Annotated in this window: 48 protein-coding genes, 7 tRNA genes, 3 rRNA genes and 1 riboswitch (2 of these 59 cut by a window edge); of the genes, 18 read left to right on the forward strand and 40 right to left on the reverse strand. The window is 56.4% G+C overall.

Going from position 1 to position 57671, the window contains the following annotated elements; all coding sequences use genetic code 11:
- From P3G59_RS21545 to P3G59_RS21580, 8 genes are all read right to left on the reverse strand, one after another.
- A protein-coding gene (locus P3G59_RS21545) for a hypothetical protein (RefSeq protein ID WP_277758880.1) crosses the window boundary here: on the reverse strand, nucleotides 1-3284 show its 5' portion. 2473 nt of this gene lie to the left of the window's left edge; 3284 of the gene's 5757 nt are visible here — the first part of the coding sequence; it begins with the start codon at nucleotides 3282-3284; its stop codon lies off the left edge, out of view.
- 333 nt (nucleotides 3285-3617) lie between these two features.
- The gene (gene flgE / locus P3G59_RS21550) at nucleotides 3618-4955 is read right to left on the reverse strand and encodes a flagellar hook protein FlgE (RefSeq protein WP_277758881.1); all 1338 of its coding nucleotides are present in this window, start codon (nucleotides 4953-4955) and stop codon (nucleotides 3618-3620) included.
- Between the two features lie 31 nt (nucleotides 4956-4986).
- Nucleotides 4987-5712 carry a flagellar hook assembly protein FlgD gene (gene flgD, locus P3G59_RS21555; RefSeq protein WP_277758882.1) on the reverse strand — a complete coding sequence of 242 codons (726 nt, stop codon included), beginning with the start codon at nucleotides 5710-5712 and terminating at the stop codon, nucleotides 4987-4989.
- Between the two features lie 15 nt (nucleotides 5713-5727).
- The gene (gene flgC / locus P3G59_RS21560) at nucleotides 5728-6171 is read right to left on the reverse strand and encodes a flagellar basal body rod protein FlgC (RefSeq protein ID WP_003227217.1); all 444 of its coding nucleotides are present in this window, start codon (nucleotides 6169-6171) and stop codon (nucleotides 5728-5730) included.
- Between the two features lie 3 nt (nucleotides 6172-6174).
- Nucleotides 6175-6582 (reverse strand): flagellar basal body rod protein FlgB, encoded by a 408-nt coding sequence (flgB, locus tag P3G59_RS21565; RefSeq protein ID WP_007917581.1) that lies wholly within the window; start codon nucleotides 6580-6582, stop codon nucleotides 6175-6177.
- An 11-nt stretch (nucleotides 6583-6593) separates the two neighbouring features.
- Nucleotides 6594-6866: a hypothetical protein gene (locus P3G59_RS21570; RefSeq protein WP_277758884.1), complete on the reverse strand. Its 273-nt coding sequence runs from the start codon at nucleotides 6864-6866 to the stop codon at nucleotides 6594-6596.
- Between the two features lie 49 nt (nucleotides 6867-6915).
- Nucleotides 6916-7743 carry a protein-glutamate O-methyltransferase CheR gene (gene cheR, locus P3G59_RS21575; protein ID WP_007917583.1) on the reverse strand — a complete coding sequence of 276 codons (828 nt, stop codon included), beginning with the start codon at nucleotides 7741-7743 and terminating at the stop codon, nucleotides 6916-6918.
- A gap of 46 nt (nucleotides 7744-7789) precedes the next feature.
- Nucleotides 7790-8722: a chemotaxis protein CheV gene (locus P3G59_RS21580; protein ID WP_277758885.1), complete on the reverse strand. Its 933-nt coding sequence runs from the start codon at nucleotides 8720-8722 to the stop codon at nucleotides 7790-7792.
- An 82-nt stretch (nucleotides 8723-8804) separates the two neighbouring features.
- Between P3G59_RS21580 and flgA the strand changes: the two genes are divergently transcribed.
- The 4 genes from flgA (at nucleotide 8805) to P3G59_RS21600 (ending at nucleotide 11393) form a co-directional block, all read left to right on the forward strand.
- Nucleotides 8805-9566 carry a flagellar basal body P-ring formation chaperone FlgA gene (gene flgA / locus P3G59_RS21585; RefSeq protein WP_277762189.1) on the forward strand — a complete coding sequence of 254 codons (762 nt, stop codon included), beginning with the start codon at nucleotides 8805-8807 and terminating at the stop codon, nucleotides 9564-9566.
- A 149-nt stretch (nucleotides 9567-9715) separates the two neighbouring features.
- The gene (flgM, locus tag P3G59_RS21590) at nucleotides 9716-10042 is read left to right on the forward strand and encodes a flagellar biosynthesis anti-sigma factor FlgM (protein WP_077574151.1); all 327 of its coding nucleotides are present in this window, start codon (nucleotides 9716-9718) and stop codon (nucleotides 10040-10042) included.
- Nucleotides 10043-10090: 48 nt separating this feature from the next.
- Entirely contained in the window at nucleotides 10091-10558 is a 468-nt protein-coding gene (locus tag P3G59_RS21595) for a flagellar protein FlgN (RefSeq protein WP_277758886.1), read from the forward strand.
- 88 nt (nucleotides 10559-10646) lie between these two features.
- Nucleotides 10647-11393, forward strand: a complete 747-nt coding sequence (locus tag P3G59_RS21600) for a flagellar brake protein (protein ID WP_277758887.1) — start codon at nucleotides 10647-10649, stop codon at nucleotides 11391-11393.
- A gap of 134 nt (nucleotides 11394-11527) precedes the next feature.
- Here P3G59_RS21600 and P3G59_RS21605 read toward each other — a convergent pair whose 3' ends face one another.
- From P3G59_RS21605 to P3G59_RS21650, 10 genes are all read right to left on the reverse strand, one after another.
- Nucleotides 11528-12916 carry an MFS transporter gene (locus P3G59_RS21605; protein ID WP_277758888.1) on the reverse strand — a complete coding sequence of 463 codons (1389 nt, stop codon included), beginning with the start codon at nucleotides 12914-12916 and terminating at the stop codon, nucleotides 11528-11530.
- A gap of 69 nt (nucleotides 12917-12985) precedes the next feature.
- Nucleotides 12986-14227, reverse strand: coding sequence for a glutamine synthetase family protein (locus P3G59_RS21610; RefSeq protein ID WP_277762190.1), 1242 nt, complete (start codon nucleotides 14225-14227; stop codon nucleotides 12986-12988).
- A gap of 200 nt (nucleotides 14228-14427) precedes the next feature.
- The gene (locus tag P3G59_RS21615; RefSeq protein WP_277758889.1) at nucleotides 14428-15120 is read right to left on the reverse strand and encodes a HAMP domain-containing sensor histidine kinase; all 693 of its coding nucleotides are present in this window, start codon (nucleotides 15118-15120) and stop codon (nucleotides 14428-14430) included.
- Nucleotides 15117-16721 (reverse strand): tetratricopeptide repeat-containing response regulator, encoded by a 1605-nt coding sequence (locus P3G59_RS21620; RefSeq protein WP_277758890.1) that lies wholly within the window; start codon nucleotides 16719-16721, stop codon nucleotides 15117-15119. The genes P3G59_RS21615 and P3G59_RS21620 overlap by 4 nt, the downstream gene beginning before the upstream one ends.
- Nucleotides 16722-16977: 256 nt before the next feature.
- The gene (locus P3G59_RS21625) at nucleotides 16978-17205 is read right to left on the reverse strand and encodes a hypothetical protein (protein WP_277758891.1); all 228 of its coding nucleotides are present in this window, start codon (nucleotides 17203-17205) and stop codon (nucleotides 16978-16980) included.
- A gap of 124 nt (nucleotides 17206-17329) precedes the next feature.
- Nucleotides 17330-17445 (reverse strand): 5S ribosomal RNA (rrf, locus tag P3G59_RS21630).
- A 171-nt stretch (nucleotides 17446-17616) separates the two neighbouring features.
- A 23S ribosomal RNA gene (locus P3G59_RS21635) occupies nucleotides 17617-20510 on the reverse strand.
- A 234-nt stretch (nucleotides 20511-20744) separates the two neighbouring features.
- Nucleotides 20745-20820, reverse strand: a tRNA-Ala gene (locus P3G59_RS21640).
- Between the two features lie 10 nt (nucleotides 20821-20830).
- A tRNA-Ile gene (locus P3G59_RS21645) sits at nucleotides 20831-20907 on the reverse strand.
- Between the two features lie 123 nt (nucleotides 20908-21030).
- Nucleotides 21031-22567, reverse strand: a 16S ribosomal RNA gene (locus P3G59_RS21650).
- Together the 16S, 23S and 5S rRNA genes with 2 tRNA genes alongside form the textbook arrangement of a ribosomal RNA operon.
- Before the next feature lie 832 nt (nucleotides 22568-23399).
- Between P3G59_RS21650 and P3G59_RS21655 the strand changes: the two genes are divergently transcribed.
- A complete protein-coding gene (locus P3G59_RS21655; RefSeq protein WP_277758892.1) occupies nucleotides 23400-24611 on the forward strand; it encodes a site-specific integrase in 1212 nt (403 codons plus the stop codon).
- Here the strand turns inward: P3G59_RS21655 and P3G59_RS21660 are convergent.
- Nucleotides 24604-25140, reverse strand: a complete 537-nt coding sequence (locus P3G59_RS21660) for a hypothetical protein (protein ID WP_277758893.1) — start codon at nucleotides 25138-25140, stop codon at nucleotides 24604-24606. The genes P3G59_RS21655 and P3G59_RS21660 overlap by 8 nt on opposite strands.
- 115 nt (nucleotides 25141-25255) lie before the next feature.
- Here P3G59_RS21660 and P3G59_RS21665 point away from each other — a divergent pair, with 115 nt between their 5' ends.
- From P3G59_RS21665 to P3G59_RS21685, 5 genes are all read left to right on the forward strand, one after another.
- Nucleotides 25256-25456 (forward strand): helix-turn-helix domain-containing protein, encoded by a 201-nt coding sequence (locus P3G59_RS21665; protein WP_277758894.1) that lies wholly within the window; start codon nucleotides 25256-25258, stop codon nucleotides 25454-25456.
- Nucleotides 25457-25765: 309 nt separating this feature from the next.
- Nucleotides 25766-25972 carry a hypothetical protein gene (locus tag P3G59_RS21670; RefSeq protein ID WP_277758895.1) on the forward strand — a complete coding sequence of 69 codons (207 nt, stop codon included), beginning with the start codon at nucleotides 25766-25768 and terminating at the stop codon, nucleotides 25970-25972.
- A gap of 45 nt (nucleotides 25973-26017) precedes the next feature.
- On the forward strand, nucleotides 26018-26989 hold the full coding sequence (locus P3G59_RS21675; protein WP_277758896.1) for a hypothetical protein: 972 nt from the start codon (nucleotides 26018-26020) through the stop codon (nucleotides 26987-26989).
- A complete protein-coding gene (locus P3G59_RS21680; protein ID WP_277758897.1) occupies nucleotides 26986-27999 on the forward strand; it encodes a toprim domain-containing protein in 1014 nt (337 codons plus the stop codon). Before P3G59_RS21675 ends, P3G59_RS21680 begins: the two co-directional genes overlap by 4 nt.
- Entirely contained in the window at nucleotides 27996-29783 is a 1788-nt protein-coding gene (locus P3G59_RS21685; protein ID WP_277758898.1) for a DUF927 domain-containing protein, read from the forward strand. The genes P3G59_RS21680 and P3G59_RS21685 overlap by 4 nt, the downstream gene beginning before the upstream one ends.
- A 640-nt stretch (nucleotides 29784-30423) precedes the next feature.
- Here the strand turns inward: P3G59_RS21685 and P3G59_RS21690 are convergent.
- A complete protein-coding gene (locus P3G59_RS21690) occupies nucleotides 30424-30684 on the reverse strand; it encodes an ogr/Delta-like zinc finger family protein (RefSeq protein ID WP_277758899.1) in 261 nt (86 codons plus the stop codon).
- A gap of 157 nt (nucleotides 30685-30841) precedes the next feature.
- On the opposite strand from P3G59_RS21690, the gene P3G59_RS21695 reads away from it, so the two are divergent.
- Together P3G59_RS21695 and P3G59_RS21700 are read left to right on the forward strand one after the other, a co-directional pair.
- Nucleotides 30842-31861, forward strand: a complete 1020-nt coding sequence (locus P3G59_RS21695; RefSeq protein ID WP_277758900.1) for a phage major capsid protein, P2 family — start codon at nucleotides 30842-30844, stop codon at nucleotides 31859-31861.
- A 49-nt stretch (nucleotides 31862-31910) separates the two neighbouring features.
- Entirely contained in the window at nucleotides 31911-32633 is a 723-nt protein-coding gene (locus tag P3G59_RS21700; protein WP_277758901.1) for a hypothetical protein, read from the forward strand.
- An 819-nt stretch (nucleotides 32634-33452) separates the two neighbouring features.
- Here the strand turns inward: P3G59_RS21700 and P3G59_RS21705 are convergent.
- From P3G59_RS21705 to P3G59_RS21715, 3 genes are all read right to left on the reverse strand, one after another.
- Nucleotides 33453-34541 (reverse strand): hypothetical protein, encoded by a 1089-nt coding sequence (locus tag P3G59_RS21705; RefSeq protein WP_277758902.1) that lies wholly within the window; start codon nucleotides 34539-34541, stop codon nucleotides 33453-33455.
- 97 nt (nucleotides 34542-34638) lie between these two features.
- Nucleotides 34639-35151: a hypothetical protein gene (locus P3G59_RS21710; RefSeq protein WP_277758903.1), complete on the reverse strand. Its 513-nt coding sequence runs from the start codon at nucleotides 35149-35151 to the stop codon at nucleotides 34639-34641.
- A gap of 168 nt (nucleotides 35152-35319) precedes the next feature.
- A tRNA-Arg gene (locus tag P3G59_RS21715) sits at nucleotides 35320-35396 on the reverse strand.
- Between the two features lie 295 nt (nucleotides 35397-35691).
- Between P3G59_RS21715 and P3G59_RS21720 the strand changes: the two genes are divergently transcribed.
- A complete protein-coding gene (locus P3G59_RS21720; protein WP_277758904.1) occupies nucleotides 35692-35928 on the forward strand; it encodes a hypothetical protein in 237 nt (78 codons plus the stop codon).
- A gap of 20 nt (nucleotides 35929-35948) precedes the next feature.
- Nucleotides 35949-36128 carry a PA3371 family protein gene (locus tag P3G59_RS21725; protein WP_277758905.1) on the forward strand — a complete coding sequence of 60 codons (180 nt, stop codon included), beginning with the start codon at nucleotides 35949-35951 and terminating at the stop codon, nucleotides 36126-36128.
- Here P3G59_RS21725 and phnN read toward each other — a convergent pair.
- Entirely contained in the window at nucleotides 36103-36672 is a 570-nt protein-coding gene (gene phnN / locus P3G59_RS21730; protein WP_277758906.1) for a phosphonate metabolism protein/1,5-bisphosphokinase (PRPP-forming) PhnN, read from the reverse strand. The genes P3G59_RS21725 and phnN overlap by 26 nt on opposite strands.
- A 390-nt stretch (nucleotides 36673-37062) precedes the next feature.
- Here phnN and P3G59_RS21735 point away from each other — a divergent pair, with 390 nt between their 5' ends.
- Nucleotides 37063-37389, forward strand: coding sequence for an Arc family DNA-binding protein (locus P3G59_RS21735; protein ID WP_003178899.1), 327 nt, complete (start codon nucleotides 37063-37065; stop codon nucleotides 37387-37389).
- A 114-nt stretch (nucleotides 37390-37503) separates the two neighbouring features.
- On the opposite strand, the gene mgtE is transcribed toward P3G59_RS21735, so the two are convergent.
- Entirely contained in the window at nucleotides 37504-38946 is a 1443-nt protein-coding gene (gene mgtE / locus P3G59_RS21740) for a magnesium transporter (RefSeq protein ID WP_277758908.1), read from the reverse strand.
- A gap of 321 nt (nucleotides 38947-39267) precedes the next feature.
- Between mgtE and P3G59_RS21745 the strand changes: the two genes are divergently transcribed.
- Nucleotides 39268-39786 carry a cell envelope protein SmpA gene (locus tag P3G59_RS21745; protein WP_277758909.1) on the forward strand — a complete coding sequence of 173 codons (519 nt, stop codon included), beginning with the start codon at nucleotides 39268-39270 and terminating at the stop codon, nucleotides 39784-39786.
- Between the two features lie 19 nt (nucleotides 39787-39805).
- On the opposite strand, the gene P3G59_RS21750 is transcribed toward P3G59_RS21745, so the two are convergent.
- The 8 genes from P3G59_RS21750 to ltaE form a co-directional block, all read right to left on the reverse strand.
- Nucleotides 39806-39882: transfer RNA gene (locus P3G59_RS21750), tRNA-Arg, on the reverse strand.
- Nucleotides 39883-39954: 72 nt separating this feature from the next.
- Nucleotides 39955-40031 (reverse strand) — tRNA-Arg (locus tag P3G59_RS21755).
- A 71-nt stretch (nucleotides 40032-40102) separates the two neighbouring features.
- Nucleotides 40103-40179 (reverse strand) — tRNA-Arg (locus P3G59_RS21760).
- Nucleotides 40180-40286: 107 nt separating this feature from the next.
- Nucleotides 40287-40377: transfer RNA gene (locus P3G59_RS21765), tRNA-Ser, on the reverse strand.
- Nucleotides 40378-40439: 62 nt separating this feature from the next.
- The gene (gene csrA, locus P3G59_RS21770) at nucleotides 40440-40628 is read right to left on the reverse strand and encodes a carbon storage regulator CsrA (RefSeq protein WP_002554426.1); all 189 of its coding nucleotides are present in this window, start codon (nucleotides 40626-40628) and stop codon (nucleotides 40440-40442) included.
- Between the two features lie 187 nt (nucleotides 40629-40815).
- On the reverse strand, nucleotides 40816-42057 hold the full coding sequence (locus P3G59_RS21775; RefSeq protein WP_007919332.1) for an aspartate kinase: 1242 nt from the start codon (nucleotides 42055-42057) through the stop codon (nucleotides 40816-40818).
- Nucleotides 42058-42147: 90 nt separating this feature from the next.
- Entirely contained in the window at nucleotides 42148-44766 is a 2619-nt protein-coding gene (gene alaS, locus P3G59_RS21780) for an alanine--tRNA ligase (protein WP_277758910.1), read from the reverse strand.
- 146 nt (nucleotides 44767-44912) lie between these two features.
- The gene (ltaE, locus tag P3G59_RS21785; protein WP_277758911.1) at nucleotides 44913-45917 is read right to left on the reverse strand and encodes a low-specificity L-threonine aldolase; all 1005 of its coding nucleotides are present in this window, start codon (nucleotides 45915-45917) and stop codon (nucleotides 44913-44915) included.
- A 198-nt stretch (nucleotides 45918-46115) separates the two neighbouring features.
- A riboswitch (FMN riboswitch) is annotated at nucleotides 46116-46287 on the forward strand.
- 101 nt (nucleotides 46288-46388) lie between these two features.
- Between ltaE and P3G59_RS21790 the strand changes: the two genes are divergently transcribed.
- Nucleotides 46389-46898, forward strand: a complete 510-nt coding sequence (locus tag P3G59_RS21790; protein ID WP_007919335.1) for a 6,7-dimethyl-8-ribityllumazine synthase — start codon at nucleotides 46389-46391, stop codon at nucleotides 46896-46898.
- 152 nt (nucleotides 46899-47050) lie between these two features.
- Here the strand turns inward: P3G59_RS21790 and astE are convergent, their stop codons facing one another.
- From astE to P3G59_RS21825, 7 genes are all read right to left on the reverse strand, one after another.
- Nucleotides 47051-48061, reverse strand: coding sequence for a succinylglutamate desuccinylase (gene astE, locus P3G59_RS21795; protein ID WP_277758912.1), 1011 nt, complete (start codon nucleotides 48059-48061; stop codon nucleotides 47051-47053).
- Nucleotides 48062-48073: 12 nt separating this feature from the next.
- A complete protein-coding gene (locus P3G59_RS21800; RefSeq protein WP_007919345.1) occupies nucleotides 48074-48364 on the reverse strand; it encodes a hypothetical protein in 291 nt (96 codons plus the stop codon).
- 57 nt (nucleotides 48365-48421) lie between these two features.
- Nucleotides 48422-49768: an N-succinylarginine dihydrolase gene (gene astB / locus P3G59_RS21805; protein WP_277758914.1), complete on the reverse strand. Its 1347-nt coding sequence runs from the start codon at nucleotides 49766-49768 to the stop codon at nucleotides 48422-48424.
- Between the two features lie 142 nt (nucleotides 49769-49910).
- Nucleotides 49911-51380, reverse strand: coding sequence for a succinylglutamate-semialdehyde dehydrogenase (gene astD / locus P3G59_RS21810; RefSeq protein ID WP_277762191.1), 1470 nt, complete (start codon nucleotides 51378-51380; stop codon nucleotides 49911-49913).
- Nucleotides 51377-52402, reverse strand: a complete 1026-nt coding sequence (gene astA, locus P3G59_RS21815) for an arginine N-succinyltransferase (protein ID WP_277758915.1) — start codon at nucleotides 52400-52402, stop codon at nucleotides 51377-51379. Before astA ends, astD begins: the two co-directional genes overlap by 4 nt.
- Before the next feature lie 51 nt (nucleotides 52403-52453).
- Nucleotides 52454-53473, reverse strand: a complete 1020-nt coding sequence (gene aruF, locus P3G59_RS21820; protein ID WP_186529820.1) for an arginine/ornithine succinyltransferase subunit alpha — start codon at nucleotides 53471-53473, stop codon at nucleotides 52454-52456.
- A 205-nt stretch (nucleotides 53474-53678) separates the two neighbouring features.
- Nucleotides 53679-54899, reverse strand: a complete 1221-nt coding sequence (locus P3G59_RS21825) for an aspartate aminotransferase family protein (RefSeq protein ID WP_277758916.1) — start codon at nucleotides 54897-54899, stop codon at nucleotides 53679-53681.
- Nucleotides 54900-55204: 305 nt separating this feature from the next.
- On the opposite strand from P3G59_RS21825, the gene P3G59_RS21830 reads away from it, so the two are divergent.
- Nucleotides 55205-57671, forward strand: the 5' end (the start) of a protein-coding gene (locus P3G59_RS21830) for a DUF6543 domain-containing protein (RefSeq protein WP_277758917.1). 5321 nt of this gene lie beyond the right edge of the window; only the first 2467 of its 7788 coding nucleotides appear in the window; its start codon is at nucleotides 55205-55207; its stop codon lies beyond the right edge, outside the window.

The raw sequence follows: 57671 nt of genomic DNA on the forward strand, positions 1-57671 counted from the left end.
GCGCCACCGATGAGCTGATCAGCCCCTGCGCCGCCCATGAGCACATCGTTGCCCGCACCACCGGTGATGATGTTGTCGCCGGCATTTCCGCGCCCGATGAAGTTGCCGCTGCCGGTGTAGGTCAGCCGCTCGATTTCCGCACTCAGCACCCCGCTGGCCTGACTGGTACGCACCTCGTCATCGCCGCCACCCGTCACTTCGATGGCATTGATAACACCCGTGCCCTCGATGATGTAGACATCGTTGCCCGAGCCACCACTGATTGCAGTGGTGCCGGCGTTTACGGTGAAGCGGTCATCGAGGGCCGACCCGATGATCCATTCCATATTGCTGAACTGATCGCCTTGCGCGTCCCCACCCTGACCTGTACCGGCGCCACTGGTGACCGACAGGTTGATGGCTTGAGTCGAGCCGGAGTAGTCCAGTTTGTCACTGCCACCGGCGCCATCCAGCGTGTCGATGCCAGCACCGGCGAAAAAGGTATCGCCATAGCCCGAGCCCCGAATCGTCTCGATGCCGTCGAAGGTATCCCCCTGGGCCAGTCCCGTGTGCACGCCGGTCTTGAAGTTGAGGGTCACACCGACCCCGGTGTTTTCATCTTCATAACTGACGGTGTCCATGCCGGCGCCGCCGATGAACTGATCCGCGCCCGCGCCACCGTAGAGGACATCATTGCCAGCGCCACCCGTGATCACGTTGTCGCCAGCGTTACCGCGACCGGTGAAATTGCCCGTGCCGGTATAGGTCAGACGCTCGACGTTAGCCGCCAGCGTCACGTTGAGCTGATTAGTGAAGACCTCGTCGATACCGCCACCGGCGGCTTCGATAATGCCGGCGTTGGTATTGCCATTGATGATGTAGACGTCATTGCCCGCGCCGCCATTGAGGACCAATCCGCCACCGGTGAGGGTGAAGGTGTCGTTGAAGGCCGAACCGATGACAGTTTCCACGTTGATGAACGTGTCGCCCAGAGCGTCACCAGCAGTACCGGTGCCCGCTGCGCCAACGGACGAAGTAATACTAATGGCCTGCGCCGAGGTTGAGTAATCAAGAACATCGCTGCCCTGCAAACCATCGAAGCTATCGACGGCAGCGCCGCTGACGAAGGTATCGCCGTAGTTGCTGCCCTTGTACAGCTCGATACCGGAGTAGCTGTCACCCAAGGCGATGCCCGCGTTGACACCGGTCTTGAGGTTCAGCGTCACGCCAACACCATTGACCACGTCTTCATAGCTGGCGATATCGAAACCGGCACCGCCGATCAACTGGTCGGCTCCTGCACCACCGATCAATACATCGTCACCCGCGCCGCCGGTGATGATGTTGTCTCCAGCGTTGCCGAAGCCCTTGAAGTTACCCGTACCGGTGAAGGTCAGGCGCTCGACGTTGGCCGCCAGATACAGGGTGTTTTGGGTCGTGCGAACTTCGTCGTCACCACCACCGGCAGCTTCGATGATGCCTGCGTTGGTATTGCCATTGATGATGTAGACGTCATTGCCCGCGCCGCCATTGAGGACCAATCCACCACCGGTGAGGGTGAACGTATCGTTGAAGGCCGAACCGATTACAGTTTCCACGTTGATGAACGTGTCGCCCAGAGCGTCACCAGCAGTACCGGTACCCGCTGCGCCAACGGACGAAGTGATGCTGATGGCCTGCGCCGAGGTTGAGTAATCAAGAACATCGCTGCCCTGCAAGCCATCGAAGCTATCGATTGCTGCACCGCTGACGAAGGTATCGCCGTAGTTGGTGCCCTTGTACAGCTCGATACCGGAGTAGCTATCGCCCAAAGCGATACCCGCGTTGACACCGGTCTTGAGGTTCAGGGTCACGCCAATGCCATTGACCACGTCTTCATAGCTGGCGATATCGAAACCGGCACCGCCGATCAACTGGTCGGCTCCTGCACCACCGATCAATACATCGTCACCCGCGCCGCCGGTGATGATGTTGTCTCCAGCGTTGCCGAAGCCCTTGAAGTTACCCGTACCGGTGAAGGTCAGGCGCTCGACGTTGGCCGCCAGATACGCGGTGGTCTGTGTCGTGCGGACCTCGTCGTCACCACCACCGGCAGCTTCGACGATGCTGGCATTGGCATTGCCGTTGATGACGTAGACGTCATTGCCCGCCCCGCCATTGATGACCAATCCACCGTTGAGGGTAAACGTATCGTTGAAGGCCGAACCGATGACAGTTTCCACGTTGATGAACGTGTCACCCTGAGCATCGCCACCGGTGCCGGTGCCTGCGCCACCCGCGGAGACAATGATACCGATGGCCTGAGCCGAGGTTGAGTAATCGAGGACATCGCTGCCCTGCAAGCCATCGAAGCTATCGACTGCTGCACCGCTGACGAAGGTATCGCCGTAGTTGCTGCCCTTATACAACTCGATACCGGAGTAGCTATCGCCCAAGGCAATACCCTTGTTTACACCGGTCTTGAGGTTCAGGGTCACGCCAACGCCATTCACTATTTCCTCATAGCTGGCTATATCGAAACCGGCACCGCCGATCAACTGGTCAGCCCCTGCACCACCGGTCAACACGTCATCCCCCGCACCGCCGGTGATGATGTTGTCGCCAGCATTACCCACGCCCTTGAAGTTACCCGTACCGGTGAAGGTCAGGCGCTCGACGTTGGCCGCCAGATACGCGGTGGTCTGTGTCGTGCGGACCTCGTCGTCACCACCACCGGCAGCTTCGACGATGCTGGCATTGGCATTGCCATTGATGAAGTAAACGTCATTGCCAGCGCCGCCATTGATGACCAATCCACCGTTGAGGGTGAACGTATCGTTGAAGGCCGAACCGATGACAGTTTCCACGTTGATGAACGTGTCACCCTGAGCATCGCCACCGGTGCCGGTGCCTGCGCCACCCGCAGAGACAGTGATACCGATGGCCTGAGCCGAGGTTGAGTAATCAAGGACATCGCTGCCCTGCAAGCCATCGAAGCTATCGGCGGCGGCGCCACTGATGAAGGTATCGCCCCAATTCGTGCCCCTGAATACTTCGATGTCAGTGAACGTATCGCCCTTCGCAGCGCCAGTGTGTATACCCGTCTTGAGGTTCAGCGTCACCGGGATGACGTTGGTCACATCCTCATAACTGGCAATGTCGATCCCTGCTCCACCATTAATCTGGTCGGCCCCGTCACCGCCCATCAACACATCATTGCCGGCGCCCCCATTCAAAATGTCATCACCGGCATAGCCACGTATCTGATCATCACCTGCGGTACCCACCAGGGTATCTGCCGCATTGGTGCCATTTATAACTGCCATTACATCTTCCTTGTGTTGTGTGTCGAAACTACGCAGAAACGCCAGGCACTCCGGGGTTGACCCTCTCTGAGGGTGCACTGGGCTTGATTATTTGTAGGGTTGAGCAGGCGAGGCAGTGTTTTTTATGACATCCACTTCAGTGCAGCCTGTCGCTGCACTGCGAAGCAGACCGTACGAAAATTTGACGGACACCGCTTGTTACTCGTGACGTCAGCAAGTTCCACACCAGACGAGCCGACGAACGGTAGAGAATTGAAAAATTAAATGCTGCTTGCGCACAAAAAAAAACCGACACCCTGGGGCGTCGGTTTTTGCTAGAGCCGAGTACAACCATCAGGTCATCTGAATGATGGTCTGCATGATGGTGCTCTGAGTGGAGATGGTCTTGGCGTTCGCCTGATAGTTGCTCTGGCCCTTGATCAGGTCTACCAGCTCGTTGGTCAGGTTAACGTTCGACTCTTCCAGCGAATTGGAAGCGATCGACCCCAAGGTACCGGTTTCCGGTGCATCGTAGCCCGGAATACCCGAAGCAAACGTCTCTTTCCAGCTAGTGCCACCGATAGCCTGCAGGCCTTGTTCGTTGGTGAAGCTGGCCAGCGCAACCTGGCCGATGGCCTTGCTCTGGTTGTTGCTGAAGTTGGCAAACAAGGTACCAGTGCCGTCGATGGTCAGGTTGGTAATCTGGCCAGTGGCGTAACCATCCTGAGTCGGAATCGAGCGCGCGGTATCAGCGTTGTACTGAGTGGTCTTGGCCATCGAAATGGTAATACCGGCCGGGTTGGCAGACGCACCGTTAGGCGTGAAGGTACCGTTGACCACTGTGCCCGGCTTCCAGCCGGTCAGTTTCAAGTCGCTGCTGATGATCGGGTTTGGGTTCGGTGGCGGCAGAGTGCTAGGCGTGCTGACCTGAGTCAAATTGCCAGAGCTGTCGAACGTCAGCGTCGAAGCAACCGGATCGACCTTGGTTGGATCGCTGCCGGCCGCATCCGGGTTACGGCCATCGACCAAGGTGTACACCTTCCAGGTGTTCTCGCCAGTTTTCACCACGTACTGATCCATAACATGCGAGTTGCCCTGCGTGTCATAGATCGGAGTGCTGAAGCTCTTCGTGTACGTCTCAAGCTTGCTCGGATCAAACTTGCCGGCCGGCACTGTGTCGTCGATCTTCGATGCAGTCGAGTTCAAGTTGATGCTCGAAGTCACTAGCGAAGTCGATTTCGGCGCCAGGTTCGAGGTGTCGATCTTCAGATCGGTCAATACGCCGTTGATGATCTTGCCGTTGGCGTCCACACCGTAACCCTGCAGGCGCGAGGTGTAGTCAGTGTTGGTGATGTAACCGGCGTTGTCGACCTTGAACGTACCGGCACGGGTGTAGGACACCGAGCCGTTGTTGCTCATGGTGAAGAAGCCCGAACCGTTGATGCCCATGTCCAGCACGTTACCGGTGTTGTTGATGTCACCCTGGGTGAACTGCTGGGACACGTTGGCCAGGCGCACGCCGTTGCCGATCACTTTGCTGCCGCTGCCCAGGCGAGTCGCCGAGTAGACGTCTTCGAATTCTGCACGGGACGATTTGAAACCGGCGGTCGCGACGTTGGCGATGTTGTTGCCGGTCACGTCCAGTTGTTTGTTGGCTGCATAGAGACCGCTAAGGCCGATATTGAAAGACATATTCCACTCCTTTGTGCCGGTTTAGTCGGCTCTATATACCAATGGTTTGTACTTTGGACAGGGCAACGGTGCCCTTGCCGGACAGGTTGAGCATCAGCTCGCCGCCGGTCTGGCTGATCGTCACGCTGGTGACGGTGGCCGGCAGGTAGGTCGCCATATCGGTCGAGGTACCATTGATCGATGCGTTGGCCTTGACGGTATAAGTACCGGTCTTGACCACATTGCCGTCCTTGTCCTTGCCGTCCCAGGTGAAGCTCGCGCTGCCTGCGGCACGACTGCCCAGATCGATGGTGCGAACCACCGTGCCGCTGCTGTCGGTAATGCTCACGGTGCCGCCGGCGATCGACGACGGAACGGTGACGGAACCGGTCATGCCCTTGCTTGGATCGTCGAGCTGAACCGAGTTGGTCTGCACGATCACGTTGCGGCCCACCAGCGACGACGCCTGCAAGGCTTGCGAGGAGTTGTAGTTGCCGGCCAGCGAACTGACTGTGCTGTTCAGCGTGGTGATGCCTTCCAGGCTGCTGAACTGCGCCAACTGGGCAACGAATGCGCTGTTGTCCTGCGGATCGAGCGGGTTCTGGTTTTTCAGCTGGGTGACCAGCAATTGCAGGAACGCATCCTTGCCCAGGGCCTGGCCGCCGGTGGCGCTGTTGGTGGCCGAAGCAATGCCACCGGTGGTCGAACTGGTCTTTTTCGACGAGTTCGCCAGGATGTCATTCATGCTCAAGCTGCTGGTGGTATCGGAAACACTCATGGCCGTCGCCCCTTATTACTGACCGAGGGTCAGTACCTTCTGCATCATGGTTTTGGCGGTGTTCATCATTTCGGCGTTGGTCTGGAAGGACCGGCTCGCGGAAATCATGTCAGCCATTTCTTCCACCACGTTGACGTTCGGGTAGTAGACGTAACCTTTGGCGTCGGCCGCCGGATGGTTCGGCTCGTAGCGCGCTTCGAGGTTGCTCTGGTCTTCGACCACACCGAGCACCTGTACGCCTTGACCGGCCGCGTCCTGGCTCTGGAACAGCGAATTGCTGCCGCTGTTCTGGCCGCCCTGGAACATGGTGGCGAACACCGGGTGACGGGCGCGATAGGTCTGATCGATGCTCGAGGAGACGGTTTCGGCGTTGGCGATGTTCGAGGCCACGGTGTTCAGACGCGTGGTCTGTGCGCTCATGCCGCTGCCGGCAATGTTGAAAACGCTGGACAGGGACATGGATTACTCTCCACGCAGGGCTGACACCAGCCCTTTGAATTTGCTGTTGAGCAGGGTGAAGCTGGCCTGGAAGCCGACCGCGTTTTCCGCGTAGTTCGACTGTTCCAGTTGGGCGTCCACGGTGTTCTGGTCGATCGAAGGTTGCATCGGCGTGCGATACATCAGCGATTCGTCGCCGTTGCCCAGGCCTTCAGCTTCGATGTGACGGCTGTTGGTCATGTTCAGGGCGATGGTGCCGTTGGCGTTTTTCTGGGTCTGTGCTTCAAGCACTTTGGAGAAATCCAGATCCCGCGCCTTGTAGTTCGGGGTATCGGCGTTGGCGATGTTGTTGGCCAGCACTTCGGCACGCTGGGCGCGGAAGCCCAATGCCTTTTCGTGAATGCCGAGCGCTTTATCGAAGCTGATGCTCATGTCGGGAACCTTCAGGTGACCGGTTTTTCGTAACTGAGCTTTAGCAAGCGCCGTGCCAAACCCAAAAACGCCGATAAACCGGGGCTTTGCGGGACGTCGGCAAAGCGGCAATGCCAGAAAAGCGGCAACCGGTTTCCGCCGGATGCCGCTTTTCTGCCGCTCTCAGCCCTGCCCTTGCCATGTAGGAGCTGCCGAAGGCTGCGATCTTTGATTTTGCCTTTAAAGATCAAGATCAAAAGATCGCAGCCTTCGGCAGCTCCTACATGAAACAAAGCATCAGGCATAAAAAAGGGAGCCCTTGGGGCTCCCGTTTTTTATGCCTGATGCTTTGTTTCACTTCGCCTGGTAAATGATCCCCGGGCTGCACTGAACCATCTGGTAATGGTCCGGCAAACCGTTCAGCGCTTCGGAAGCGCCAAGGAACAGATACCCCCCCGGCTTCAACGTGCTGTGAATGCGCAACAGGATGTCTTTCTTCACTTCGGCAGAGAAGTAGATCAACACGTTGCGGCAGAACACGATGTCGAACTTGCCCAGCGCGGCATAGCTGTCGAGCAGGTTGAAGGAGCGAAACTCCACGCGGTTCTTGATCGGCGCCTTGATCACCCAGCGCCCCGGCCCTTTCGGGTCGAAGTAACGCTGCAGGCGTTCCGGCGACAAACCGCGACCGATCGCCAGGCTGTCGTACTCGCCAGTCTTGCAGTTGGTCAGCATCAGGCCGGACAGGTCAGTCGCAACAATCTGCACACCCATCTTCAACTGGCCAAGGTTGCTGCGCTCGAACTCGTCGATGGACATCGACAGCGAGTACGGTTCCTGGCCCGACGAGCAGGCGGCCGACCAGATCCGCAGACGCTGGTTGGGGCTGGCCTTGATCGCTTCAGGCAGCACCTTGTTCTTCAAGACTTCAAACGGATAGGTGTCACGAAACCACAGGGTTTCGTTGGTCGTCATGGCATCGACCACCTGCTCGCGCAAACCGCTGCGTGGCTGGGTCTGGATGCGCTGAACCAGCTCACCCAGGGATTTGATGCCTTGCTGCTCCATCAGTTTGTTGAGACGGCTCGAGACCAGATACTGCTTGTTTTCACCGAGCAAAATGCCACAGGCTTTTTCCAGGAAGACCCGGAACTGTTCGAAATCCAAATTACCCGTAGACAATGATGCCGCCTCTTAAATCGTGTTGACCGCCAGGGACAAAAGGCCCCTAGCTGATATCTGCTGCTTTGATCCGGTCGACTACCCGGGATGCCAGGTCATCAGGACGGAATTTGGCCAAAAAGTCATCGGCACCGACTTTCTTGACCATCGCCTGATTGAATACCCCGGACAACGAAGTATGCAGGATGATATGAAGCTTTTGCATGCGTGAGTCGCCGCGGATTTCTGCCGTCAGGGTGTACCCGTCCATCTCCGGCATCTCGATGTCGGAAATCATCATCAGGAACTCTTCTTCCGGCTTTTTGCCTTCTTCGACCAGCTTGCGCAGGTAATCCAGCGCCTGCTTGCCGTCATTCAACGCCACGACTTCGACGCCGATCGTTTGCAGGCAACGCGTGACCTGCTTGCGCGCCACCGATGAGTCATCGACCGTCAAGACACGCAACGACAGTGCCTTGGTCTGGGTCTCGACATCGACCACGCCCACCGAAATCGCTTCCGGTGTCGGCGCAACTTCGGCCAGCACTTTCTCGACGTCGATGATTTCGACTAACTGATTGTCCACCCGAGTCACAGCGGTCAGGTAATGATCGCGACCCGTGCCCTTGGGTGGTGGATGTATTTCTTCCCAGTTCATGTTGACGATGCGCTCCACCGAGCGGACCAGGAAACCCTGGGTCTTGGTGTTGTACTCCGTGATGATCACGAACGGGTTGTTCTTGTCTTTCAACGCTCCGGAACCGGTGGCCATTGCCAGATCAAGGATCGGAATGGTCGCCCCCCGGATATTTGCCACCCCGCACACGACAGGACTGGACTTGGGCATCAACGTCAGCGACGGGCACTGCAACACTTCCCGCACCTTGAACACGTTGATTCCATAGAGCTGCTGGCCGTCGAGACGGAACAACAACAGCTCCAGGCGATTCTGCCCTACCAGTTGCGTGCGCTGGTTCACCGAATCCATTACACCAGCCATGCCCAGACTCCTACACCAACGCCAAGTGTTGTTGCGACGCACATTCATTGCTAAACGGCACGGCGCTTGCTTTTTAACCCGTATGAACGCTCAAACGACATTTTTCCGACGCCTGACATCGCCTCTTCGCAGAGGGCTTTGTACTGCGTGCGCCATTTGCTGCTTTTTCGCTGGCAGCCCTGCCATTGCTGATGCGGTTACCTTGCCTGACATGCTTATCGGCGTCACTCAGGGCTTTCTTGAGTTCACCGTAGAAGACTATCTGGCTACCAGTCAAACGGAAGGCCGCTACGAAATCGAAGTTAACCAGCTCGACCCCCGTATGCGCATGCCTATGTGCGACAAGGAATTGACAGCGACTTTGGAGAGCCCGGCACGTCCGTTGGGCCGGGTTACCGTGAAGGTTCGCTGTGAGGGCGCCTCGCCCTGGACCGTGTTCGTGCCCGCTCAAGTCCGCCTGTTTCGCGAGATCGTGACCACCACGCGACCGCTCAAACGTGCCGGCATTATCGAGCCGCAGGACGTGACCTTGCGCGAACGCGACATCAGCCAGATCAATCAAGGCTTTCTGACCTCGGTAGACGAAGCGATCGGGCAGAAATTAACCCGACCAACGGTAGCCGATCAGGTCATTACCCTGGTTCATCTGGAACAGGCCGAAGTCATTCGCAAGGGCGATCAAGTGGTCATCACTGCGCGCAGCGGCACACTCGCCGTGCGCATGCCCGGTGAAGCGCTGGCCAATGGCGGTTTGAAAGAACAGATCCGGGTGAAAAACCTCAACTCGCAACGGGTCATCAAGGCGCAAGTCACCGCGCCCGGCCAAGTGGAAGTCGCGATGTAGAAAACTGGCGCTGACCCCGGCTGTTCCCTAAACTGTGCCGCAGCAGGACACGCGTCGGCGCATGCAAGGCTCATGAGTAAATGTGCCTAAAGTTTTCCAGGGGATGGCCGAAAACATGGCAAGCGTCCAAATTCCCAGAGGTTTTTATCATGGTCATCGATTTCAGCCGTTTGAACAGCTCCTCGTCACTTACGGGCAGTACACGTACCAGCAACGCCAAGGAAACCGCCGAAACCGGCACCTCCGCGCCGCTGAATACCCAGGCCGAACCGGCCAGTACCGCAAAAAGCGGGGAATCGGTACACCTCAGCAATGAGGCTCAACAGTTGCAGAAGGTCACTGACAAGCTGCGCGATCAGCCTGCTGTCGACAAAGCCCGCGTGGCCGAGTTGAAAGCCGCGATTGCCGATGGCAGCTATAAAGTCGACAGCAACCGTGTAGCCAGCAAACTGCTCAACTTCGAAGCCCAGCGCTAGGCCTTTGCCGGCGCGAGGCTTTTGGACGCTTAACACCCAAGGCCAGCCATGCACGACACTAATTTATTGCAATTGATCAACGACGACTTTGCTCCAGCTCAACAATTGCTGGAGTTGCTGCAAACCGAATCCCTCGCGTTGCATGGTCGCGACATGCCTCTGCTGGAAGAAATTCTGGCGCACAAACAGGCATTGATCATTCTGCTTGAACAGCATGGCCGCAAACGCAGCGAGATCCTCGCCAGCCTCAACCTGCCGACCGATCGCACAGGTCTTGAGCAACTGGCCAGCCAGTCGAGCATTGGCGAGCAGCTGCTGACGCAAGGCGATGCATTGACCGATCTGATCGCTCAGTGCCAGGCCGCCAACGTCAAGAATGGCCAGTCCATTCAGATCCAGCAGGCCGCCACGGCCAATCAGTTGAAGATCCTCACCGGTGGCGAAGCGCCGGCGCTTTATAACGCCAGCGGTACTTTTGCCAAACCTGCCATACCGCGTCCGCTCAGCCAGGCATGAGCCGTTGATGCGCCAGCACTATCAACCCGCGGAACATGCTGGCAAAATGCTGGCAAGTCGTCATATTTTGTCTGGAGATTGATAAACCGTGTCCAACGCCCTCAGCGCGGATGATGCTCCGCAGCCCCCTAAGGTGCTCACCACGCCACTGGAAATCTCCAGCAACCTGCGCCAGCTGCAAGAAAGCCACGATCCGCTGATCATCACCTTTCATGAGCGCAGCCAGCGCTTCCAAAGCTACCTGATCAAAGTCGACCGCGACAGCGCTTCGATTGCTCTGGACGAGATGATCCCGCGTGATGGCGAACGCTTCCTGCTGGCCGGCGAGCCTTTCAGGGTCGAAGGTTTTCACGATGGCGTGCGCATCGCCTGGGAATGCACCGGCACGCTGAATATCGAGGAATCGCAAGGTGACCGCTTCTACACCGGCGAGCTACCGACCGAAGTGGTTTACCACCAGCGCCGCAATGCATTCCGTGCAGCGCTGAAACTGACTGATCTGGTCAGCGTTGAACTGGGCGGCGAAAAGCTCAAGGCGCCGATCAACGGCAAACTGCTGGATATCTCCGCGACCGGCTGCAAGCTGCGTTTCGAAGGCGATATCACCGATCGCCTGCAACTGGGTCAGGTCTATGACCGCTTGATCGCCCCGCCACTGTTCGGCAACCAGCCAACCTCCGTCGAACTGCGTTATCTGCACTTCGAAGAAAAACTCAACATCACCTTTGCCGGCCTGCGCTTCCACAACATCAGTGGTCAGGCCGCACGCAACGTTGAGCGCTTTGTTTATCAGTTGCAGCGTGAAGCACGGCGTTTCGATAAAGACGATCTCTGATTCGCACGCAAACACAAAAAAGGGCAGCCCCGAATGGGACTGCCCTTTTTTATGCCTGCTCAAATGATCCGGCAGCGCTGAGTCCCCTCACCACAGTTCATCCATTCACTATGGATAACTGCGACCTGCAGATATCAGGGCCGCGCACCGCTGATGTCCGGCGACGGTTTATCGCTGTCGTCATCCGGGTCAGGCACCACCGCCGGATCAGGCTGAACTTCAGGCTCTGGATCAGGTTGCGGTTCTGGCTCAGGCGCCACGGTATTCTGCATCTGCTCCTGCACCACTTGCTCGTCTACCCGAGGGTCGAGGGCTGCCACCAGCGGCGAGCTGGACATACTGTCGGGCATGGCCACGTGATGCAGCGGTGCATCGTCGACCTGGTGCAGATTGGTCACGGCTTTCGGGCGGATCCGCCACACCAGCACCAACGCGAAAAAGCTGAAGAACGCATACAGGCTCTGGCTACCGAACAGCTTCATCAGCACGCCTGCGAGCAACGGCCCGATGCTCGCGCCGACACCGTAAGTGACCAGCAGCATCGCCGTCAGCGACACCCGGCGATCACCTTCAACGTGGTCGTTGGAGAACGCCACCGCCAATGGATACAGACAGAACTGCACCAGCGAACACAGGAAGCCAACCCCGAACAACACTTCCAGCGGCACGTGCGGAAGGATCGCCAGCGGCAACGCCGCCACCGCCAGGAACCCGGCAAAGCAACGAATCAGCAGCGCCCGGTCATAGCGATCAGACAGCCAGCCCAATGGCCACTGCACCAACAGGCCGGCAAAAATGCAGCTACCCATAAACAAACCGACCTGCTCGGTCGACAGCCCCTGCTGCGAGGCATACAGCGGCGCCAGACCGTAGAAGGAGCCGATGATCAGGCCGGCACCGAGCACCGTACTCAACGACTGCGGCACTCGTTTGATAAAGAACCGTGGCTCCATCGGCGCCGGATGCAACGGTGCCGGGTGAATGCGCCGGGTCAGCGTCACCGGCACCAGACACAAAGCAAAGCACAAGGCGACCAGCATCAGCAGTTCCAGGCCCAGCCCCGGATGCATGACCAGAATCAGCTGACCCAGCACCAGTCCGAGATACGAAGCGATCATATAGCCGCTGAACACCAGGCCACGCTGATTGGCATCGGCCTGCTCGTTGAGCCAGCTCTCGATCACCATGTATTGGCACATCATGCCCAGACCGACGATGGTCCGCAGCACCAGCCACGCCGGCAGCCAGTCCACCAGACCATGGCCGAGCACCGCCGCGCCGACAATCCCGGCGCACGCCGAATACGCGCGGATATGCCCGACCCGGGCGATCAAGCGGTGACCGATCTTGCCGCCCAGCACCAGGCCGAAATAGTTGGCTGCCATCAGCGCACCGACCCACAGTCCATCGACATGGTCAGCGGCCAGACGCAAGGCCAGATAAGTGGATAAAAGGCCCGAGCCGATCAACATCATCAGCGAGGCGAAATACAGCGCTCGAAAGGATTTCCAGATTTGGCGCATCGGCGTTCCGAGCGGCTCCTTGCAGTAAAGACCGGGCTATCAAAACGATAGCCCGGTGGCGACAGTTCGTCAGGCCTGGGCTGCTAGAACACGCCGTTCCCAGGGAGTGATTTCATCAAAGAAGCTGGTCAACTCCATGGTCTTCGAAGCGATGTAGCCTTCGATGAACTCCTGTCCGAACAGTTCCCTCGCCAGTTGGCTACGTTTCAGACGTTCAAGCGCGGCGTGCAAGGTACACGGCAGCGAGAGGTTGTCCGGGACCTCGAACTCGCCCTGAATCGCCTCGGTCGGCTCAAGTTCATGCTCGATACCATGCAGACCCGCAGCCAGACTGGCGGCGATCGCCAGGTACGGATTCGCATCGGCGCCCGGCAGACGATTTTCCACCCGACGAGCAATCGGCGCACTGGCCGGAATTCGCAGCCCGGCGGCACGGTTGTCGTGGGACCAGCACGCGTTGTTCGGCGATGCATACGGATGGCACAGGCGCTGATAGGAATTCACGTTGGGTGCAAACAACGCGGTGAAATCGGCCATGCCCGCCTGCTGCCCACCGATGAAGTGGCGGAACATCGCGGTCGGCTCACCGTGCGCGTCACTGAACACATTCTTGCCGCTGTCGATGTCGACGATGCTCTGGTGAATGTGCATCGAACTGCCCGGCGTGTGGGCCAGCGGTTTGGCCATGCACACCACGGTCAGGCCGTGCTTGAGCGCGACTTCCTTGAGCAGGTGCTTGAACAGGAACGTCTGGTCGGCCAGCAGCAGCGGATCACCGTGCAGCAGATTGATCTCGAACTGGCTGACGCCCATTTCGTGCATGAAGGTATCGCGCGGCAGGCCAAGGGCGGCCATGCATTTATAGACTTCGCTGAAGAACGGCCGCAGACCGTTGTTGGAACTGACACTGAACGCCGACAAACCGTCTTCGCGACGACCGTCGAGGCCAACCGGCGGACGGAACGGCTGAGTCGGATCGGTATTCGGCGCGAAGACAAAGAATTCCAGCTCGGGCGCCACCACCGGCGCCAGACCACGAGCCGCATAACGCGCGATAACTTTCTTGAGTTGGCCACGGGTCGACAGGTTGGAGCTTTCGCCGCTCAGTTCATCGGCATCGCAAATCGCCAGGGCGCGCGGGTCGTCACTCCATGGCAAACGATGGATCTGGCTCGGTTCGGCAATCAAGGCGAGATCGCCGTCATCGCTGCCGTAAAACCGTGCCGCCGGGTAACCACCCATGATGCATTGCAGCAGCACGCCTCGCGCCAGCTGCAAACGCCGCCCTTCGAGGAATCCCTCGGCGGTCATCACCTTGCCCCGTGGTACGCCGTTCAAATCCGGCGTGACACATTCAATCTCATCAATGCCGGTCAATCGCTGCGCGAGTGAACGCTGGCCATCGGTTGTCATGACGCAATCCTTGTTATTGTGCGAGCCGCGAACGGCGACCCGTACAAAATAGGCTTCGGCTGTTCGGAATATCAAGCAGCGTCAAACAAAAACCTTTGTCACGGCAGATAAAGGCTGAACACCCCGCCACCAAGCGGTCCGCCATTGCGGATTTCGGTGCGACCTTCAACACCGTTGCGCTGATGCAGCGCCGCGATACGATTGGCGAAATACAAACCGAGCCCGGTGCTGCCACTGCTGTGGTTGATGCCTTGCACATAGTCGGCCTGACGCTCGAGCATCTCGGCCGGGTAACCGTCGCCGTCGTCGTTGATGCTCAGCACCAGTTGCCCGGCCTCGTCGCTGACGGTAATCAACAGCGATTCGCGGGCATAACGAATCGCGTTATTGATGCAGTTACCCAGCACCGAGGCAACCAGCTCTCGGTCGAAGAAACCCAGTGGGCTTAGCGGGTCGACCTCATAAGTGGCGATGATGCCGCGACTGGCAAACACCTCTTGATGCGCCGCCAGTTGAGCCTCGATAAAGTCGTCCAGTTCGTGATACGCCGGTTGCAGCGGCATCTGGTTGACGCCGAGTTTGTACAGCCCGAGCAACTGCACCAGCATGCCGTTGAGGTGGGCGAACTCGAAGTCGATGACGCCCTGCTCCGAACCTTCGCGCTGCGCCTGCGGCAATCGCGCGAGCCATTGGCTGTGGGCCTGCATCAGCAAGGCCAGCGAGTTCTTCATGTCGTGGACGGTGGAGGCAATCACCGTGGAAAAATCCAGCGCCTGCTTGTCGTTACTCATTCGCCAAACGCCTTGCTTTTCAGCTTCTGATAACGCGCATAACGCGCGTCGGTGTCGGGCATCAGGCCAACCATTTTCAGGCAGGCCCGACATTCTTCCAGCTCGGCCGACGGCACACTGGTGTCGGTGCCATGGAGCAGCGACTGGGCCATGTTCAGGGCGATACTGATGTTCTTCGGTTGCATCTTCAGCGCCTTGCGGAAGACCTCGCGGGCCTCCACCAGATTACCGGTCTTGTACACTCGCACGCCCTGACGATTGAGGTCGGCAGCGGCGTTGCTGGAGCTGAGAATAGTCGGGTCATCGGTCAGCTTGGCGATGTCTTTCATCACAGCCGGGTCGTCACCGTAGATCTCCGCACAGCTTTTGAGCATCGAGGTGCCCGCCTCGGCCTGACCGAGCATCTGCAACTGCTTGGCGACCAGCAGCGCCGCTTCCGGGCTCATGAACTGCTCCATGCCGTCGAGACGCATCAGCGCTTGCTCGGTGAGTTTGTCGGCGGTTTCGGCATCGTTGAGCAGCAGGCTGGTGGCCTTCATCAGGCGCGCTCGAATCTGCAAGCCGGGGTCGGTCGGATTCTCCTTGGCCACGGCACTGAGGGTCGTGTTGATTTCCAGCCGCGTGCGCGTATCGAGACCGCGCTCGCTGCCCTTGCTGATCAGCGCATGGGCCAGACCCAAGTTGCTTTCCGGGTCCTTGAACCGCGACTGCGCACCTTGCGACACCGCCTGGCGATAGGCGCGCGAAGCGGTGTCGAAATCCTCGTTGGCCATCGCCAGTTTGCCCAGCAATGCCTGCCGACGCACCGCCAATGGTGATAGGCGAATCGCTTCTTCGAGCACTTGCTGCGCACCTTTGGTATCGCCCTCCGATACCAGCACATCGGCCATGCCGTCATACAGCGACGGCATCATCGGGAACACCTTCAGCGCTTTTTCATAAACCCCTTTAGCCTGTGCAACCTGACCGCGCTTGAACAGCAACTTGCCCAATCCGGCAAATGCCCACGGCAACGGTCGGTCGGCAATGATGCTGTCGTAAAGGCGTTCCAGCGCTTCGTTCTGGTTCATGTCGCGCAGCGCATCAGCGCGGTAGCGCAGGCACAGCGGCGAATAACGGATGTCCTGCTTGCACAGGGCGATGCAGGCGTTTAGCACCTCGACCGGTTTGCCACGGTCGAGGGCCTGCAGAATCGGTTTGAGCAATGTCTTGCGCTGTTCCAGACGCTCCAGGCGCTGGGCCAGACCGGAACGGTTGAACGGTTTGGTCAGGTACGCATCCGGCTCGTGCTCCAGGGCACTGAGCACCATCGCCTGACTGGTCTCGGCGGTGACCATGACGAACACTGCTTCATGGCTGATGAGCTTTTCCAGCATCAGGTCTTCGAGTACCTGCTGTCCGTTCTTCTTGCCGTCGCCAAGGTGGAAATCCTGCAGAATGAAATCGTAGGACTTCTGCGCGCACATCTTCAGCGCCTGTTCACCAGTGTCGGCGGTGTCGACATCCTTGACCCCAAGCTCACGTAGCATCGAACGCACGGAACTGCGGAAATCCGAGAAATCATCGACGATCAGAAAACTCTTTTGGTGATACGACAGCATCGAAGATTTCCAGGCAATTGAAGTGAGGGCAATTTCAGGCGCGCAGATGATAGCTGGCGGCCAAATGCTATCAAGCGATTTCGCGCGACTTTTAAGTCACCGAATGGGTTATCGGCCAGAGGTGCCGTTCCCTGAAGCCGGCGCTTCAAGATTCCTCGCCCAACGATTACCCCGCGCGCGGGTGCAACTTTCCACTACAGGGTTTACATCGTGTACATCAAAGGACGCTGCATCACGTCTGTCTGTGCGCTGCTGTTTATACAGCAGGCAATGGCGGCTGGCGCTCGCCGTCAAAACGACTGCCGGCGATTTTCACGGCGATGCCAATGAAGATGACGCTTCGATAACGCACTTTCCGACAGCGCGGCCCAAAGGCGTTACGGCCAATGAATGGCGAGCGTTGACCGCTTCGCGGGTGACTGACGCTGCCGAGACTGGCCTGACCTCTTACACTTTGCAGGATCTGGATGAACTGTGCGGTCACTTCAGAAGGAATTTCCCCAATGGCAGTTCTTGCGACGGTTGGGGCGGATCCAGGCGTTGTAAAAACTTTTCTACAGGCAAAACAAAACCCCAACTGCTTTCGCAATTGGGGTTTCGGAATTTAATCTTGACGATGACCTACTCTCACATGGGGAAACCCCACACTACCATCGGCGATGCATCGTTTCACTGCTGAGTTCGGGATGGGATCAGGTGGTTCCAACGCTCTATGGTCGTCAAGAAATTCGGGTACCGAATCGTGGCCAGAGGGCCGCGCTTCAGCAAATTGGGTATGTGGTAGCTTTCGGTGTTTTGTGCTGCCTTTTTAGGTGCAGTCGAACTTTCGGTTCGTTTCGTCTTCACACACCGCAATCTGGTGCTCTCTCGAGTCAGCAAATTGCTTGGGTGTTATATGGTCAAGCCTCACGGGCAATTAGTATTGGTTAGCTCAACGCCTCACAGCGCTTACACACCCAACCTATCAACGTCGTAGTCTTCGACGGCCCTTCAGGGAACTCAAGGTTCCAGTGAGATCTCATCTTGAGGCAAGTTTCCCGCTTAGATGCTTTCAGCGGTTATCTTTCCCGAACATAGCTACCCGGCAATGCCACTGGCGTGACAACCGGAACACCAGAGGTTCGTCCACTCCGGTCCTCTCGTACTAGGAGCAGCCCCTCTCAAATCTCAAACGTCCACGGCAGATAGGGACCGAACTGTCTCACGACGTTCTAAACCCAGCTCGCGTACCACTTTAAATGGCGAACAGCCATACCCTTGGGACCGGCTTCAGCCCCAGGATGTGATGAGCCGACATCGAGGTGCCAAACACCGCCGTCGATATGAACTCTTGGGCGGTATCAGCCTGTTATCCCCGGAGTACCTTTTATCCGTTGAGCGATGGCCCTTCCATACAGAACCACCGGATCACTAAGACCTACTTTCGTACCTGCTCGACGTGTCTGTCTCGCAGTCAAGCGCGCTTTTGCCTTTATACTCTACGACCGATTTCCGACCGGTCTGAGCGCACCTTCGTACTCCTCCGTTACTCTTTAGGAGGAGACCGCCCCAGTCAAACTACCCACCATACACTGTCCTCGATCCGGATAACGGACCTGAGTTAGAACCTCAAAGTTGCCAGGGTGGTATTTCAAGGATGGCTCCACGCGAACTGGCGTCCACGCTTCAAAGCCTCCCACCTATCCTACACAAGCAAATTCAAAGTCCAGTGCAAAGCTATAGTAAAGGTTCACGGGGTCTTTCCGTCTAGCCGCGGATACACTGCATCTTCACAGCGATTTCAATTTCACTGAGTCTCGGGTGGAGACAGCGCCGCCATCGTTACGCCATTCGTGCAGGTCGGAACTTACCCGACAAGGAATTTCGCTACCTTAGGACCGTTATAGTTACGGCCGCCGTTTACCGGGGCTTCGATCAAGAGCTTCGCGTTAGCTAACCCCATCAATTAACCTTCCGGCACCGGGCAGGCGTCACACCCTATACGTCCACTTTCGTGTTTGCAGAGTGCTGTGTTTTTAATAAACAGTCGCAGCGGCCTGGTATCTTCGACCGGCATGAGCTTACGGAGCAAGTCCTTCACCCTCACCGGCGCACCTTCTCCCGAAGTTACGGTGCCATTTTGCCTAGTTCCTTCACCCGAGTTCTCTCAAGCGCCTTGGTATTCTCTACCCAACCACCTGTGTCGGTTTGGGGTACGGTTCCTGGTTACCTGAAGCTTAGAAGCTTTTCTTGGAAGCATGGCATCAACCACTTCGTGTTCTAAAAGAACACTCGTCATCAGCTCTCGGCCTTAAGATCCCGGATTTACCTAAGATCTCAGCCTACCACCTTAAACTTGGACAACCAACGCCAAGCTGGCCTAGCCTTCTCCGTCCCTCCATCGCAATAACCAGAAGTACAGGAATATTAACCTGTTTTCCATCGACTACGCTTTTCAGCCTCGCCTTAGGGACCGACTAACCCTGCGTCGATTAACGTTGCGCAGGAAACCTTGGTCTTTCGGCGTGGGTGTTTTTCACACCCATTGTCGTTACTCATGTCAGCATTCGCACTTCTGATACCTCCAGCAAGCTTCTCAACTCACCTTCACAGGCTTACAGAACGCTCCTCTACCGCATCACCCGAAGGTGATACCCGTAGCTTCGGTGTATGGTTTGAGCCCCGTTACATCTTCCGCGCAGGCCGACTCGACTAGTGAGCTATTACGCTTTCTTTAAAGGGTGGCTGCTTCTAAGCCAACCTCCTAGCTGTCTAAGCCTTCCCACATCGTTTCCCACTTAACCATAACTTTGGGACCTTAGCTGACGGTCTGGGTTGTTTCCCTTTTCACGACGGACGTTAGCACCCGCCGTGTGTCTCCCATGCTCGGCACTTGTAGGTATTCGGAGTTTGCATCGGTTTGGTAAGTCGGGATGACCCCCTAGCCGAAACAGTGCTCTACCCCCTACAGTGATACATGAGGCGCTACCTAAATAGCTTTCGAGGAGAACCAGCTATCTCCGAGCTTGATTAGCCTTTCACTCCGATCCACAGGTCATCCGCTAACTTTTCAACGGTAGTCGGTTCGGTCCTCCAGTTAGTGTTACCCAACCTTCAACCTGCCCATGGATAGATCGCCCGGTTTCGGGTCTATTCCCAGCGACTAGACGCCCTATTAAGACTCGCTTTCGCTACGCCTCCCCTATTCGGTTAAGCTCGCCACTGAAAATAAGTCGCTGACCCATTATACAAAAGGTACGCAGTCACAGAACAAAGTCTGCTCCCACTGCTTGTACGCATACGGTTTCAGGATCTATTTCACTCCCCTCTCCGGGGTTCTTTTCGCCTTTCCCTCACGGTACTAGTTCACTATCGGTCAGTCAGTAGTATTTAGCCTTGGAGGATGGTCCCCCCATATTCAGACAAAGTTTCTCGTGCTCCGTCCTACTCGATTTCATGACCAAGAGATTTTCGCGTACAGGGCTATCACCCACTATGGCCGCACTTTCCAGAGCGTTCCGCTAATCTCAAAGCCACTTAAGGGCTAGTCCCCGTTCGCTCGCCACTACTAAGGGAATCTCGGTTGATTTCTTTTCCTCAGGGTACTTAGATGTTTCAGTTCCCCTGGTTCGCCTCTTGCACCTATGTATTCAGTACAAGATAACCATCTTATGATGGCTGGGTTCCCCCATTCAGACATCTCCGGATCAAAGTCTGTTTGCCGACTCCCCGAAGCTTTTCGCAGGCTACCACGTCTTTCATCGCCTCTGACTGCCAAGGCATCCACCGTATGCGCTTCTTCACTTGACCATATAACCCCAAGCAATCTGGTTATACTGTGAAGACGACATTCGCCGAAAATTCGAATTTCTCAACTAAGAGAACTCACAAATTTTACCTTAGCCTGATCCGTTACCAGTGAAAGTAACGTTCAGTCTATCTTTCTATCACATACCCAAATTTTTAAAGAACGATCTAATCAAAAGACTAGAAATCAATATTCTCAATGGAATACTCATTTCTAAGCTTTCAGAAGCAGTTATATGGTGGAGCCAAGCGGGATCGAACCGCTGACCTCCTGCGTGCAAGGCAGGCGCTCTCCCAGCTGAGCTATGGCCCCATAACAAAATTGGTGGGTCTGGGCAGATTCGAACTGCCGACCTCACCCTTATCAGGGGTGCGCTCTAACCAACTGAGCTACAGACCCAATTTCGAGCGCGTAACTGTTAGCTTGGAGCTATCAGCTTGGAGCTTAAAGCTGCTTCTATCGTCTTCTTCAATGAATCAAGCAATTCGTGTGGGAACTTATGGAGCAGCTGATGTCGTCGATTAAGGAGGTGATCCAGCCGCAGGTTCCCCTACGGCTACCTTGTTACGACTTCACCCCAGTCATGAATCACACCGTGGTAACCGTCCTCCCGAAGGTTAGACTAGCTACTTCTGGTGCAACCCACTCCCATGGTGTGACGGGCGGTGTGTACAAGGCCCGGGAACGTATTCACCGTGACATTCTGATTCACGATTACTAGCGATTCCGACTTCACGCAGTCGAGTTGCAGACTGCGATCCGGACTACGATCGGTTTTATGGGATTAGCTCCACCTCGCGGCTTGGCAACCCTTTGTACCGACCATTGTAGCACGTGTGTAGCCCAGGCCGTAAGGGCCATGATGACTTGACGTCATCCCCACCTTCCTCCGGTTTGTCACCGGCAGTCTCCTTAGAGTGCCCACCATAACGTGCTGGTAACTAAGGACAAGGGTTGCGCTCGTTACGGGACTTAACCCAACATCTCACGACACGAGCTGACGACAGCCATGCAGCACCTGTCTCAATGCTCCCGAAGGCACCAATCCATCTCTGGAAAGTTCATTGGATGTCAAGGCCTGGTAAGGTTCTTCGCGTTGCTTCGAATTAAACCACATGCTCCACCGCTTGTGCGGGCCCCCGTCAATTCATTTGAGTTTTAACCTTGCGGCCGTACTCCCCAGGCGGTCAACTTAATGCGTTAGCTGCGCCACTAAGAGCTCAAGGCTCCCAACGGCTAGTTGACATCGTTTACGGCGTGGACTACCAGGGTATCTAATCCTGTTTGCTCCCCACGCTTTCGCACCTCAGTGTCAGTATCAGTCCAGGTGGTCGCCTTCGCCACTGGTGTTCCTTCCTATATCTACGCATTTCACCGCTACACAGGAAATTCCACCACCCTCTACCATACTCTAGCTCGACAGTTTTGAATGCAGTTCCCAGGTTGAGCCCGGGGATTTCACATCCAACTTAACGAACCACCTACGCGCGCTTTACGCCCAGTAATTCCGATTAACGCTTGCACCCTCTGTATTACCGCGGCTGCTGGCACAGAGTTAGCCGGTGCTTATTCTGTCGGTAACGTCAAAATTGCAGAGTATTAATCTACAACCCTTCCTCCCAACTTAAAGTGCTTTACAATCCGAAGACCTTCTTCACACACGCGGCATGGCTGGATCAGGCTTTCGCCCATTGTCCAATATTCCCCACTGCTGCCTCCCGTAGGAGTCTGGACCGTGTCTCAGTTCCAGTGTGACTGATCATCCTCTCAGACCAGTTACGGATCGTCGCCTTGGTGAGCCATTACCTCACCAACTAGCTAATCCGACCTAGGCTCATCTGATAGCGCAAGGCCCGAAGGTCCCCTGCTTTCTCCCGTAGGACGTATGCGGTATTAGCGTTCCTTTCGAAACGTTGTCCCCCACTACCAGGCAGATTCCTAGGCATTACTCACCCGTCCGCCGCTGAATCCAGGAGCAAGCTCCTCTCATCCGCTCGACTTGCATGTGTTAGGCCTGCCGCCAGCGTTCAATCTGAGCCATGATCAAACTCTTCAGTTCAAACATCTTTGGGTTTTTAAGAAACCCTAAACTTGGCTCAGCAATCGTTGGTTACATCTTTGATTTCTCGCGGAGTAACTTGTGATGCTGATAATCTTGTTGACTATCAGTCTGACCCCACAAGCACCCACACGAATTGCTTGATTCAGTTGTTAAAGAGCGGCTGGTTAAGATCTTTCGTCTCAACCGAGGCGCGCATTCTACAGCAGCCTCATTTGCTGTCAAGTGATTATTTTCAGAAGTTTTCGAAGAATTCTTCAACAACTTCAACCACTTGCGCTTCCGATCTCTCGTCAGCGGGAGGCGAATTCTACAGCGTTACACGCTGCTGTCAACACCTCTTTTTCAACTTCCTTCTGGCTTCGATGAACTGAAGCAACCTGCCGCCGAAACCTACATAACTCATTGAATCTCAAGGAGTTTTCCGTTTCGACTGCGCCGGAAGTGGGGCGAATTATAGACATCTGAAATCTGCCGTCAAGCGTTAATTGTACTTTTCTATCAGAGCAGGGAAAGCCTTCTATATAGAGGCGCTCACATAACCCTCACTCGGATCCCCCCCTCTAACTGAAAGCGCAAGCAAACCCACCCTGGCACGTAACAAAGCCAACGCTTGAGCACACGGTCGCGAATATCAAAGGAGAGGAGTTCAATAATAGATGGTGTCCCAGGGCAGGTTCGAACTGCCAACCTTCCCCTTAGGAGGGCTAATAAATAGATCGCAGCCACAGGGATTTCCCCGCACTATCAGGCAGTTATAGTCTGGTTGAGTCCCACAAAACGCTCCCGTATAGTGCTTTTTGCTGTCACGCTGCTGTCACGGATCGGAACAATGAAAAGCAAGATCACCCAGAAACTCATCAATAGCCTAGAGGCCGAGGCAAAGGTTTACCGTGTGCATGACACGGTTCAGCCCGGTTTCTTTATCCGGGTACTCCCCAGCGGCCACAAGTCATTCATGGTCACCTGGGGCCGCAACAAGAATGCAACTCTTGGCAGGGTTGGGGTCCTGACGCTCGATCAGGCAAGAACAGAGGCAGCTCAATACCTTGCCGACGCTCATGCCCATGGTGAACCCCTCGCCGTTATCCAAGGACGCAGGGGCGCTACCCTGCCCTCCCTACGCGACTTCATCGACGACACATATATGCCGTGGTTTAAAACGCACCACAGAGGCCATGAGAAGACCCTGCACACCTTGGACAACAACTTCGAGGCAATCATGCCTCAGCGCCTGGACTCGATAACTGGCCGCGACCTGGAGCAGATTCGAACGAACTGGATGCAGATAGGCAACAAGGCATCGACGGTGAATCGGAAAATGGGTTCGATCAGTGGAGTCTTCAGCCGGGCGGTGGAATGGGACTACATCAGCACGCACCCTCTGACCAAGGTCAAGCAACTCAAGGTCGACTCAATGGCATTAGTGCGCTACCTGAACAAAGAAGAAACCAAACGACTGCGCGAAGCACTGGACGCTCGACAAGATGAAATGCGTACCGAACGTGAAAGTGCAAATAAGTGGCGCATTGATAGAAACAGGGAGCCATTCCCCAGCCTTTTAGAGCTGCCGTTCACCGACCATTTAAAACCAATGGTCCTGGTATCACTTAACACCGGCATGAGACGGGGCGAACTGTTCAACCTTAAGTGGCTTGCCATAAACTTCGAAACTAAGACAATCACAATCAAGGGCGATACATCCAAGACAAATGACACCCGGCACATACCAATGAACAAGGAAGTTCTGAGCACCTTAGAGAGCTGGGGAAAGCAATCTGGAAAATCCAGGTACGTATTTCCCAGCAAGGATGGAGGTCGTCTAGACGATGTTAAGAGCGCTTGGCTCAATCTACTTGAGCGAGCCAAGATCAGCGAATTTCGATGGCACGATATGCGTCATGACTTTGCATCACGCCTGGTGATGGCAGGCGTACCGCTCAACACGGTACGCGATCTACTGGGACACTCAGATATTAAAATGACTCTACGCTATGCACACTTAGCACCAGGCACTAAGGCTGCGGCTGTAGAGCTTATTTAGAGCCAGAGGCTTCCAGGATTTTCTTATAACCTTCGTATGAAGGGGACAGGTTTTTGTTAGCATCCAAAAATGAGATATAGCCTTCAATAAGTGGCCACTCCCCCCTTACCAATTCTAAATTCACAAAGTATTTTTTGCAGGTAGCACTCAACTTTTGCGCATGTCCATTTAAGTCACCATAGAGGTCATAGTCTCCTTTGAAATATTCAGAGGTGACGACAACGCTTGCCTGACGCCATAACGTTTCGCCTGAGAATCTAGGACCCATTGCCCCCGATCTGAGTTTGAAAAGCACCTCATCCTCGGACCATATAGCCTCGAATGCGGCCATGAAATTAATCTCGCCGCCTTCAAGGCTCCCACCCTGAAATGGATTGGGCACGAACATTTCGTTTAGGCCTTCCTCGATCACAGTTTCCAGCACCTTCACGATTTTCTCATTCCGTGCAGCCGCAGCAGTGTCTAGTGCCGCCTTGAGGTAGGGCTCAATCCTTGCTGAGATCACGACCTTTTTTGACCGGTTTGCCATGCTTGCTCCAATTGGTAAGTAACACGATTCGCTTGCATGTTATGTTACTTACAAATAATATGCTTACGTCCGATCCAGTATCGTACAGTCCACCAAAGCGCTCAAGGAGAAAGGAATGAACCACGAAAAAACTGCGCCATCGCTGTCTGTAGGAGTCGAAGACGCTGCACGCCTAACCGGCTACTCGCGGTCAGGCATCTATGAAGTGATTGCCTCAGGCGACCTCAAAGCATTCAAGCTCGGCCGGCGACGTCTGATCCTAATGACTGAACTGAAGGCGTGGATTGAGCGCACAGCGAAGGGCGGCGCCCGTTGAGTACGAAAGCCTCAAGGAAAGCACACCAGAAAAGAATTAGAGCCCGCAAAAGACCTTCAGAACCGAGGTCAGACAAAAAAGTGTCGAGTCAGTGTTGCGAGCACTGACACGACGAATCACATAGATATTCTGGGAGAAAGCCATGCAACTCACTAATATTACTCTGCTACCAGCAAGCCTTGCCAGCGCATACATTCACCGCCCCATTGCCTCGAACGCCCTCCGAGCAAACTCACCAACATCCTTACGCCTCAATCGCTCCGCTCCCCACACGACCATTGTCCGCACACTGACTCAGGAAGCGGCTCAATGAACCGCCCCTATACCATGTCAGAGGAAGACTTTTACAAGTTGGAATCGGTGCGCGACTCAATCGACCTGGTGCAGTTGCTCTCCGGTGAGGTAACCCGACCACATTCTGTATCTCCCCAGCTCTACTCGTCATTCCTAGACCTGATGAAAGACGAAATAAGCACGCTGATTCAATCAGCCAAAACTGAACTCTCAATGCGCTAAACGCTTGAACGTACAGCACAAAGCTATCGAACAGAGGGTGTGACCATGATGAACTTTCAACAGCGCAAAGTTGCGCTGACGGAATCGGCTTGTCCGATAAAAGCCCAAATGGCAGTAAATACAGTGCGCAACGGCACTCCTATTCACGCTGTCAGCGCAGGAAAAGTTCTAGTTTTGCGGACGTGTAAAGCCATAGAAAGTCGGAACTATCCAAGAAAAATCCGGGCGACCGATGGCGTTGAAGGCATGCTATACGGCTGGTTATTCGGTGAAGGGGAATGCCGAAACGCCGAAGTTATCTTGCGAAGCGATACACGCTTTCAGGTCGTTGAGGTGGAAGTTTCTGGCCTTGTGATTCAAGAAGGCCAGGTCTCCTTTAGCCATGGCGTCGTCCTTCATACCGGCGACAGGCTAACTGCAACCAAGTATCTAGAACAGCATGAGCCACGCAGCAGGAAAGCGGCAGTTATTGGCGCGTGCCGTCATGTTGGCAACCGACGGCGAGTTCGTGTTGGGGCTGCAGGGATGGCAACCACAGGAAACCATGGCACTGCAACTGCGGGAAATTTCGGGGTCGCCGTCGCTGGTGATCGAGGTCGGGCGTTTGCCGGAGAATGTGGTACAGCATCAGTGGGAGATAGGGGGTACGCCTATGCCAGCGATTTCGGCACGGCAATCGCAGGAGAGTGGGGTATCGCCAGCGCTGGGTGTGGCGGCGAAGCTCGCGCCCTAACCTACGGTACCGCCTCAGCAGGAATCATGGGCAATGCAATTGCCGGAGACCACGGTAATGCCAATGCAGGAATTCGAGGCACTGCCACCGCCGGGTTGTATGGCACCGTAAGCGCTGGCCCAGGCGGAGAGATCCGCCTGAGATATTTGGATGCCCAGTCGAACCGGTACAGAACGGTTACTGGCTACATTGGCGAAAATAACCTCACACCATTCACCTCCTACACACTTGATGCCAACCACCAGTTTGTACCGGTATCTGCGCTAGAGGTGGCGAGCAAATGACAAAGCTCAGCCCTCTCGACCTGATTCGACAAACTGCACTGCACGCTCTGGCCGCTGCTGAAACACTCTTGCCTGAATGGCTCCCAAAAGGCGGGCGAAAAGGCCGCGAATGGGTAGCGCCCAATATTGCCCGCGGAGACCGGCAAGCTGGCTCCTTTGGCGTGTCACTCGACTCTGGCCGGTGGAATGACTTTGCCGATAGCTCTGCTCACGGTGGCGATCTGGTGTCGCTGCTGGCCTACCTACGCAATTGTAGGCAGCTGGAGGCAGCAAAGGAGATTGATGAACGTCTACGCCTGGGCCTGTTCAACCTCACGTCCGACGATGTTCAGCAGCTCGAGGAGCGCCGCTTGCACACCGAACAGGAGCGCATCGCATCCACTCTGCGCGCACAGCAACTCCAGGAAGAAAAGCACCTGGCCACTGCTCGACAGGCAGCACAACTTTGGAAAATGGCGAAGCCCGCCGAACGCTTACATACCTACCTGCTGGCAAAGGGTGTAGCGCCCCTTCAACTACGTCAGTTGAGCCATGGCCGTCTGTTGGTGCCTCTCTGCCACGATGGCCGCTTGGTCAATCTACAAACCATCACGCCGGACGGCGGCAAACGCTTCCTGTCTGGAGGTCGAGTGCAAGGATGCTACTCCCCCCTAGGCAAAATCTCCGAAGGCTGCCGCCTTTATGTCTGCGAAGGCTGGGCAACCGGCGCAACCCTGCACCACAACACGGGTAGCCCAGTGATTTGTGCCATGAACGCAGGCAATCTCAAGCCGGTGGCTATGACAATGCGTGAGCGTTATGGCGAGCGCTTGGAGCTGGTGATCGCTGGTGATGATGACCGCGAAACGCTCGGCAATCCTGGAAGAACCGCCGCCAACCAAGCCGCCCGTACAACTGACGCCCTTGTGGTGTTTCCTGACTGGCCACAAGGCAGCCCAACCAACCTATCAGACTTCAACGACCTGTACCTCTGGCTATCCGGTCAGTACAGAGAGAGCCGCAAGCCATGAACACCCACGAAAAAAATCCTACCTTGAGCCTAGTCGGCGACCCCAAGGCGCCGTCACCCGACAAGCTGGAGCGACCGCGTTTTGCGGTATATGAACAAACCTGCACCGTCGAGGGCAAAACGTATAAGGCGGGCACCTGGTACCACGGCCTAAAACAAGGTGGCGCGGAGGAAAAGGCCATTCCGGTGGATCACTGGATCTGCACACCTTTAAACGTTGAAGCTGAAACGGTTAATTCAGAGGACGGCACCATTGGGCGACTTCTCTCTTTCAGCCACCGAGGAAGGCGCATCGAGTGGGTCATGCCTATGGAAGCACTGGCCGGTAAAGGTGATGAGGTCATGAAGGTTTTGATGAGTCGGGGCCTGGTAATCGAGCACCACCAACGACGCCAGATCGTTCCATACCTGGCCAGCCACCAATCGCCTGAGTTGGTGATCGCGACCACCACTAAACCCGGTTGGCATGAGTCTGGGGCATTTGTGCTGCCCTCTCGCGTCATTGGCGGGGATAACGTGCGTTTCCAGGACTCAGGCCGGGCTATGAACGTATTCACCTGCAAGGGGACTCTCAGTGGCTGGCAAACCGAGATTGCTACACGCTGCCTGGGCAACCCTGTGTTGATTCTTTCGGTCTGCTGCGCTTTGGCTGGACCTCTGCTCGCCAAGGTAGGAGTTAATGGCGGTGGCGTTCACTTGGTGGGCGATTCATCAAGCGGCAAGTCGCTCGCCCAGCTCTTGGCGGCTTCGATTTGGGGCAACCCTGGCGCCTTCGCAGCGTCGTGGGACGTGTCAAAGGGTGGTGTCGAGATCGAGGCTGCTTCGCGCAATGACACCGTGTTGATCCTGGACGAAATCAAGCGCGCTGATCCCAAGCGCGTCCAGGAAATGGCGTATGCCATCGCCAACGGCACGGGCAAAGGCACAATGACCCGCGAGCGTGAGGGACGCGCCAAATTGACCTGGCGTGTACTCGCGCTCTCCAGTGGTGAACGATCGCTATCAGACCATGCCGCCATCGGAGGCAGCAGTGCGCACGCGGGGGCCGAGTTGCGGATGGTGGACGTGAATGCCGGTACTCGTACCCATCGCGCCTTCGATGATGTGCATGGTCTGACCGGACAGGAGTTTCACCGGATTCTTAACGACGCCGTGTCACAGCACTATGGCCACCTCGGGCCAGCGTTCGTGGAGTCGCTAATTCAACAGCCCGAGGATCTGCACCGCGCATTCCGGAAAGAGCGGGAAGTTTTTGGCACCGACAGCTCGCAGGCTGGCCGGGTTGCTGATCGTTTCGCAATTATGGCGCTGGCTGGTGAATTGGCTATCCGTCGCAAGCTACTCAAATGGCCGGAAGGCACAGCCACAAAAGCCTGCTGTCTTCTGTTCAACGAATGGCTTGCGACCGCAGGTGACGGCAACGCAGAAGACCGCCAAATCCTGCGTGGCATCGCTCACTTTATTGCTCGGCACGGGGACAGTCGCTTTTCCAGTGTGCACGACAACCATCCAAACGGGACCGTTAACAACCGGGCGGGCTACTACGAAATAGAGCTTGGAAAACGACTCTACCTGTTCAACACCCCAGCCCTGGAAGAGGCCGCCATGGGCTTTGGTAGAAATCGTATTGTTCGTGCGCTCCAAGGGGTTGAAGCGCTGGCCAAGGTGGACGTGGAGGCCAATCAGAAGCGGACGATGAAACGCTACAACACGCCAGGCGGTGGCGATGCTCGTTTCTACGTGATTGACCCTAAGAAACTGGAACAGGACGGAGCCAGCCAGTGAGCACCCGTCGCTTCTCAGGCTGCATGCCATGGTCAGACATTCCCTAATGCTCGCTCCTTGGTTTCGGCCATCGCTAACCGCCAAGTTCGCCTCAGCCTGCACCCTTTAACCTCAAACGGTGAGTTCAAATGCGCAGACGGTCGTCAAGCGGCACGTACTTATACTGTCCTGCAAAGTGTCGTTATCTAAAGGGATCAAGGGAATAAGGGAACAGCCCAGAAACTACGTGGCTTTCATCAATCCCTTAATAGATACGAGAGTAGGGATAAGGGAATACAACTCTGTTCAATAAGGGCTCCCGTCACCGCACCATTCCCTGAAAAAAAAGACAGGGATTGTCACAAGGCTCTGAAAGGCCCGGTTTATAAGGGTTAGCCCTTGATTCCTGAGATCCCTCGGGTTTTCGAAATCAGACGTTCAATAAGGGGGATGGTGTATTTTTTTGTTGACAGATCGCCAAACAGAATTAATAAAAAACTCAGCCTCAGCCAAATACTACCCAGATACACCTGGCGTCCGAAGTCCCCTACCTCTTGGCGAGCAGCTTTAAGCCCTTCAACACGACTGACTGAAAACTGAATGAAAAAGCCCCGCTCGGTCTCCCGGCGGGGCTTTGTTTTTTAGCGCTACCAGAGCTTGGTCACGCTGACGAAATACCTAACTGCTCAAACATTTCACGCTGCTGCTTACGTGGGAGCGCGTGCAGCCGGTCGAACAGCATCCGATCTATCGGCTCTGCTGCCGGAACCAGTGCATGAGAGAACGCCAGGGTCATTACAAAGCGGTGACCACAGCCCTTGGCGTTCAAACACTGGCAGTAGAGCCGAGCGAATGATGGGGAAACGTCATCACGCGATGAAATCCGCGCTTTCTCTCCACACTCTTTGCAATAAACCCGCACCTACCACCCCGTAAAGACATCGCTAAAAACACAACATATTGTGTCATGATGAAATTTATAACACCATATGTTGTGTTTTTCGTTTCTGTTCCTGGCCAGATAGGAATTCCGCTCAACCAATAGGCCAACTCTCTCTTGATAAAAAAAGGAAACATTTGTGAGCCGCAGCCTCAGTTCTAGCGCCAGTTCAAAGTACCTGCACCTGCAAGAAGCTATCGCCGAAACCTACAAAACTGACAGTGTCACCCGTACCTTTGCGGTCGAGCCCTCAGTCGCCCAGGAACTCAATGATAAAATCGCTGCAAAGGCCGATTTTCTGGAGCGTATCAACGTGGTGCCGGTCAGTGAAATTAAAGGCGACAAGGTCTTCCTCGGTGTCTCCAGCCCAGTCACAAGCCGCACCAACACCAAAACCACAGAGCGCGAAGCCAAGGACTTTTCCAGCCTGGAAAACAACTCCTACGAACTGGCGTCAACAGAGTCAGACGTAGCCTTGCCATTCGCCAAGATCGACGCTTGGGCCAAGTTCCCGGACTTCCAGGACCGCTATACAGGGTCGGTGCAAAAACAAATTGCCCTTGATCGCATGCTGGTCGGATTCCATGGCACGCACGCAGCCCCGCAAACCGATATCAGTGCCTATCCAATGCTCCAGGACGTGAACAAGGGATGGCTCCAGCAGGCCCGCGAGCAAATCCCTGCCCAGGTACTCAGCGAGGGCACCACTGCAGGCAAGATCAGGCTCGGCACAGGTGGCGACTATGCCAACCTCGATGCCCTGGTTCATGACGTTAAACAGATGGTTGACCTGGTGTTTCGTGACGCGGGCGACCTGATTGCAATCATCGGCGGCGACCTGCTGGCCGCTGACAAGGCGAAGCTGTACGCCAAGCAAGGCGATACCCCGAGCGAGAAAGAACGGATCGAGGGCGCCCAGGTCATCGCCACCTATGGCGGGTTGCCCGCCTTTAGCGTGCCGTTCTTCCCTGACAACGCCGTACTGGTCACCAGTTGGGAAAACCTGTCGATTTACTACCAGGCTTCCAGTTGGCGGCGTCACATGATCGAGAACCCGAAACGCTCACGGGTCGAGGATTACAACAGTCGCAATGAAGGCTATGTGATTGAACAACTTGAGAAACTTGCCATGGCGGAAAACATTGAGTTGGAAGGGTAAGCCCCACCGATCCGCGAACACCAGCACACGAATATTCAAAGGGAACACCATGCAACTCACCACCATTGCCCGCGACGATTTGAGCCCAGAACTTCTGGAACAGTTGACCCGTTTCGAGCAAGACCTTGGCGTTTACACGGGCCTACAGGATCGGCTCACCGATCTAGTACAAGAAGAACAGCGGCTCAAGCAGCAGGCATCCACCTTTGAGGGACGGGCCGACCGTACGGACGCCTCTTGGAAGGCTATGGCGCAATCCGCCACCATTGACCAAGGCAAGATCAATGAGGAAATCGAGCGTAGCGCACAGCTCAGAAAGGATGCCCAGGCGCTGCGCCTCACCGCCGAAGCGCGAAGCGGCGTCCAAGGGGCGGTAGTGATTCAACTGGCAGAAGCCCGCATGAAACTGGGGCATGCCCCTGGCACGATCAACAAAGCGTATCAAGAGACCCTGCTGTCAAACGCGCTTGCACGGGAAGGCGTCCGGGAGACTCTTTTAGAACTGTTTGCCTTGTCTCGGGCACTGTTCCTCAAAAGCATTGATGAGCATGATGGAGTGTTGTCGAGCTGCAACGGTCAACGCGAAAGACAGGCAAAAACCCAGGAACTCACCTGGCGGACTTTCGGCTTGGAAGTCCAAAAGCTGTTTGACGGCGCCGAACATGGCATACAGGCCCCCGCCTTAGCAGTGATGCCGAGTACCGTCCAGAGAGAGGTGTTGGTAGAAACACCCGGCGACCTGATGAGGCTCCGGCAGGCATGCAAGGCATAAGCCCTGCAAAACCAGTAAGTGTTGCCGTACTTTTTAGAAGCCGCCACTGTGCGGCTTTCTTTTGTCTGGGCGTTTTTGACCCGCGCACCTGCTGACAGTTGCACGACAAATAGTGAAGTTGCCAAAGCTCTGTGAAATGACTCGTAAGCCACGCTCTGTATGGCCTCTAGGCTTTTAGATTGCTGCCAGGCACTCGCCAACCAGCACATGAAATGCGAGCGATTCATTTTGAAAAAAAACTACCAACCCCCTATGTGCGCTGGCTTTTTCGGCTTAAAACACTGCGCTCGGCCCGTTGCCGCCAGTGCGATTTCTCTGCACTTTTTTGCAAAACTTTGCACAAAATGAAATGGGCCATGACCTGCGAAGCCCCACGGCCAGCCTGGGCTAGCCCCCTGATTGCATTACCTTTGGAATTGCACAAAAAAATCACGCAGAGCGCGTCGGCGGGAGGGGGATAAGTGCTTTTTCATGCAGTTTTTTTTGCTGTCAGGTTATTCGCTTTTTTCGCCACGCTACGGCAAGTAATGATGTGATCAAGTCTTAACCTGCCTACTGCATGATGAGAACCTATCCGTCGAAGTGCGCCCAGCTACCAGCTAGCCTTGCCTGCTGAGCAGCTTCAGTGGCGCACGAGAATCGTTATGGCCGGTTGGCAGGTATGGTCAGGCGAATATACATGTGCGCTAGTCCGCCATTTGCAGTTGGAAGCGAAGTACCAAAGCGGCGACCACACGGTAGTGTTTTACGACCCAGGCTGCCGCCAGGTTTCTCTCCGATCACAATCAACTAATTCATCTTGTGTGATCTTTTCAAAAATCAACTTTCGGGCGACACTCCGTACAACAAATCCAATAATTTAGTTTTAGCATTATCATTTGCAGTAGGATCAAATATATATTCATCTGCGAAGGCTTTATCGGTTCCATCCTGAAAGCCCTCTATAGCAATCCGCACGGAAAGATCTTTCATCGACAGCTTATGATCAAGCGGCCTTAACACCTCAAACCTTAAATGTTTCCCAGGAGCGACCACTACCTTTTTTTCACCTAGTAATGAATACGGCATCACATTATAACGAAGTTGTACTTCCTCAAAGGCTTTCCGGCGAGAGTCTGGATCTTTAATTTTATTCGCCTTTAAGTATTCATCTATATACTCGCGCCGATTGGCCACATCAAAACCATAAACCAACTCAATATCACTACTTGTATTATTGACCAGCGTGAACACTAAACCAATTTCCCCGCTTCCCCCAAGCACCCCTGCGTAGGACAACGGATAGGTATTTTCAAACCACGGCGTACCACTTACAAAATAATTATCCGACCTGCGAAAAGAATGAAAACCATCCATATAAAACGACCAATGCCTCATAGCCAGATATGGATAACTGGGCTCCTGCTCGGTCTTAGCAATGTAAACAAAGAAAGACATGAGCATTATTATCACAGACAAACCAAAAACCACAGGGCCAGCACTTATTGGCGCCCTACCACGCCCCTCATAAGTTTTTCCATTCGCAGTTTCAGATCTAAGCATCGGCTTATGCTTTTTCAAATCTGAAACACCATCAATCAGCACCACAAAATTCACTACTTGCCCGGCAAGTACACGATCAATATTGACCGCATTTCCGGTCGATGAAATAGCCACGTAATCACAGGAGATAATTTTGCAAAGATTAGCATCAGGAAAAACAACTTCAACAGCCTTTTCCTTATCCTTACCTTTGTTAGATATTGTGACAGTTGCAGAGCAGCCAACTACACTTTTATCTACAGATCTGAAAACATCATAGAAAGCCAGATAAAGCTGCGGCGTCCTGAACAGAGAGATAATTTTATTCAACACAAAAGTCAAAATCACACCATAAACAACTTTTAGAAAAACGTTTAATTGCTCCATGCCCCGCCCCTTTTTTTCATAAATTCTAGCAATCCAAGCATTAAGCCAATAAGACTTTTAACTGCACAACTCAAAGCCGCTAAAAAACAATTGGAGATTAAGCGATTTTTAATCCATTCACATCTTGGCACAGAGCGCGTTGCAATGTTCGATGAACTCTAGACGGGTAAGGATAGTCACGCCGAGACATGGTCTCTAACGTTTCACGCCTTCCATGCTTAACAAATCCACGTTCATCATTACTCACAAAGATGGTCTTACCGGTTCTGACGTGGGCTTGCACAATCAGAGCATCACGCCTTTGATTTATTTGCTTTGGAGTTACGTTCTCCCGATTCTTCGGATACCCCTCACTTGAGATAACTCGCAAAATCTTTTCAAAATTATCATCGTCGGTCGCGGAGCCCCACATCATTCGCCCCCATGCTCCCTCGCCAAAATGGAAAGTCTCCACCGTCTCATTCAGCTTTCCCGCAGCCTCACTGAGATCAGTCCCTTGAAGCTCACGGTTCGTGACGGAAGTCACTTCCAGCGAATAGCCTGCTCTCGCGACCAGTTCTTCAATATCAGCAATGGGGAAAATATTGGTGTCGACTGTTACGGCTTCCATGCGGCGAGTCTCACGAGTTGTAGAAGCCGAAAGAGTAGGTTACCGAATTACAAAAAATGCTCCGTCAGGAGGATCCCGAGCGGAGCATTTTTAATGCCTCCTGCTGTCACCCTGCTGTCAGGAAGTAAATCTGAAGTCGGGAGAACTGCTCAAAAGGCCTGAATTATATGGTGTCCCAGGGCAGGTTCGAACTGCCAACCTTCCCCTTAGGAGGGGGATGCTCTATCCAATTGAGCTACTGAGACATACGCTTGTCGCAGCAGACGCTGCATGACGGACGGCGTGCATGTTAACCACCGGGCCCGGATTTGTCATGTCGTCCGTAGGGCTTTTTAAGTGTAGGCAGCCGCCCTGCCATGTCGCGGGAAGAATTACCGTGCATTTTGCACTCATCCCAAAAAGCCTTCATTGCAGATTGCAATCCAAGCAAGCCGAAACCCCCTCTCAAATGCTTGTTTTTTAAGGACTTAACAGAGGTTAAACTGTTGGCACGACGGCTGCTTTGCCTGTTCTATAAAAGAACATTCGGAGCCACGCCCCATGAACAGCACTCTTTTGCTTGCAAACGCAATTGCTCTAGCGGTTTTGGTGAGCTCCCAATTTATCCCCGAGAGCTCCGCACCAGAGCCATTGGCTCAGCGTATGCCACATTACCTGCAGGTACAGAGAACACCGCAACTGGCGGTGCTGAGTGATCAAGTCAACTCCACCCCACAAGCCGTCAGTGATTCCGGGCAGACGCTGCCAGCACTGACCTCAGAACATCTGGTTTTTTGAAATATCTTCAGGAGTACAACATGTCCAAGTCAGCTGCAGGATTTCTGATCCTCGCCTTATTGAGCGGCGTTGTGCATTTATCGCTGTTCGAGGGTACCGAAATCACCCTGCCACTGATTGGCTGCGGTGTCTTTGCAGTGCTGTTCGTACTTGCACTGGCTGCAGGACGGAAGATCAAATTTGATCCGGTTTTACGTTGAGCTCGATCAGGCGCAGAAGATCACTGACGGCATCCGCCAGATTTCCGGAATTATCGATGTGATATACCGGCCCATCACTTGACCTCCGATCCTTGAACAACGCATTGCGAGCCAGTCTTGCCTCAATCTGCTCAGGCGTCTCTCGACCACGTCTGAGCAGGCGCTCTCGCAACACATCATTCCTGACCGTAAGCAAAACCGGCAGCAGCGCTGGGTAGCGCTCCAATGCCTGGCGCAGATTGGCGCGGGACCCGTTGACCAACACATGCTGTCCAGCTTTCAGCCGCCGATCCATTTCCACCGCAACCCCATAGGCAAGACCATTGGCACGCCAGGCCAGCGAGAAGTCACCAGCGCGCTCGCGTCGCTCGAACTCCTCCGGCGTCACCCCAATGGCATCCTCCCCTACCGATTCAGCCGATCGCGTTATCACCCGGCGCATCACCTCGCAGTTCAGCGCACGCAATGGCACCCGTGCAGCTTCAATCAAACTGTCCTTTCCCGAACCGGACGGCCCCATCAAGTAAATCAGCTTGCCATCCATCCTGAAAACGCCCTCCAGCAGGTGTCTGCCACTAGTAAATCGGCAATTTGCCACTATCCTGTACAGGTAGGGAACAAGGATTTAGAACCCGCATAGCATGCACGTTCTGATGCCTTCGGACATCAATTGATGTGCGGCAGGAAGCGGACAAGGATGCGGACAGAGGCGAAGATTTCAAACCAGTCCGCATTTCTGATAATTGGTGCTGGCATTACGCCTTTACCCAGCTCAATATTTGTCACAGAATTGACGCCAATGATCTGGCAATTTTGAGGCATGATGCGGGCCTCTTAACAATTCAGGTTGAACCATTTGGCGCGGATGCTTGTCCTACCACACATCCTGCGGCCAATCCCGAGAACCGCTCCCCTGAACTAACCGGTTAAATATATGCGCCCATTGAAACAGGCAATTTATTCCAGCCGTACGGCTGACAAGTTCGTCGTACGTCTGCCAGACGGAATGCGGGAACGCATTGCCGAGGTGGCTCGCAATCATCATCGCAGCATGAACTCCGAAATCATTGCGCGCCTTGAGCAGAGTCTTATTCAGGAAGGCGCACTGGGCGAAGAGCTGAGCATGCGCCTGGACAGCCCGGAGCTGTCGCTGCACGAGCGTGAGCTGTTGCAACGTTTCCGCCAGCTGTCTCACCGCCAGCAGAATGCCTTGGTGTCCTTGATTGCCCACGACGCAGAAATGGCAGCAGACGCGTCCTGAGCCATACCGAACATCTCAAGCCAGCTTAATTGCTGGCTTTTTTTTGCGCGGATTTTGGGTAATCGTGGGCACAAAAAAAGCCCGCCAATTGGCGGGCTTTTTAATTGCAGCCGGTTAGAGCAGGAAGATTGTCGCCAACCCCAGGAATATGAAGAAGCCACCACTGTCGGTCATCGCAGTGATCATCACGCTGGCGCCCATTGCCGGATCTCGCCCCATCTTCGCCAGGGTCATAGGGATCAAAACCCCCATCAATGCAGCCAGTAACAGGTTAAGTGTCATCGCCGCGGTCATTACCACGCCCAGGGACCAACTCCCGTAGAGCAGATAAGCGACGACACCGATCACACCCCCCCAGACCAAGCCATTGATCAAACCTACCGCCAACTCCTTGCGCATCAGGCGCGAAGTATTACCGGTACTGACCTGATCGAGCGCCATGGCGCGAACGATCATGGTGATCGTCTGGTTACCGGAATTACCGCCAATACCCGCCACGATCGGCATGAGTGCCGCCAGTGCTACCAGCTTCTCGATCGAACCCTCGAACAGACCGATCACTCGCGACGCGACAAATGCAGTGATCAAGTTGACCGCAAGCCACGCCCAACGGTTACGCAGAGACTTCCAGACCGAAGCGAAGATATCTTCCTCTTCACGCAGACCGGCCATGTTGAGGACTTCGCTCTCGCTTTCCTCACGAATCAGATCGACCATTTCGTCAATCGTCAGACGGCCGATCAACTTGCCGTTTTTATCGACTACCGGAGCGGAGATCAAGTCGTAACGCTCGAAGGCCTGCGCGGCGTCATAGGCATCTTCGTCCGGATGGAAACTTACCGGATCGCTGGCCATCACCTCGGCAACTTGTTTGTCCGGGTCATTGACCAAAAGGCGCTTGATCGGCAGCACACCTTTGAGCACACCATCGTAATCAACGACAAAGAGCTTGTCGGTATGGCCCGGAAGCTCTTTGAGTCGACGCAGATAACGCAGAACCACCTCAAGACTGACATCCTCACGGATAGTCACCATCTCAAAGTCCATCAACGCACCGACCTGATCCTCGTCGTAAGACAGGGCCGAACGCACGCGCTCACGCTGCTGGTTATCCAGACTCTCCATCAGCTCATGGACGACGTCTCGCGGCAGCTCGGAAGCCAGGTCAGCAAGTTCGTCGGCGTCCATGTCCTTGGCGGCAGCCAGGAGCTCGTGATCGTCCATGTCGGCGATCAACGTTTCACGAACGGAGTCGGATACTTCGAGAAGAATGTCGCCGTCGCGATCGGCCTTGACCAATTGCCAGAGCGTCAGACGATCGTCCAGCGGCAAGGCTTCAAGAATGTAGGCGACGTCGGCAGAGTGCAAATCATCAAGCTTGCGTTGCAGCTCGACGAGATTTTGTCGATGAACCAGGTTTTCGACGCGATCGTGATGCGCGCCTTCCTGGCGATGAGTCAGGTCTTCAACGACGCGCTGACGCTGCAGCAACTCGACAACCTGAGCCAGGCGATCCTGCAGGCTTTCTTGTGTTTTCTTTACTTCGATTTCGGACATAGGCGAACTCCACTCCCAGCAGCGGGGCACGCCGGAAGGATCAATCAGTCAATTCATGATTGGTGAAACGGGGTACTGAGTAACTACTGGGTAAGTCCATGGAGGTTTTCCACAAGCCCCGGCGGGGCTGACGGGCGCAATGATACACCGCCTGACGGTTTAAAACGTTAAAAAATCGCGGTCGAAACAAGCGCTTGCGAAACAATCCTGAGCGCTGTCGTGATCCTTGCAAATGCGACGACGCATCCTGAAAAGAAAACACACCTGCACCGGAAAATGTAGCGACTACCCTTGAGCGTAGATCGTCATGGAGGACGTCGAATGCCATTTAAACCATCGCACATTACCCTCATCGGCCTGCTTTGCCTGCCACCCAGTGGCGCTGCCGTCACCTTCCATCGCTGCGAAGCAGTCGACGGCAGCATCACCTTCACATCAATGAGCTGCGTTCAAGGTGAACGACGCTCAGTGCAGGACGTTCACCCCTACTTGCCCGGATCAGTCGCGGCAGTGATGCCGGAGCACAATCACGAAGAAACATCCGGCATGACAAACCGAATTCGAGAACCCGTCATTGTTGGCCGCGCAGAAGACCGATGCGGCAATCTGATCGACGCAAGACAACGTCGCGAAGCGATCATCAATCGACGTGTGATTGCCGGCATGAGCCAGCAAGACGTCGAAAGCGCGCTAGGCAAACCGGACAAGGTGAACATTCGAACATCGACGACAAGCTATCGATACGACCTCAAGCGAGGCCGTAGTGCTCAAATAGATTTTGATGAGAGAGGATGCGTGAAGGAAAAAGCCAAATCCCGGACAGCAAAAAGCCCGCGTTAAACGCGGGCTTTTCGGTATATGGTGCACTCGACAGGATTCGAACCTGTGACCGCTCGGTTCGTAGCCGAGTACTCTATCCAGCTGAGCTACGAGTGCAATTTGTGTTTTTAGACCAGACCACAACTGGCTGAAACCAAGTTATTCACATTGCTGCAACTAACTCTTAAATGGTGCACTCGACAGGATTCGAACCTGTGACCGCTCGGTTCGTAGCCGAGTACTCTATCCAGCTGAGCTACGAGTGCATTTGTGTTTTTAGACCAGATCACATCTGGTTGAAGCCAAGCTATTTACATCGCTGTAACTAACTCTTAAATGGTGCACTCGACAGGATTCGAACCTGTGACCGCTCGGTTCGTAGCCGAGTACTCTATCCAGCTGAGCTACGAGTGCATTTGTTGCGCCGCATTATAGCCCGTCTAATCTCTATTCCAACCACTTTTTCTATTAATTTCAACAACTTACAGAAAAAGCCAGATTACGACGTACTAAGCAAATAATGGCGGAGAACGGGGGATTCGAACCCCCGACACCCTTTTGAGGTGTACTCCCTTAGCAGGGGAGCGCCTTCGGCCACTCGGCCAGCTCTCCGCAACACGGGGCGTATCTTAACCAACCTTTTCCCCGTTTGCAAACATAAAAATCGATAAAAATTAATGGCTTGGTTCTTCGTCCTTCTCTTTCTTTATACGCAGGTAAATTTCCTCACGGTGCACGGCAACCTCTTTCGGGGCATTGACGCCGATACGCACTTGATTTCCTTTAACGCCGAGCACGGTCACGGTGATTTCGCCATCACCGATAATCAGGCTTTCTGCGCACCGACGAGTCAGAATCAGCATACCTTTCTCCTTACGCAATTCAGTTCAGGGACAACAGTCTGCAAAAAAAAGGCACCCGACCTACAACCGGAGCGATCGTAGCCCTACATGCCTGAGTATTGACCAGCGCGAGCAAAAGAACAGTTCAGGGCCCGCGCCATTCAAAAAATAAAGGGCGCGGTCAGACCGCGCCCTTCAAGAAATGGAGTTACTCGCCTTGACGGGCCGGAGCATCCAGTTCGAAAGCCGTGTGCAGGGCGCGCACAGCCAGTTCCAGATACTTCTCTTCAATCACTACGGAAACCTTGATTTCCGAAGTCGAGATCATCTGGATGTTGATGCTTTCTTTCGCCAGGGATTCGAACATGCGACTGGCCACACCTGCGTGGGAACGCATGCCGACGCCGACGATCGAGACCTTGGCAATCTTGGTGTCGCCAACCACTTCACGGGCACCGATCTCGCGAGCGGTGTTTTCCAGCACGGTCTGTGCGGCCTGGTAGTCGTTGCGGTGCACGGTGAAGGTGAAGTCGGTGGTGTTATCGTGCGCGACGTTCTGCACGATCATGTCGACTTCGATGTTCGCGGCACTGATCGGGCCGAGAATCTTGAACGCCACACCCGGGGTGTCTGGCACGCCACGGATGGTCAGCTTGGCTTCATCGCGGTTGAAAGCGATGCCGGAAATGATCGGCTGTTCCATGGTTTCCTCTTCATCAATAGTAATGAGGGTGCCCGGACCCTCCTTGAAGCTGTGCAGTACGCGCAGCGGAACGTTGTACTTGCCGGCGAATTCCACCGCACGGATCTGCAACACCTTGGAGCCGAGGCTGGCCATTTCCAGCATCTCTTCGAAGGTGATCTTGTCCAGACGCTGAGCGACCGGCACAACGCGCGGGTCAGTGGTGTAAACACCATCCACGTCGGTGTAGATCTGGCACTCGTCAGCTTTCAACGCGGCAGCCAAAGCCACGCCGGTCGTGTCGGAACCGCCACGACCGAGCGTGGTGATGTTGCCGTGCTCGTCGACGCCCTGGAAACCGGCGACAACCACCACGCGACCCGCTTTCAGATCACCGCGAATCTTCTGGTCATCAATCTGCAAGATACGCGCTTTATTGTGCGCACTGTCGGTCAGGATCCGCACCTGATTACCGGTGTACGACACCGCCGGCACACCGCGCTTGATCAGCGCCATGGCCAGCAGGGCAATCGTCACCTGCTCACCGGTGGAAACAATCACGTCCAGCTCACGCGGAACCGGTTGAGTGTCGCCACTGATTTGCTTGGCCAGATCGATCAGACGGTTGGTTTCGCCGCTCATTGCAGACAGCACAACCACCAGGTCATCGCCGGCATCGCGGAATTTCTTAACCTTGTCGGCGACCTGCTCGATTCTCTCGACAGTGCCGACCGAGGTGCCTCCAAATTTCTGTACGATCAAAGCCATTTCAAAGCCGCCTCTGCCCATGAAGGGCGCCCAATAATCACTCGAACAGCCGCCGGGCCCGCCACTAGACTGCGGGCCCGACAGACCGTCTTATAAAGCCTGCTCGACGAATGGAGCGGTCAGCGCCAGTGCGCCATCCAGTGCGCCAGCGTCGACACCGCCGCCCTGCGCCATGTCCGGACGACCACCGCCCTTCCCGCCCACTGCCGCAGCAGCCTGTTTCATCAAATCACCGGCTTTGAGTTGGCCAGTCAGGTCCTTGGTTACACCTGCAACCAATACGACCTTTTCCTCATGGACACTGCCGAGCAGGATCACTGCGCGACCGAGTTTGTTCTTCAACTGATCAACCAGCGCCAGCAGCGCCTTGGCGTCCTGACCATCCAGGCGTGCAGCCAAAACCTTCACGCCTTTGACGTCCAGCGCCGAGGACGACAGATCGTCGCCCGCAGCACTGGCTGCCTTGGCTTGCAACTGTTCGAGTTGCTTCTCCAGTTGGCGATTGCGCTCCAGCACAGCCGACAGCTTGTCGATCAGGTTGTCGCGGCTGCCCTTGACCAGGCTGGCCGCTTCCTTGAGTTGTTCTTCTGCTGCATTCAAATACGCCAGTGCCGCAGCACCCGTGACGGCCTCGATACGACGCACGCCCGAAGCCACACCGCCTTCGCTGATGATCTTCAGCAGGCCGATGTCACCGGTACGGTTGGCGTGGATACCGCCGCACAGTTCGACGGAGAAATCACCGCCCATGCTCAGCACACGCACGTTGTCGCCATACTTCTCGCCGAACAGCGCCATCGCGCCTTTGTTCTTCGCGGTTTCGATGTCGGTTTCTTCAGTTTCAACCGCGGAGTTCTTGCGAATCTCGGCGTTGACGATGTCTTCCAGTGCCTTGATCTGTTCCGGCTTGATCGCTTCAAAGTGGCTGAAATCGAAACGCAGACGCTGGCTATCCACCAACGAGCCTTTCTGCTGAACGTGCTCACCCAGAACCTGACGCAGTGCAGCGTGCAGCAAGTGGGTGGCCGAGTGGTTCAACGAAGTGGCGTGACGCACCTCGGCATCCACGTGGGTTTCCACTGGCGCGCCGATGGTCAGGCTGCCCGAATCCAGCACACCGTGGTGAAGGAATGCGCCGCCGGTCTTGGTGGTGTCGCGTACGTCGAAACGTGCGCTGCCCGCCTGTAGATAACCGCAGTCGCCAATCTGGCCGCCGGACTCAGCGTAGAACGGTGTCTGATTCAGAACGATCACCGCCTCTTCGCCTTCATTCAAGACGTCGACCGACTGGCCGTCTTTATAGATAGCGACGATTTTTGCCGAACCGCGGGTGTCTTTGTAACCGGTGAACTCGGTGGCCACATCAACCTTGACCAAGGTGTTGTAGTCCAGACCGAACGAGCTGGCCGAACGCGCACGAACACGCTGGGCTTCCATCTCACGCTCGAAACCGGCTTCGTCGACGGTCAGGCCGCGCTCGCGCGCGATGTCGGCGGTCAGGTCCATCGGGAAACCGTAGGTGTCGTAGAGTTTGAACACCACGTCGCCCGGCACCACGGTGCCTTTGAGCTCTGCCAGATCCTGCTCGAGAATCTTCAGGCCGTGCTCCAGAGTCTTGGAGAACTGCTCTTCTTCGGCCTTGAGCACGCGTTCGATGTTGCTCTGCTGCTTCTTCAGTTCCGGGAAGGCATCGCCCATCTCGGCAACCAGTGCGGCGACGATCTTGTAGAAGAAGCTGCCGGTCGCGCCCAGCTTGTTACCGTGACGGCAGGCGCGACGAATGATCCGGCGCAGTACATAACCGCGACCTTCGTTGGACGGCAGCACGCCGTCGGCGATCAGGAAACCGCACGAACGGATGTGGTCGGACACTACTTTGAGCGAAGACTGATCGCCATTTTCGCAACCGATTGCCTCAGCCGAAGCCTTCAGCAGGTTCTTGAACAGGTCGATGTCATAGTTGGAATTGACGTGCTGCATCACCGCACTGATCCGCTCCAGGCCCATGCCGGTGTCGACCGACGGTGCTGGCAACGGATGCAACACGCCATCGGCGGTGCGGTTGAACTGCATGAACACGTTGTTCCAGATCTCGATGTAACGGTCGCCGTCCTCTTCCGGCGAGCCGGGTGGGCCGCCCCAGATGTGGTCGCCGTGATCGTAGAAAATCTCGGTGCAAGGGCCGCACGGGCCGGTATCGCCCATGGTCCAGAAGTTATCGGAGGCGTACGGCGCGCCTTTGTTGTCGCCGATGCGGATCATGCGCTCGACCGGCACACCGATCTCTTTGGTCCAGATGTCATACGCTTCGTCGTCGGAGGCGTAGACGGTGACCCAGAGTTTTTCCTTCGGCAGTTTCAGAACGCCGGTCAGGAAGGTCCAGGCAAAGGTAATCGCGTCGTGCTTGAAATAGTCGCCGAAGCTGAAGTTACCGAGCATTTCGAAGAACGTGTGGTGACGAGCGGTATAACCGACGTTTTCCAGGTCGCTGTTCTTGCCACCGGCACGCACGCATTTCTGGCTGCTGGTCGCGCGGGTGTACGCACGTTTTTCCTGGCCCAGGAAGCAGTCCTTGAACTGGTTCATCCCCGCGTTAGTGAACAGCAGGGTTGGGTCGTTGCCCGGAATCAAAGAGCTGGAGGCTACACGGGTGTGGCCTTGCTCTTCGAAGAAGCGAAGGAAGGCTTCACGGATTTCTGCGCTTTTCATTAGGTTCTTCCACGGAGGCTGCGGCCAAAGGCCTGTTCGAAACGTCAACAGACGAAGCGACGGCAAAGGGCCGCATTATATCGGCCCTGCGCGCGGGGTACAGCGTGTTTATACGATAGAAACGGTCAATTGGACGGCTAACGCTGTCACTTGCGCGAAAACTCGACGAATGTCGCGACCACTTGCTCGATTTGCGAGCGATTGACGTCCATGTGCGTGACCATGCGCAGACGTGGGGCGGCACTCAACTTGATCCCCCATCCGGCGGCAAACGCCTTGATCGCTTCGGCTTTATCGCCCATTTGCACATAAACCATGTTTGTCTGCACCGGTTCGACGATGAAACCGGCTTCACGCAGACCGTCGGCCAAAAACTGCGCGTTGGCGTGGTCGTCCGCCAGACGCTCAACGTTGTGATCCAGTGCATACAGCCCTGCTGCTGCCAGCAGGCCGGCCTGACGCATGCCGCCGCCGACCATTTTGCGCAGACGGCGCGCCTTGCCGATCAGTTGCTCAGAACCACACAACACCGACCCCACCGGTGCACCGAGGCCTTTGGACAGGCACACCGACACCGAATCGAAATATTGGGTGATTTCCCGCGCATCGACACCCAGTTTGACCGCCGCGTTGTACAGGCGCGCGCCGTCGAGGTGCAGTTGCAAGCCATTGTCCTGAGTGAAGCGGCGGGCGCGTGCCAGATACTCCAGCGGCAGGACTTTGCCCTGCATAGTGTTTTCCAGCGCCAGCAGGCGAGTGCGGGCAAAATGGAAGTCATCCGGTTTGATTGCCGCCGCGACCTGATCCAGATCCAGCGAACCATCGGCCTGCACTTCCAGCGGCTGCGGTTGAATCGAACCGAGCACTGCCGCGCCACCGCCCTCGTACTTGTAGGTATGCGCCTGCTGACCAACGATGTATTCATCACCGCGTTCGCAATGTGCCATTAGCCCCAGCAGGTTGCTCATGGTGCCGGTCGGCACGAACAGCGCCGCAGCGAAGCCCAAACGCTTGGCCAACTCCGCTTCCAGACGATTGACCGTCGGGTCTTCGCCGTACACGTCGTCACCGGTGTCCGCCGCGGTCATCGCGTCGAGCATGGCGGGAGTCGGTCGGGTGACGGTGTCGCTGCGAAGATCGATAACGCTCATGAACCTGGCCTCTAATCAGCAGGGGAAATCCCTTTACGAAGTGGAATTACTGCGGTCATCGCGTGGATTAATCAAGCCTTGCGCAAGGAAAAGTCGTTTCGAGCCTGCAAAAAATTCGATGGCAATCATCAGAAAGGCGCAATGCACAGACACACAATCTGTGTTAAAAACGCTGCGCCGCCCGAGAAAGGGCGGCGAAAACGTTCTCAGGGCGGGGTGCAATTCCCCACCGGCGGTAATTGCGCGCAACGCGCATAGCCCGCGAGCGCTTGGCGACGAATGCGACTTCGGTTGAGATCGGCGACAAGGTCAGCAGACCCGGTGTGATTCCGGGGCCGACGGTCATAGTCCGGATGAAGAGAGAACGGGATTAACGCCAAAGGGCCGTCCGCGCGATGTTGTGCGTGTGCGCACCCTTGAATCCCTTTCGATTCATAACGCCCTGTTTTTCACACAAACAGGAGTCAGAACATGCAACCCACCGCTATCGACAGCAAAAGCAAACATCCACACGGCGAGCGCGTTGCGTTCATCCAGGCCTGCTGGCACAAGGAAATCGTCGACCAGAGCCGGAAAGGCTTCGTCGCCGAAATGATTGCCCTGGGTTATCAGGAATCGGACATCGATATCTTCGAAGTCGGCGGTGCCTTTGAAATGCCACTGCACGCCAAATTGCTGGCCAAGACCGGACGCTATGCCGGCATCGTCGCCGCAGCCCTCGTCGTGGACGGCGGCATCTACCGTCACGAATTCGTCGCCCAGTCGGTGGTCAGCGGCCTGATGCAGGTCCAGCTGGAAACCGAAGTGCCGGTGTTCTCGGTATCCCTGACCCCGCATCACTTCCATGCGGGCGACGAACATCAGAAGTTCTTCTTCGAGCACTTTGTGCACAAGGGTCAGGAAGCGGCGCGGACTTGCGCGGATACGTTGCGCAAGGTTCGTGCACTGCGCCGCACCGAGCCGCACGCGGTAGCCGTGTAACGTCGAGTGAGTTTTTGACCTCACTCAAATCAAATGTGGGAGCGAGCCTGCTCGCGAAGAGGGACTGCCAGCCGACGACAAGTTGACTGGTAGACCGCTTTCGCGAGCAGGCTCGCTCCCACATTGGTTTTGTGCCGATTCAGATGTCGCTATCAGGCGAGGTTTTCGTCGGTGGTCGGGACGATCAGGATGCCCGCGCGCAAGCCGCTCTTGACCTTGGGATTGGGAAAGATGATTCGCGCCCCTTCTTCCTCGATGATCCAGCGGGTATTGGCCAGATCTTCGGCCAGCACGTAACCCACCTCCAACTCGGAAAAGTTTTCGATGTCCTGCGGCAGGTTTAAGCGAAAGGCATCGCTGTGCTTGATGATTTCCCGCGCCACACTGAAAAGCTGCAAACCATCCAGTTGCGCTTCTGCCATCTGCGGCTCAGTGCCTTCGATAATCTGCTTCAAACGAGTTTCCAGCAGCGAGACGTTAACCCCGTCGTTCTGCCCGAATGGCCGCGCCTTGCCCAACTCCAGCGTGAAAGCCTCGGCACCGAGCTTGTCGTAGGTGTAGGCGCTGAACACGATCGACGGCTTGTTCTGCAATAGCACCGCCTCCATCCCGGCAGCGCGCAGACGCGCCAGCTCAAGACGCGAATGCTGGCGACCTTCCTTCCACGGATACAACGCGAATTGCTCGATCTTCGAGCCTCGAATCGCCGTGTGCAGGTCGTAGTGCAGACGCTGGCGATCCGGCAGGCTGAAGAAACTCGCCGCCAGGCGCTCCAGCTCGCAGGCACGCAGCGCTTCGCTGCCACTGCTTTGTTCGTGACGGCCATTGAACAGCCGATTGACGTCCTGCTCGACGAAACGCTCGCCCTTGCGAATCGCTTCCGGGTTGCCGAACAGGAACAGAATGCGTGCGCGCGGCTTCAGATCGCCGCGTGCGATGTCGTGCAGCAGCCGATCAAGCAACTCGATCGGCGCTGTTTCGTTGCCGTGGATGCCTGCTGAAAGCAGCAGGTCCAGGCCATTGTCGCGCGCTTCGGGTGGCCGGACTTCCAGCGCACCTTCGCTCAACCAGCGCATGCGCACGCCTTCGACAGTCAGTTGAGTCTTCTCCGCCGGTTCGCGGCCGGCGAGGGTCAGTTCAAGCAGTTTGCCGAGGGCGAGCATAGAGCGGTTTCCTTAGTGGTCGTGGTTGCAATCCGGGCCGTGCACGTGGTCTTCGTCGTCGCCGACGTCAGCCGGTTCCATTTCCAGTTGCAGACTTACCAGATTAGTCGCCAATGGGCGCAGCAGCAGGTTGGCGTATTCCGCGTCACCTTCTTCAACGTCCACGCCGATCAGCAGTTGGCCACGGCCGTCCTGCTGGATCCACAGCTCTTTGCCTTGCCACATGACCGCGACGCGGGTGCAGGAGGTCTCCAGTTGCGTGCCGTCGGTGTCTTCAAGGATCAGCTGCAGGGAATCGCTCATGTTTTTACTCTCTAGGTGAGACAAGCCGCGCGCCGCGTTCAGGCGACGCGCCGGCCATCAATTGATCTGGAATGGATAAACCGCGCCCAGTTTAAGGATTTGCGTCAGTTCATCCAGTGCCGTCCGGCATTCAAGCAGCAATTGCGGGTCCGCCAGATCGGTTTCGCTCAGGCGGTCGCGGTAGTGCTTTTCAACCCATGCGGTCAGCGAACCGTACAACGGTGGCGTCATGATAACCCCTGGGTTGACCGCCGCCAGTTCGGTTTCGTTAAGCGCCACGCGCAGTCGCAGGCACGCCGGGCCGCCGCCGTTCTGCATGCTTTGCTTGAGATCGAAGACTTTCACTTCGCGGATCAGACCGCCGGAGCTGGTCAGGCTTTGCAGGTAAGCCCAGACGCGCTCGTTGGCCTGGCACTCTTGCGGCACGATCAGCAGCATCGAACCGTCAGCACGCGACAGCAACTGGCTGTTGAACAAGTAGGAACGGACCGCGTCATCCACCGTGACTGCCGAACGCGGCACACACACGGACTGGAAGTTGCCGCCAACCTTGGCGAGTTTGCTTTGCAGTTCGGCCAGCATCGCCTCGGTGTCGAGGAATGCATCCTCGTGATAGAACAGCACCTCACCGTTACCCACTGCGATCACGTCGTTGTGGAACACGCCCTGATCAATCACGTTCGGGTTCTGTTGGGCGTAGACCACGCCCTCATCACGCAACCCGTGCAAACGGGCAACCGCTTGCGACGCTTCGAGGGTCTGACGGGCCGGGTACTTCTGCGGCGCAGGGAAACGGTTGTCGAACGCGCTGCGACCAAACACGAAGAACTCGACGCCCGCCTCGCCATACTCACGGCAGAAACGCGTGTGGTTGGCCGCGCCTTCGTCACCGAACTGTGCCACCGCCGGCAGAGCGGCGTGATGAGCGAAATGCTGCTGATTGGCGAACATCGCGCCGAGCACGCGGCTGGTGGTCGGGTGCTCGATGCTGCGGTGGTATTTGCAGTTGAGGTTGGCGGCGGTGAAATGCACGCGACCGTCAGCGGTGTCGGCACTCGGGCTGACGGTGGCGGCGTTGGCCACCCACATGCTCGACGCCGAGCAACTGGCGACCAGCAGCGGCATGGCTTCTTTGGCGGCGCGCTCGATCACTTGTGCGTCAGTGCCGCTGAAACCCAGACGGCGCAAAGCGGCCACGTCCGGGCGCTCTTGCGGTGCCAGCACACCCTGCTGAAAGCCCATCTCCATCAGCGCTTTCATCTTCGCCAGACCTTGCAGCGCCGCTTCTTTCGGGTTCGAAGATTGCTGGCTGTTGCTCTGGGAGGCAACGTTGCCGTAGGACAGACCACCGTAGTTATGGGTCGGCCCCACTAGACCGTCAAAATTGACTTCATAGGATTTCATCAGCGAGGCTCCACGAGAATCTGTTGTTATAGGCTTCAGTAACTAACTGTTCAGTGCGACCGCGTCGCGGCCATCGCGAGCAGGCTCGCTCCCACAGGGAAATGCATTCCAATGTGGGAGCGAGCCTGCTCGCGAATGGGCATCACACCATTTTCACGCCAGGCGTCAGGGCCGCCGGCAACACCAGGCTCGGCGTTTCCAGCGAGGCCACCGGGTATGCGCAGTAATCCGCCGCGTAATAGGCACTGGCGCGATGGTTACCCGACGCACCGACACCGCCAAACGGCGCGCTGCTCGCAGCACCGGTCAGCTGTTTGTTCCAGTTGACGATACCGGCACGGCTTTGCAGCCAGAACTGCTGATAACGCGCTTCGGAATCCGACAGCAAACCCGCGGCCAGACCATAAGCAGTGTCATTCGCCTCAGCGATCGCCGCTTCGAAATCGACGTAGCGAATCACTTGCAACAACGGGCCGAACAGTTCTTCGTCCGGACGATCGGCAACAGCGCTCACATCGAGAATGCCCGGAGTCAGCAGCGCGGCTTGTGCCTGCGGTTGCGTCATTGCCAGCAGCGACACGGCGCCGTTGGCCAACAGATGGGCCTGGGCATCCATCAGCGCTTTCGCCGCGCCAAGGGAAATCACTGAACCCATGAACGGCGCCGGCTGCTGATCGAATGCGCCGACCTCAATAGTCGAGCTGACTTCAACCAAACGCTTGAGCAGGCTGTCGCCCCACGCGCCCTGCGGTACCAGCAAGCGGCGCGCACAGGTGCAACGCTGGCCAGCAGAAATGAACGCCGACTGAATGATCGTGTAAACCGCTGCATCCAGATCCGCGACCTGATCAACCACCAGCGGATTGTTGCCGCCCATTTCCAGCGCGAGGATCTTGTCCGGACGACCGGCGAATTGCTGGTGCAGATGATTGCCAGTGCGACTCGAACCGGTGAAAAACAGACCGTCGATACCCGGGTTCGCCGCCAGCGCGATGCCGGTTTCGCGAGCGCCTTGCAGCAGGTTCAGAACGCCTGCCGGCAGACCGGCCTCGATCCAGCACTTGACCGTCAGCTCGGCGACTTTCGGGGTCAGCTCGCTTGGCTTGAACAGCACGCTGTTACCCGCCAGCAGCGCCGGCACGATGTGGCCGTTGGGCAAATGGCCGGGGAAGTTGTAAGGGCCGAACACCGCCACCACGCCGTGCGGCTTGTGGCGCAACACGGCGGTGGCGTCGCCCAACGGGCCGCTCTTCTCGCCGGTACGCTCGCGATAGCTTTGCACCGAGATCGCGATCTTGTTGACCATGCTGGTCACTTCGGTGGCCGATTCCCACAGCGGCTTGCCGGTCTCTTCACCAATGGTGCGGGCCAGTTCGTCAGCGTGATTTTTCAGCGACGCGGCAAAAGCCTCAAGCACGCTGATGCGTTCGTCCAGTGAACGACGCGCCCAGCCCGGAAATGCCTGACGCGCAGCCTGCACCGCCGATTCAACCTGGGCAGTGGTCGCGCCCTCCCCCGACCACAGCACTTGCTGGGTCACCGGGTTCAGCGATTGAAAAGCTTCGCCCTGACCGGCCAGCCACTCACCTGCGATGTATAGCGAATTCATTATTTCGACTCCCGTGCAGCGGACAACGCCACGGCGCGCACTTGATCGCCAGCGTTGAGTTGAAGACGTTTGGCGGTCAGTGGATCGACCACCAGCGTGCCGGCAGCGAGACGCGCCGGCGCAGCAGTGATGCGGCAGTCTTCGCGCTTGCGGTTATGGATGATGAACGGCGTCGCATCGTCGCCCGGCGTGCCCACGGCCAGCACCAGCGCTTCGCTGTCACGCACCGCGCGGATCTTGCCGGTTTCGCATTCGATGGCAGGACCTGCGTCGAAGATGTCGACGTAACCCTGATAGCTGAACCCTTCGCCCTTGAGCATCGCCAGGGCCGGCTCGGTGTCCGGGTGCACCTGACCGATGACGTTACGTGCGCCTTCGGACAGGAAGCAGGTGTACAGCGGGAATTTCGGCATCAGCTCGGCGATGAAGGCTTTGTTACCGACACCAGTCAGGTAATCGGCCTGGCTGAATTCCATCTTGAAGAAGTGACGACCGAGGCTTTCCCAGAACGGCGAACGCCCGGCGTCATCGGACACACCGCGCATTTCGGCGATGATCTTGTTGCCGAACAGTTCCGGGAACTCAGCGATGAACAGCATCCGCGCCTTGGACAGCATGCGACCGTTGAGGCCGTTGCGGTAATCGGCGTGCAGGAACAGCGAGCACAACTCGGAATTACCGGTCAGGTCGTTAGCCAGGAACAGCGTCGGAATCTCGCGGTAGATGTTCAGCTCCTGCGAAGCGCTGACCGTCAGGCCGACACGGAAGTTGTACCAGGGCTCACGCATACCGACCGCACCGGCGATGGCGGAAATCCCCACCACGCGGCCGTCATCGTCTTCGAGCACGAACAGGTAGTCCGCATCGCCGCGACCGGCTTCGCCGCGAAAGGTCTTCTCGGCCCAACCAACCCGATGGGCCAGACGTTCTTCGTTGGCCGGCAATGTGGTCAGGCCGGTGCCAGTGCTGCGGGCCAGGTCGATCAGCGCGGATAAATCGCTGCTGCGTACGGGACGAACAATCATGCTATCTCCTCAAACGGGCCGCCTTCGCCACCCGTGAAACTCGCTAAGGCGTTAAACCGCCACCAGGCGCACGCTGGCACCTTCACCGACGCCCAGGGCTTCGGCCGCTTCCATATCCAGCGTCACCGGTTTGCCCGGCGCGTAATCCAGTTCCAGCAGCACCGCGCGGTAATCCTGCAACTGCGCGTTGGCCACCAGATACTGACGCCCGGCACCTTTGACCGGCTCGCCGATCTTCACCGGCACCACACGACTCTGGGCGATCGAACGGATCCCCGAGACACGCGCATGCAGGGTCGGGCCACCGTCGAAAATATCGATGTAATGATCGGTCTCGAAGCCTTCGCGCATCAGGATATCGAAGGTGATCTGCGCACGCGGGTGCACCTGGCCCATCGCCTCTTGGGCGGAGTCCGGCAGCAGCGGCACGTAGATCGGGTAATGCGGCATCAGCTCGGCGAGGAACGTGCGGCTTTTCAGTCCGCACAGACGCTCGGCTTCGGCGTAGTTGAGGTCGAAGAAGTTGCGCCCGATCGCGTCCCAGAATGGCGAGTCGCCGTTCTCATCGCTGTAACCGACGATCTCGGTGACCACCGAATCAGCGAAACGCTCCGGGTGGCTGGCGACGAATAACAGACGGCCACGGGAGTTGAGCTCCGACCACGGCGAGCCGACCAGCTCACGCTGCACGTAGAAACTGGTCAACAAACTGTTGCCGGTCAGGTCGTGGCACTGCGAGAGCACGTGGATCTTGTTGTGGATCTTCAACTCGCGCGAGGCGTGGACGAAGGTCTCGTTGCGGAAGCTGTAGAACGGTTCCGAGTAACCGGCCGAAGCGACAATCGCCGAGCAGCCGACCAGCTTGCCGGTAGTGGAATCTTCGAGGACGAAGAAGTAACTCTCTTCACCGTTGAAGCTCACTTCAGCAGCGAACGAGGCTTCGCTCGCGGCGATCTTGTCGCTCAGACGTTCCACGTCATCCGGCAAGGAAGTGACACCAATCGGGCTGTCCGCAGCCAGACGCTGTACCTCGCCCAGATCAGCCATTTGCGCGGGGCGCATCACCAGCATGGTGTCACTCCTTTCTCTTATAAAAATTTACTGAAAAAAACACCGGATACTGTGGGAGCGAGCCTGCTCTCGAAAGCGGTCTATCTGTCAGCAAAAATGTTGACTGACACGCCCTCTTCGCGAGCAGGCTCGCTCCCACAATGGAACTCGCCCGGTATCAAAAATTTTGATCGACGCCTGAAATCCTCAGGCGTCGAAAGGCCTATCAAGCTTGCGTCAGTTTTGCAGCAGCGCGTTCGAAGCGGTCGAGACCGGCATCGATATCGGCGTCTTCCACCACCAGGCTCGGCGCGAAACGGATCACGTCCGGGCCGGCTTGCAGAATCATCAGGCCTTCTTTTTCGGCGGCGTTGAAGATGTCTTTGGCCTTGCCTTTCCAGGCATCGCTGAGCACGCAACCGATCAACAGGCCGAGGCCACGCACCTGAGTGAACAGGCCGTATTTCTCGCCGATCTGCTCAAGACGCGCCTTGAACTTGTCGTGCTTGGCGTTCACGCCGTTCAGTACTTCTGGAGTATTGATCACGTCGATCACGGCTTCAGCGACTGCGCACGCCAGCGGGTTGCCGCCGTAAGTGGTGCCGTGAGTGCCAACGACCAGATGTTTGGCCAGCGCTTCGGTGGTCAGCATCGCCGCGATCGGGAAACCGCCGCCCAGGCTCTTGGCGCTGGTCAGGATGTCCGGGGTCACGCCGTAATGCTGGTAGGCGAACAGCTTGCCGCTGCGGCCCATGCCGGTTTGCACTTCGTCGAACACCAGCAGCGCGTTGTTCGCGTCGCACAGTTCGCGGGCACCTTGCAGGTAAGCCAGTTCGGCTGGCAGCACGCCGCCCTCGCCCTGGATCGGTTCCAGCACGACCGCACAGGTCTTGTCGGACACCGCAGCTTTCAACGCTTCCAGGTCGTTATACGGCACGTGGGTGATGCCAGTGATTTTCGGGCCGAAACCGTCGGAGTACTTCGACTGGCCACCGACGTTGACGGTGAACAGGGTACGGCCGTGGAAGCTGTTCAGCGCGGCGATGATCTCGTACTTCTCAGTGCCGAAACGGTCGAACGCAACGCGACGGGCCAGCTTGAACGCGGCCTCGTTGGCTTCAGCGCCCGAGTTGCAGAAGAACACGCGCTCGGCGAACGTGGCGTCGATCAGCTTGTGCGCCAGGCGCAGCGCTGGCTCGTTGGTGAACACGTTGGACACGTGCCACAGCTTGTTCGCTTGCTCGGTCAATGCGCCGACCAGCGCCGGGTGCGCATGGCCCAATACATTGACGGCGATGCCGCCGGCGAAGTCGATCAGCTCGCGGCCGGCCTGATCCCAGACGCGGGAACCGGCGCCACGCACCGGAATGAAAGCGGCAGGCGCGTAGTTGGGAACCATAACCTGGTCGAAATCGGCGCGTTGTACCGCAGCGTGCTCAACGGACATCGGAGTCTCCTGATGAGGGCCACCCGCCTGAAACTGGCGAGCGATGGGGGGATTGTAAGGACAGTTTTCAGCCCGGCCTTGCCGCCAAGCGACAACTTCTTATAGCGCAAACCCCGGATTTTCCCGGGTTTACGGCAATGCGACATATAGCGTCGCAAAGGCGCAGTTTAAACTGCCGCCGACGAATTGCGGCAGGCCCGGGAGCATATCAACTCACGCTCACACTCAAGATATAAATATGTACCGCACCTTGATCGCCACTTCCTGATTTGCTGTGCTTCTTTTCAACGCCCAAGGAATGGCACATGCATTTGTCAGAAGGACAGCTCCCGGCTGTCGCAACCGACATCACCGTCGCACAACATCCCGACAGTCACTACGAGACACTCAAGGACGCCCTCCCCGCCTGGCTCGGCAACGTCTCGTCGACCAGGCGTCAGGCACTGAAAGACTCCCGGCCGGCGCTGCCCGTCAAGCTCCAGAACGCCTCAAGCACCGAGCATCAGACCCTCAAGAGTCTCAACGCCGCACATCTCACGGCGCAAAGTGAAGTCGACAAACAATTTGAACACCTGCAGGACGCCAGTGCCTTTGCCGAACCCTTGCTCAAGACGGCGTTGAAAAGCCGCTTCGATCTGGACCTCGACGTTAGAACAACTTTTTTGCGCCTGTACATTCCTGCGACCACGGCGCTGTTTCCGATCAAGACCGGCGCCCGCACCTGGACCGTTTCGCTGCTGGACGCGGCCCTGCATAACTTCGACGAGGACGAGATCAAGGACAACGCCTTCGAATCCGAGTCGTCCTTCATCACCCAACCTTCGGCCAGCGGCCAGTTCGACACCTTGCCGGCGATCAAGAGCAAGCTGAGCATTGCGGCGTTTACCCGGCTGTGCCGTGAGCTGGACATTGGCAAGCAGTACAACACCTACCTTGAAAGCAACCTCGGGATTTCCGATCCGGCCGTGGCGGCGCCGTTGCGACTCAAGATCGACAAAAGTCAAAAAGCCGCGATACGGGCAGCGCTGCAAATGGCGCAAATGAACAGGGACATCAGCGCCAGCCATTTCCGTCTGGTCAATGCGTTACTGGACGGGTTCACCAACATTCGCAGTGAAGGTTATGCCTGGATTTGTCATGACCTGACCATGATGTCCGCACCGCTTACCGGCATTCTGGTGTTTATCCCGGACCCGGAGAAAGCCAGAAAAGTGAAACACGTGGTGGCCTATGTCCCGGATGATCCCGATCATCCGATCAAGGAGTATGCCTCGACGGCCGAGATGGCGGTTGAACTGACCCGGCAGTTGCGCTCAAAAGACTACCAGCAGTTCTTCAGCCGTTTCGTCAATCACGAACAGCGTGGTTTTTTCTTCGCCAGCCTCAACGAGCGTCTGAGCCAGATCAAATGGCACCCACCGGTGGCCGGGAGTTCCGAGCCAACATGGCGAGAGACACCGGTCGACAAGCCTGACCTGCAATTTGATGTCACTGCAATCAAGGGCGATCTGTGGGAGCACCTCTATCAAGCGCGCCTGAACAAGATCCTCAACGACGCCCGAACCCTCGCAGTACCCACCGCCGTGGTCGATCAGAAAAAACGCTGGGCGTTCTGGGATTCACTGATCAGCATCGCCAGCAGCATTTTGCAGACCGCCGCCTTCGTCATTGCGCCGTTCGTGCCGGTGCTGGGTGAAGCGATGATGGCGTACATGGCCTATCAGTTTCTCGACGAGGCTTTCGAAGGGATTATCGAATGGGCGCAGGGGCGTACCAAAGAAGCGTTCGAGCACTTGATGGGCACGCTGGAGTCGTTGATTCAACTCGGGGCGTTCGCAATTGGCGGCAACATCGCCGCCGCCGAGTTACCCAAGATCCTGCCCAAGGAGATCATGGCATTCATCAACCGGTTCAAATCGGTGAAAATGGCCGACGGCAAGACCCGTTACTGGGACCCGGATCTTGCCCGCTACCAACAGGAAAGCCTGCCGGGCGCTGACTCAAAACCCAATCAACTGGGCTTGCATGAACATCAGGGCAAACTGCTGTTGCCCCTCGACGATGCGCATTTCGCAGTTAAAGAAAGCGCCACCCCCGGCCAGTACCTTATCGAACACCCGACCCGCCCCGACGCTTACCAACCGTTGGTGCGACACAACGGCGACGGCGCCTGGCACACCGAGTTCGAACAACCGCTGGAATGGGACACGCCTACGGCACTGCGTCGCATCGGCCCGTCGGTGGAGTCTTTCACCCCGGCCGAGCGCGAGACGATCCGGCAGGTCAGCGGCGTCAGCGAAGATACCTTGCGCAAAATGCACGCCGATCAGGACTCCGTTCCGCCGCTGCTGGCCGACAGCATCCAGCGCTTCAAGCTTGACCAGCAACTGCAACGTTTCGTCAACGCCCTGAGCAGCGAGGTGCCGGAAGATTACCTGCGCGCCGATCCGGTCATGCAGTTGCAACTGCTGACCGAACATGGCCGCTGGCCCACTGGCGAACGTTTGCGCTTGATCGATCAACAGGGCGATCTCGTCTGGCAATCTTCGAGTGATGAAGCTCTGCCGCTGACCGAAATCCATAGCAACGGCAACCTGCTCAAAACCCTGCTGCAAGCCTTGGATGAAACCCGCATCAAAACCCTGCTGGGCGAAGAATTCGCCGGCCCGACGCCGTCTCTGGAAGTACGTAGCCAAACCCTGCGCAAACAACTCGCCCAGCTCGCCGGACAACACCGAGCATCGATGTTCGAAGCACGCTACCAGGCGCTGC

The organism is Pseudomonas sp. A34-9 (genome assembly GCF_029543085.1).
GTDB lineage: Bacteria > Pseudomonadota > Gammaproteobacteria > Pseudomonadales > Pseudomonadaceae > Aquipseudomonas.

Bases quoted from the DNA above. Each gene is read 5' to 3' on its own strand.
- P3G59_RS21610 (WP_277762190.1), bottom strand. From the start codon at position 14,227: ATGACCGCCGAGGGATTCCTCGAAGGGCGGCGTTTGCAGCTGGCGCGA.
- P3G59_RS21675 (WP_277758896.1), top strand. From the start codon at position 26,018: ATGATGAACTTTCAACAGCGCAAAGTTGCGCTGACGGAATCGGCTTGT.
- P3G59_RS21700 (WP_277758901.1), top strand. From the start codon at position 31,911: ATGCAACTCACCACCATTGCCCGCGACGATTTGAGCCCAGAACTTCTG.
- astA (WP_277758915.1), bottom strand. From the start codon at position 52,402: ATGATTGTTCGTCCCGTACGCAGCAGCGATTTATCCGCGCTGATCGAC.
- P3G59_RS21720 (WP_277758904.1), top strand. From the start codon at position 35,692: ATGAACAGCACTCTTTTGCTTGCAAACGCAATTGCTCTAGCGGTTTTG.
- P3G59_RS21775 (WP_007919332.1), bottom strand. From the start codon at position 42,057: ATGGCTTTGATCGTACAGAAATTTGGAGGCACCTCGGTCGGCACTGTC.
- flgM (WP_077574151.1), top strand. From the start codon at position 9,716: ATGGTCATCGATTTCAGCCGTTTGAACAGCTCCTCGTCACTTACGGGC.
- csrA (WP_002554426.1), bottom strand. From the start codon at position 40,628: ATGCTGATTCTGACTCGTCGGTGCGCAGAAAGCCTGATTATCGGTGAT.
- astE (WP_277758912.1), bottom strand. From the start codon at position 48,061: ATGCTCGCCCTCGGCAAACTGCTTGAACTGACCCTCGCCGGCCGCGAA.
- flgA (WP_277762189.1), top strand. From the start codon at position 8,805: ATGAACGCTCAAACGACATTTTTCCGACGCCTGACATCGCCTCTTCGC.
- P3G59_RS21660 (WP_277758893.1), bottom strand. From the start codon at position 25,140: ATGGCAAACCGGTCAAAAAAGGTCGTGATCTCAGCAAGGATTGAGCCC.
- P3G59_RS21605 (WP_277758888.1), bottom strand. From the start codon at position 12,916: ATGCGCCAAATCTGGAAATCCTTTCGAGCGCTGTATTTCGCCTCGCTG.
- P3G59_RS21580 (WP_277758885.1), bottom strand. From the start codon at position 8,722: ATGGCTGGTGTAATGGATTCGGTGAACCAGCGCACGCAACTGGTAGGG.
- astB (WP_277758914.1), bottom strand. From the start codon at position 49,768: ATGAAATCCTATGAAGTCAATTTTGACGGTCTAGTGGGGCCGACCCAT.
- alaS (WP_277758910.1), bottom strand. From the start codon at position 44,766: ATGAAAAGCGCAGAAATCCGTGAAGCCTTCCTTCGCTTCTTCGAAGAG.
- flgB (WP_007917581.1), bottom strand. From the start codon at position 6,582: ATGAGCATCAGCTTCGATAAAGCGCTCGGCATTCACGAAAAGGCATTG.
- flgC (WP_003227217.1), bottom strand. From the start codon at position 6,171: ATGTCCCTGTCCAGCGTTTTCAACATTGCCGGCAGCGGCATGAGCGCA.
- aruF (WP_186529820.1), bottom strand. From the start codon at position 53,473: ATGCTGGTGATGCGCCCCGCGCAAATGGCTGATCTGGGCGAGGTACAG.
- P3G59_RS21745 (WP_277758909.1), top strand. From the start codon at position 39,268: ATGCCATTTAAACCATCGCACATTACCCTCATCGGCCTGCTTTGCCTG.
- P3G59_RS21570 (WP_277758884.1), bottom strand. From the start codon at position 6,866: ATGCCTGATGCTTTGTTTCATGTAGGAGCTGCCGAAGGCTGCGATCTT.
- flgD (WP_277758882.1), bottom strand. From the start codon at position 5,712: ATGAGTGTTTCCGATACCACCAGCAGCTTGAGCATGAATGACATCCTG.
- P3G59_RS21735 (WP_003178899.1), top strand. From the start codon at position 37,063: ATGCGCCCATTGAAACAGGCAATTTATTCCAGCCGTACGGCTGACAAG.
- ltaE (WP_277758911.1), bottom strand. From the start codon at position 45,917: ATGAGCGTTATCGATCTTCGCAGCGACACCGTCACCCGACCGACTCCC.
- P3G59_RS21655 (WP_277758892.1), top strand. From the start codon at position 23,400: ATGAAAAGCAAGATCACCCAGAAACTCATCAATAGCCTAGAGGCCGAG.
- P3G59_RS21620 (WP_277758890.1), bottom strand. From the start codon at position 16,721: ATGCTGTCGTATCACCAAAAGAGTTTTCTGATCGTCGATGATTTCTCG.
- P3G59_RS21670 (WP_277758895.1), top strand. From the start codon at position 25,766: ATGAACCGCCCCTATACCATGTCAGAGGAAGACTTTTACAAGTTGGAA.
- P3G59_RS21800 (WP_007919345.1), bottom strand. From the start codon at position 48,364: ATGAGCGATTCCCTGCAGCTGATCCTTGAAGACACCGACGGCACGCAA.
- P3G59_RS21685 (WP_277758898.1), top strand. From the start codon at position 27,996: ATGAACACCCACGAAAAAAATCCTACCTTGAGCCTAGTCGGCGACCCC.
- P3G59_RS21680 (WP_277758897.1), top strand. From the start codon at position 26,986: ATGACAAAGCTCAGCCCTCTCGACCTGATTCGACAAACTGCACTGCAC.
- P3G59_RS21705 (WP_277758902.1), bottom strand. From the start codon at position 34,541: ATGGAGCAATTAAACGTTTTTCTAAAAGTTGTTTATGGTGTGATTTTG.
- flgE (WP_277758881.1), bottom strand. From the start codon at position 4,955: ATGTCTTTCAATATCGGCCTTAGCGGTCTCTATGCAGCCAACAAACAA.
- P3G59_RS21790 (WP_007919335.1), top strand. From the start codon at position 46,389: ATGCAACCCACCGCTATCGACAGCAAAAGCAAACATCCACACGGCGAG.
- P3G59_RS21725 (WP_277758905.1), top strand. From the start codon at position 35,949: ATGTCCAAGTCAGCTGCAGGATTTCTGATCCTCGCCTTATTGAGCGGC.
- P3G59_RS21710 (WP_277758903.1), bottom strand. From the start codon at position 35,151: ATGGAAGCCGTAACAGTCGACACCAATATTTTCCCCATTGCTGATATT.
- P3G59_RS21665 (WP_277758894.1), top strand. From the start codon at position 25,256: ATGAACCACGAAAAAACTGCGCCATCGCTGTCTGTAGGAGTCGAAGAC.
- mgtE (WP_277758908.1), bottom strand. From the start codon at position 38,946: ATGTCCGAAATCGAAGTAAAGAAAACACAAGAAAGCCTGCAGGATCGC.
- P3G59_RS21595 (WP_277758886.1), top strand. From the start codon at position 10,091: ATGCACGACACTAATTTATTGCAATTGATCAACGACGACTTTGCTCCA.
- P3G59_RS21825 (WP_277758916.1), bottom strand. From the start codon at position 54,899: ATGTCCGTTGAGCACGCTGCGGTACAACGCGCCGATTTCGACCAGGTT.
- phnN (WP_277758906.1), bottom strand. From the start codon at position 36,672: ATGGATGGCAAGCTGATTTACTTGATGGGGCCGTCCGGTTCGGGAAAG.
- P3G59_RS21615 (WP_277758889.1), bottom strand. From the start codon at position 15,120: ATGAGTAACGACAAGCAGGCGCTGGATTTTTCCACGGTGATTGCCTCC.